Annotated in this window: 45 protein-coding genes (1 of these 45 only partly in view); 16 read left to right on the top strand and 29 right to left on the bottom strand. The window is 62.7% G+C overall.

Translation table 11 applies throughout. The annotated features are described in order from the left end of the window. The 3 genes from dapA to PHS32_RS00510 all read right to left on the bottom strand — a co-directional run. A protein-coding gene (gene dapA, locus PHS32_RS00520; RefSeq protein WP_301076791.1) for a 4-hydroxy-tetrahydrodipicolinate synthase crosses the window boundary here: on the bottom strand, nucleotides 1–492 show its 5' portion. It extends 402 nt beyond the left edge of the window; the window shows 492 of its 894 coding nt (coding positions 1–492); it begins with the start codon at nucleotides 490–492; the stop codon falls past the left edge of the window. A gap of 36 nt (nucleotides 493–528) precedes the next feature. Continuing rightward, on the bottom strand, nucleotides 529–1,116 hold the full coding sequence (locus PHS32_RS00515) for a class I SAM-dependent methyltransferase (RefSeq protein ID WP_301076790.1): 588 nt from the start codon (nucleotides 1,114–1,116) through the stop codon (nucleotides 529–531). Between the two features lie 134 nt (nucleotides 1,117–1,250). Beyond that, nucleotides 1,251–2,444 carry an MFS transporter gene (locus PHS32_RS00510; RefSeq protein ID WP_301076789.1) on the bottom strand — a complete coding sequence of 398 codons (1,194 nt, stop codon included), beginning with the start codon at nucleotides 2,442–2,444 and terminating at the stop codon, nucleotides 1,251–1,253. Between the two features lie 183 nt (nucleotides 2,445–2,627). On the opposite strand from PHS32_RS00510, the gene PHS32_RS00505 reads away from it, so the two are divergent. Then, nucleotides 2,628–3,104 carry a peptidylprolyl isomerase gene (locus tag PHS32_RS00505; protein WP_301076788.1) on the top strand — a complete coding sequence of 159 codons (477 nt, stop codon included), beginning with the start codon at nucleotides 2,628–2,630 and terminating at the stop codon, nucleotides 3,102–3,104. Next, the gene (locus PHS32_RS00500; protein ID WP_301076787.1) at nucleotides 3,088–4,020 is read left to right on the top strand and encodes an endonuclease/exonuclease/phosphatase family protein; all 933 of its coding nucleotides are present in this window, start codon (nucleotides 3,088–3,090) and stop codon (nucleotides 4,018–4,020) included. The genes PHS32_RS00505 and PHS32_RS00500 overlap by 17 nt, the downstream gene beginning before the upstream one ends. A 20-nt stretch (nucleotides 4,021–4,040) precedes the next feature. Here the strand turns inward: PHS32_RS00500 and PHS32_RS00495 are convergent, their stop codons facing one another. The 18 genes from PHS32_RS00495 to PHS32_RS00410 form a co-directional block, all read right to left on the bottom strand. Beyond that, on the bottom strand, nucleotides 4,041–4,745 hold the full coding sequence (locus tag PHS32_RS00495) for a LytTR family DNA-binding domain-containing protein (protein WP_301076786.1): 705 nt from the start codon (nucleotides 4,743–4,745) through the stop codon (nucleotides 4,041–4,043). Then, on the bottom strand, nucleotides 4,742–5,788 hold the full coding sequence (locus tag PHS32_RS00490; protein WP_301076785.1) for a histidine kinase: 1,047 nt from the start codon (nucleotides 5,786–5,788) through the stop codon (nucleotides 4,742–4,744). The genes PHS32_RS00495 and PHS32_RS00490 overlap by 4 nt, the downstream gene beginning before the upstream one ends. Nucleotides 5,789–5,793: 5 nt before the next feature. Beyond that, nucleotides 5,794–6,366, bottom strand: coding sequence for a hypothetical protein (locus PHS32_RS00485; protein ID WP_301076784.1), 573 nt, complete (start codon nucleotides 6,364–6,366; stop codon nucleotides 5,794–5,796). A 173-nt stretch (nucleotides 6,367–6,539) separates the two neighbouring features. Next, nucleotides 6,540–7,892, bottom strand: coding sequence for a cellulase family glycosylhydrolase (locus PHS32_RS00480; protein WP_301076783.1), 1,353 nt, complete (start codon nucleotides 7,890–7,892; stop codon nucleotides 6,540–6,542). Between the two features lie 8 nt (nucleotides 7,893–7,900). Further along, complete coding sequence (locus PHS32_RS00475; protein ID WP_301076782.1) at nucleotides 7,901–10,153, bottom strand: glycoside hydrolase family 3 N-terminal domain-containing protein; 2,253 nt, start codon at nucleotides 10,151–10,153, stop codon at nucleotides 7,901–7,903. A 6-nt stretch (nucleotides 10,154–10,159) separates the two neighbouring features. After that, the gene (locus PHS32_RS00470) at nucleotides 10,160–11,230 is read right to left on the bottom strand and encodes an ABC transporter ATP-binding protein (protein ID WP_301076781.1); all 1,071 of its coding nucleotides are present in this window, start codon (nucleotides 11,228–11,230) and stop codon (nucleotides 10,160–10,162) included. A 5-nt stretch (nucleotides 11,231–11,235) separates the two neighbouring features. After that, on the bottom strand, nucleotides 11,236–12,090 hold the full coding sequence (locus PHS32_RS00465; RefSeq protein WP_301076780.1) for a carbohydrate ABC transporter permease: 855 nt from the start codon (nucleotides 12,088–12,090) through the stop codon (nucleotides 11,236–11,238). Beyond that, a complete protein-coding gene (locus PHS32_RS00460) occupies nucleotides 12,080–12,958 on the bottom strand; it encodes a sugar ABC transporter permease (protein WP_301076779.1) in 879 nt (292 codons plus the stop codon). Before PHS32_RS00460 ends, PHS32_RS00465 begins: the two co-directional genes overlap by 11 nt. 369 nt (nucleotides 12,959–13,327) lie before the next feature. Then, nucleotides 13,328–14,578: an ABC transporter substrate-binding protein gene (locus PHS32_RS00455; protein WP_301076778.1), complete on the bottom strand. Its 1,251-nt coding sequence runs from the start codon at nucleotides 14,576–14,578 to the stop codon at nucleotides 13,328–13,330. Nucleotides 14,579–14,791: 213 nt separating this feature from the next. Beyond that, nucleotides 14,792–16,306, bottom strand: coding sequence for a glycoside hydrolase family 30 beta sandwich domain-containing protein (locus PHS32_RS00450; RefSeq protein ID WP_301076777.1), 1,515 nt, complete (start codon nucleotides 16,304–16,306; stop codon nucleotides 14,792–14,794). 17 nt (nucleotides 16,307–16,323) lie between these two features. Next, entirely contained in the window at nucleotides 16,324–17,397 is a 1,074-nt protein-coding gene (locus PHS32_RS00445) for an ABC transporter ATP-binding protein (protein ID WP_301076776.1), read from the bottom strand. Nucleotides 17,398–17,401: 4 nt separating this feature from the next. Then, nucleotides 17,402–18,286 (bottom strand): carbohydrate ABC transporter permease, encoded by an 885-nt coding sequence (locus tag PHS32_RS00440; RefSeq protein WP_301076775.1) that lies wholly within the window; start codon nucleotides 18,284–18,286, stop codon nucleotides 17,402–17,404. After that, entirely contained in the window at nucleotides 18,283–19,179 is an 897-nt protein-coding gene (locus PHS32_RS00435; RefSeq protein ID WP_301076774.1) for a sugar ABC transporter permease, read from the bottom strand. The genes PHS32_RS00440 and PHS32_RS00435 overlap by 4 nt, the downstream gene beginning before the upstream one ends. A 21-nt stretch (nucleotides 19,180–19,200) precedes the next feature. Continuing rightward, nucleotides 19,201–20,433 (bottom strand): ABC transporter substrate-binding protein, encoded by a 1,233-nt coding sequence (locus PHS32_RS00430; RefSeq protein WP_301076887.1) that lies wholly within the window; start codon nucleotides 20,431–20,433, stop codon nucleotides 19,201–19,203. Beyond that, nucleotides 20,433–21,806: a GH1 family beta-glucosidase gene (locus PHS32_RS00425; RefSeq protein ID WP_301076773.1), complete on the bottom strand. Its 1,374-nt coding sequence runs from the start codon at nucleotides 21,804–21,806 to the stop codon at nucleotides 20,433–20,435. Before PHS32_RS00425 ends, PHS32_RS00430 begins: the two co-directional genes overlap by 1 nt. Then, nucleotides 21,790–22,851: a LacI family DNA-binding transcriptional regulator gene (locus PHS32_RS00420; RefSeq protein WP_301076772.1), complete on the bottom strand. Its 1,062-nt coding sequence runs from the start codon at nucleotides 22,849–22,851 to the stop codon at nucleotides 21,790–21,792. The genes PHS32_RS00425 and PHS32_RS00420 overlap by 17 nt, the downstream gene beginning before the upstream one ends. Nucleotides 22,852–22,860: 9 nt before the next feature. Beyond that, nucleotides 22,861–24,369 (bottom strand): tryptophan halogenase family protein, encoded by a 1,509-nt coding sequence (locus PHS32_RS00415; protein ID WP_301076771.1) that lies wholly within the window; start codon nucleotides 24,367–24,369, stop codon nucleotides 22,861–22,863. Between the two features lie 146 nt (nucleotides 24,370–24,515). Then, complete coding sequence (locus PHS32_RS00410) at nucleotides 24,516–27,344, bottom strand: TonB-dependent receptor (RefSeq protein ID WP_301076770.1); 2,829 nt, start codon at nucleotides 27,342–27,344, stop codon at nucleotides 24,516–24,518. A 298-nt stretch (nucleotides 27,345–27,642) separates the two neighbouring features. Here PHS32_RS00410 and PHS32_RS00405 point away from each other — a divergent pair, with 298 nt between their 5' ends. The 10 genes from PHS32_RS00405 to PHS32_RS00360 all read left to right on the top strand — a co-directional run bounded on the left by PHS32_RS00405 (nucleotide 27,643) and on the right by PHS32_RS00360 (nucleotide 40,362). Beyond that, the gene (locus tag PHS32_RS00405) at nucleotides 27,643–29,598 is read left to right on the top strand and encodes a prolyl oligopeptidase family serine peptidase (RefSeq protein ID WP_301076769.1); all 1,956 of its coding nucleotides are present in this window, start codon (nucleotides 27,643–27,645) and stop codon (nucleotides 29,596–29,598) included. After that, the gene (locus tag PHS32_RS00400; protein ID WP_301076768.1) at nucleotides 29,595–31,568 is read left to right on the top strand and encodes a sialate O-acetylesterase; all 1,974 of its coding nucleotides are present in this window, start codon (nucleotides 29,595–29,597) and stop codon (nucleotides 31,566–31,568) included. Before PHS32_RS00405 ends, PHS32_RS00400 begins: the two co-directional genes overlap by 4 nt. Nucleotides 31,569–31,627: 59 nt before the next feature. Beyond that, nucleotides 31,628–32,659, top strand: a complete 1,032-nt coding sequence (locus PHS32_RS00395) for a glycerophosphodiester phosphodiesterase (RefSeq protein WP_301076767.1) — start codon at nucleotides 31,628–31,630, stop codon at nucleotides 32,657–32,659. 175 nt (nucleotides 32,660–32,834) lie between these two features. Next, nucleotides 32,835–34,100: an extracellular solute-binding protein gene (locus PHS32_RS00390; RefSeq protein ID WP_301076766.1), complete on the top strand. Its 1,266-nt coding sequence runs from the start codon at nucleotides 32,835–32,837 to the stop codon at nucleotides 34,098–34,100. A 30-nt stretch (nucleotides 34,101–34,130) separates the two neighbouring features. Further along, nucleotides 34,131–35,063: a sugar ABC transporter permease gene (locus PHS32_RS00385; protein WP_301076765.1), complete on the top strand. Its 933-nt coding sequence runs from the start codon at nucleotides 34,131–34,133 to the stop codon at nucleotides 35,061–35,063. A 442-nt stretch (nucleotides 35,064–35,505) separates the two neighbouring features. After that, nucleotides 35,506–36,336 carry a carbohydrate ABC transporter permease gene (locus PHS32_RS00380; protein WP_301076764.1) on the top strand — a complete coding sequence of 277 codons (831 nt, stop codon included), beginning with the start codon at nucleotides 35,506–35,508 and terminating at the stop codon, nucleotides 36,334–36,336. 25 nt (nucleotides 36,337–36,361) lie between these two features. Continuing rightward, nucleotides 36,362–37,696 (top strand): GH1 family beta-glucosidase, encoded by a 1,335-nt coding sequence (locus PHS32_RS00375; RefSeq protein WP_301076763.1) that lies wholly within the window; start codon nucleotides 36,362–36,364, stop codon nucleotides 37,694–37,696. Between the two features lies 1 nt (nucleotide 37,697). Then, the gene (locus tag PHS32_RS00370; protein WP_301076762.1) at nucleotides 37,698–38,756 is read left to right on the top strand and encodes an ABC transporter ATP-binding protein; all 1,059 of its coding nucleotides are present in this window, start codon (nucleotides 37,698–37,700) and stop codon (nucleotides 38,754–38,756) included. 146 nt (nucleotides 38,757–38,902) lie between these two features. Continuing rightward, a complete protein-coding gene (locus tag PHS32_RS00365; RefSeq protein WP_301076761.1) occupies nucleotides 38,903–39,151 on the top strand; it encodes a helix-turn-helix domain-containing protein in 249 nt (82 codons plus the stop codon). Further along, on the top strand, nucleotides 39,148–40,362 hold the full coding sequence (locus PHS32_RS00360) for a type II toxin-antitoxin system HipA family toxin (protein ID WP_301076760.1): 1,215 nt from the start codon (nucleotides 39,148–39,150) through the stop codon (nucleotides 40,360–40,362). Before PHS32_RS00365 ends, PHS32_RS00360 begins: the two co-directional genes overlap by 4 nt. Nucleotides 40,363–40,492: 130 nt before the next feature. Here the strand turns inward: PHS32_RS00360 and prmC are convergent, their stop codons facing one another. The 3 genes from prmC to hemA all read right to left on the bottom strand — a co-directional run bounded on the left by prmC (nucleotide 40,493) and on the right by hemA (nucleotide 43,809). Then, nucleotides 40,493–41,329: a peptide chain release factor N(5)-glutamine methyltransferase gene (prmC, locus tag PHS32_RS00355; protein ID WP_301076759.1), complete on the bottom strand. Its 837-nt coding sequence runs from the start codon at nucleotides 41,327–41,329 to the stop codon at nucleotides 40,493–40,495. A 2-nt stretch (nucleotides 41,330–41,331) separates the two neighbouring features. Next, a complete protein-coding gene (prfA, locus tag PHS32_RS00350; protein WP_301076758.1) occupies nucleotides 41,332–42,432 on the bottom strand; it encodes a peptide chain release factor 1 in 1,101 nt (366 codons plus the stop codon). Nucleotides 42,433–42,549: 117 nt separating this feature from the next. Then, entirely contained in the window at nucleotides 42,550–43,809 is a 1,260-nt protein-coding gene (gene hemA / locus PHS32_RS00345) for a glutamyl-tRNA reductase (RefSeq protein WP_301076757.1), read from the bottom strand. Between the two features lie 60 nt (nucleotides 43,810–43,869). On the opposite strand from hemA, the gene PHS32_RS00340 reads away from it, so the two are divergent. Further along, complete coding sequence (locus PHS32_RS00340; RefSeq protein ID WP_301076756.1) at nucleotides 43,870–44,148, top strand: hypothetical protein; 279 nt, start codon at nucleotides 43,870–43,872, stop codon at nucleotides 44,146–44,148. 15 nt (nucleotides 44,149–44,163) lie between these two features. Here the strand turns inward: PHS32_RS00340 and ugpQ are convergent, their stop codons facing one another. The 5 genes from ugpQ to ugpB all read right to left on the bottom strand — a co-directional run bounded on the left by ugpQ (nucleotide 44,164) and on the right by ugpB (nucleotide 49,443). After that, entirely contained in the window at nucleotides 44,164–44,931 is a 768-nt protein-coding gene (gene ugpQ / locus PHS32_RS00335; RefSeq protein ID WP_301076755.1) for a glycerophosphodiester phosphodiesterase, read from the bottom strand. Continuing rightward, on the bottom strand, nucleotides 44,928–46,007 hold the full coding sequence (locus tag PHS32_RS00330; protein ID WP_301076754.1) for a sn-glycerol-3-phosphate import ATP-binding protein UgpC: 1,080 nt from the start codon (nucleotides 46,005–46,007) through the stop codon (nucleotides 44,928–44,930). The genes ugpQ and PHS32_RS00330 overlap by 4 nt, the downstream gene beginning before the upstream one ends. 57 nt (nucleotides 46,008–46,064) lie before the next feature. Continuing rightward, entirely contained in the window at nucleotides 46,065–46,916 is an 852-nt protein-coding gene (gene ugpE, locus PHS32_RS00325; protein WP_301076753.1) for a sn-glycerol-3-phosphate ABC transporter permease UgpE, read from the bottom strand. A gap of 105 nt (nucleotides 46,917–47,021) precedes the next feature. After that, complete coding sequence (ugpA, locus tag PHS32_RS00320) at nucleotides 47,022–47,903, bottom strand: sn-glycerol-3-phosphate ABC transporter permease UgpA (RefSeq protein WP_301076752.1); 882 nt, start codon at nucleotides 47,901–47,903, stop codon at nucleotides 47,022–47,024. 244 nt (nucleotides 47,904–48,147) lie between these two features. Further along, nucleotides 48,148–49,443 (bottom strand): sn-glycerol-3-phosphate ABC transporter substrate-binding protein UgpB, encoded by a 1,296-nt coding sequence (ugpB, locus tag PHS32_RS00315; RefSeq protein WP_301076886.1) that lies wholly within the window; start codon nucleotides 49,441–49,443, stop codon nucleotides 48,148–48,150. A gap of 248 nt (nucleotides 49,444–49,691) precedes the next feature. Here ugpB and PHS32_RS00310 point away from each other — a divergent pair, with 248 nt between their 5' ends. The 3 genes from PHS32_RS00310 to PHS32_RS00300 form a co-directional block, all read left to right on the top strand. Then, nucleotides 49,692–53,567, top strand: a complete 3,876-nt coding sequence (locus PHS32_RS00310; RefSeq protein WP_301076751.1) for an FAD/FMN-binding oxidoreductase — start codon at nucleotides 49,692–49,694, stop codon at nucleotides 53,565–53,567. A 162-nt stretch (nucleotides 53,568–53,729) separates the two neighbouring features. Further along, nucleotides 53,730–54,155: an HIT family protein gene (locus PHS32_RS00305; RefSeq protein ID WP_301076750.1), complete on the top strand. Its 426-nt coding sequence runs from the start codon at nucleotides 53,730–53,732 to the stop codon at nucleotides 54,153–54,155. 151 nt (nucleotides 54,156–54,306) lie between these two features. Further along, nucleotides 54,307–57,671 (top strand): filamentous hemagglutinin N-terminal domain-containing protein (locus PHS32_RS00300; RefSeq protein WP_301076749.1); only part of this gene is annotated, 3,365 nt, incomplete at its 3' end.

Here is a 57,671-nt window from a genome sequence, read left to right as displayed (position 1 = left end):
CACGATGCCGCTGACTTGCGCCAGGCGCAGCACGGTGTCGTGCGCCATATCTGCCACCGAGCGGCCGGGTACGTTGTACAGCACGATCGGCAGCTCAACCGCTTGCGCAATCGCTTTGAAGTGCAGGTACAGTCCTTCCTGGGTCGGCTTGTTGTAATAGGGCACAACTTGCAGTTGGCAATTTGCCCCCACCGCTTTGGCAAACTTGGCCAGCTCAATCGCCTCCGCCGTGGAGTTGGCGCCGCAGCCCGCCATGATGGGCACCCGTCCCGCGGATTGTTCCACCGCGACACGGATGATTTCGCAATGCTCTTGCACATTGACGGTGGGCGACTCCCCGGTGGTGCCAACGACGCACACGCAGTCGGTGCCTTCGGCGATGTGCCAGTCGATCAGTTTGCGCAGCGTCGGGTAGTCGACACTGCCATCTTCGTGCATCGGTGTGACAAGTGCCACGATGCTGCCCGTGATTTGGATGCTTGAGGAGGTCATGTCCGGGTGCTTTTTAACGGTAATGGGGCATTCTACCTAGAGCGTGTAACGCTTGGGTGGCCGATCGAGGGCATCTGCCAAATCAGCCCGCACAGCGGCGATCCGTTGCAGGAAGCGGGGAGGATTTTCAGCAAACCCTTCTTCAAAAGCAAGGGTCCGCAGGCCGGCAAAAGCGGTCAACAACTCGCCCGGGCGCAACAGAAAGTCCGGCCGCGATGGTTTGCCCACGGTCTCGTTCCCGCTGGAAAAGGTTTCGTAAATCAGCAGGCCCGCCGGCGCAACAGATTGCGCGATCAGCGGCAACAGCGGTCGCCACAAGTAGTTGGTGACAATCACCGCGTCGAACTGGCGAACCTGGCTGCCGTTCATCAGGGGCCAGGGCGCCATTTCAATATCGGCCAGAACCACCGCGCCGAAGTTTGCCGCTAGCGCCAGAGCCGCTGGCGAGCGATCGATGCCGGTGACGACATGCCCCCTCTGCGCAAACCACTGCATGTGACGCCCCTGGCCGCAAGCGATGTCCAGCACCGAACCGTGGGGCGCAACCAGGTGCGACCAGCGTTGGACCCAGCTTGAGACCGGTCCCGCGCCATCGATCAGGGTTGCAGAGGATAGCTCCGGCATGGGGTCAGAAACAGATCCAGATCTGGTTCGCCAGGGTGAACAGGAAATCGGGCCGCATATAGAGCGAAAAAACCACCAGAAGCAGGCAAAGCGCAGCGCCGTAGAACAGGAGTTTGCGCCCGCGGTTCACAGTTTCACGCGCCTTGCAAGGCGTCCTTGCGGTTGATGGAGGCTTCCTTGATGGGCAGGTTCACCAGCGCCGCCAGCACGCCCAAAACGATGGCGATGTACCAGACCAGGTTGTAGCTGCCGGTGCGGTCGTACAGGTAGCCACCCAGCCAGACGCCCATGAAAGAGCCGATCTGGTGGCTGAAGAAAACAAAGCCACTGAGCATCGAGAGATGCGCCACGCCAAATATCTGCGCCACCGTGGCGTTGGTGGGCGGCACCGTGGAGAGCCACAGCAGGCCCATGACGCTGGAAAAAACGTAGACGCTGGCGGGCGACAGCGGAACCAGCAGGAACAGGCTGATGGCGATGGCGCGCGCCAGGTAGATGAAGGCCAGGATGTTCTTCTTCTGCAGCCGCTGCCCCAGCGCGCCGGCCGCGTAAGTGCCAAACACATTGAACAAGCCGATCAGTGCCAGCGCGTAACTGGCGACCTGCGGCGACAGGCCTTTGTCCCGCAGGTAGCTGGGCATGTGCACGCCAATGAAAACGACCTGGAAACCGCAAACGAAATAGCCGGCCATCAACAGCTGGAAGCTGGGGTAGCGGAAGGCCTCGCTCAGGGCTTGAAAAATCGATTGCTGGCGCTGACCGGCGGCGTGACCGGCAAAGCCGGGTTCGCGCAGGCCGGTGGCCAGCGGCACCATCAGCAAGGAGGCCAGACCCAGCATCATCAAGGCCTCTTTCCAGCCGAAACTGCTGATCAAAAAACCCTCGGTCGGTACCATTAGAAACTGGCCGAAGGAGCCGGCCGCGGCCGCGATGCCCATGGCCCAGGAGCGCTTGTCGGCGGCAACGTTGCGGCCGATCACGCCGTAAATGACGGCATAGGTGGTGCCGGCTTGCGCCATGCCAATCAGCACCCCCGCCGTGACCGAAAACAGAAACGGCGTGCTGGCATGGGCCATGCCCAGCAGTCCCAGCGCGTACAAAACGGCACCACCCAGAATCACCCTGAAGGCACCGAAGCGATCCGCCAGCATGCCGGCAAAGATGCCGGAAAAACCCCAGACCAGATTCTGGATGGCGATGGCGAAGGCAAAGGTTTCGCGGCTCCAGCCCTGGCTTTGGGTCACCGGCTGCAACCACAGGCCAAAGCCGTGCCGTATGCCCATGGAGAGCGTCACGATGGCGGCGCCGCACAGCAGAACCTGGGTCATCGAAAGTGTCTTGGTGGTTGGATTGCCGGGCATGCCAAATCAGGTCCAGGTTGCTATGGAATGAGGAGCGACAGGTGCCGCTCGGACGCGAGATTGGGGTTGATTTTACGTACCCGCAGCGGCTGGCCCGGGAGTGCGCGAAAATGGCACACAGAGAATCAGGTTTCCGACCCCCACACACCTATGAAAATCGAAAAGAACACCGCCGTCACCTTGCGCTACAAGCTGACCGATGCGGCCGGCAAACTGCTGGACCCGGGGCGCGAGCCCATGGTTTACCTGCACGGGGGTTATGACGCCATATTCCCCAAGGTGGAGGCGGCGCTGGACGGGCAACTGCCCGGTTACCAGACCACCTTGCTGCTGGCGCCGCAAGACGCTTTTGGCGAACGCGACGAGAGCCTGCTGCAAACCATCCCGAAAACCCAGTTCCCGCCCGGCGTCAAGGTCGGCGGACAACTCCAGAGCCTGGCTGCGGATGGGCAGCCGCGGATGTTCAATGTGCTGAAAATCAAGGGCGACACGGTCATGCTGGATGGCAACCACCCGATGGCCGGCAAGAGCTTGCGTTTTGCCCTGACCGTCTCCGCGGTGCGCGCCGCCACCGAAGAAGAGATTGCGCACGGTCATGTGCACGGTGCCCATGGGCACCATCATTGATGTCTTGTCGCGGTCACGCCGGCTCCCCTTGCGCCGACAAGCATTGACCCGTCTTTGCGGCCTCACCCTGGCACTGGCTGGCTTGTTGCTACTCGGTCCGGGCGCCTTCGCGCAGACCGCGCAAGCAGCGGCGCGGACGCCGCTTCGCGTCATGAGCTACAACATTCGCTGCGGCTCCTGCGAACGTAAGGACGACGTCAACCACTGGCAGCGGCGCAAGTTTCTGGTGGCCCAGGTGATCCGGAAGTCGCAAGCCGATTTGATCGGCTTGCAGGAGGCCGAGCTGTTTCAGGTCAAGGACCTGGTGGCCCTGCTGGGCCAGTTCGACTGGGTCGGCGTCGGTCGCGACGATGGCAAGGAACAGGGCGAAATGAACGCCGTGCTGGTGCGGCGCTCGGCCTATTCGATTGAGTCGCAAAAAACCTTGTGGCTGTCCGCCACCCCGGAACAAGTCTCCAGGGGTTGGGACGCCATGCTCAATCGCACGCTGACGCTGCTCAAGCTCAAAGCGCGTGACAGCGCCCGGGAACTGTATTTTTTGAACACCCATTTTGACCATGTCGGCGAGCAGGCGCGGGATCAAAGCGCCCGGTTGATAACGCAAACGGTGCGCTCGCTGGGCGACCAACTACCGCTGATCCTGACCGGCGATTTGAATGCCAGGCCGGACTTTGCCGGCTACCGGACGCTGACCGCCGTCTTGCAGGACGCCGCCGTCGCGTCGCAAACGCCGGCCCAGGGCGGTGGCATCACCTTCAACGGCTTTGGCAAGGATCTGCAGCCCGGCAACAAGATCGACTACGTCTTTGTCAGCTCCGGGCAGACGGTGCAGTCGCACCGGGTCATCACCGACTTGTACGATGGGCTTTACCCCTCGGATCATTTCCCTCTTGCCGTGGAAGTGCGCTTGCGCTGATCAACAGCTTGCCGGCGAGCTCACATGCCGCGAAATCGCCCCCGATGCGTGCGGCTGACGGGCAGGGCGGCAGATTGACCGTGCACATGCACCATCAGTTCCCCATCTTCGCGACGCTCGATGCGTTCAATGGCGCGGGCGTTGATGACACAGCCACGGTGCACTTGCCAAAACAGATCTGAATCAAGTTGCCTGAGCAACTCGCTCAGCGGTGTGCGCAGAAGAAGGCTGTCGCCGTCGAAACTCAGCGCGCGGGTATAGCGCAGTTCGGAGCGCAGGGCAGCGATGTGCTCAACCTCGACGACACGCATGCTGTGGCCTATCCACGCTTGGACGAACCGCAGTGGCTTGTTGGTGCCGGACAGCGCGCACAGACGTTGCTGCAGTCGCTGCACTGTGACAGCCAGACGTGCGGGTGTGACGGGTTTTCGCAGGTAGTCCACCGCCGCGTGTTCAAAGGCATCCAAGGCGTATTCGGCATGGGCCGTGACAAACACCAGTTGCGTGCCCGGTGGTACCAAGCGTGCCAATTCCAGTCCGGTCATGCCAGGCATGCGGATGTCCAGGAACACGATGTCCGGTTTGAGCTCGTCGATCAAGCGCCGGGCCTGCGCGCCGTTTTCGGCACAGGCCACGATCTCCAGTGCGGGCCAAGCCTCTTGCAGCAGCGCGCGCAATTCGTCCAGCAACAAGGGCTCGTCATCGGCCAGCAGGGCAGTGTTCATGCGGGTTTTGATTCCAAAGGCAGTGGGAGCAGCAGCACGGCTTCTGTGCAGTGAACACCGGCGTGCAGTGAAAAACTGGCCTGATCCCCGTACAGTAAGCGCAGGCGATCCCGCAGGTTCTGCAGCGCCACGCCGTGCCCTTTTTCCGCCGGAGCCGAATGGAGGGGTTCACCCGTGTTGCAAACGATGAGCGAAAGCCGTTCCCCCTGGCTGCGGGCTTGCAGCGTGATGTTGCCACCGGCTTCGCACGGTTCTATGCCGTGCACGATGGCGTTTTCCACCAGAGGTTGCAGCAGCAACGGTGGAAGGGGTAAGTCGTGCAGCGCTTCATCGACCTCAATGCGGTAACTCAGGCGCGAACCCAGGCGCATGGAAAGTATGCCCAGGTACTGCTCCACGATGTGCAGCTCACGCCCCAGGGTGGATTGCGTTTGCCGCACCTGCGGCAACACGGCCTCCATAAATCCGCTGATGCGGTCCAGCAACGGCAGTGCGTCGACAGATTGTTGACGCACCAGGCTGCGCAGTGTGGCCAAAGTATTGAACAGAAAGTGTGGTTCTATTTGTGCCTGCAACATCTGCAACTCCGCCTGCACGCGCGCCCGCTCGGCCTCCACTTTTTGCATGGCGCGTTGACGCATTGCCGCTTGTGCCACGGGCGTGACCAGCAGCACCGCGCAAAAGGTCAGATGCAGTCCGGCATGGGCGTGCTGCGCGCTGACCGTCAAAATGTCAGAGCGTAGCGACAGTTCCAGCCACCAACCCGTGGCCGCACCAACTGCCACGCACAGGGTCAACAGGCTTAGTGCGAGAAGCCAGCGCTGCGGCTTGAATAGCTGGACGAACCCAGTCGTCAGTGCATAGGCCAGGCAGTAACCCAACCACAGGCCCAGAGCCAGACCCCATGCGGGGTGGGTGTGGGCCGCGGGTTGGGTTGCCGCAAAAGCCAGCACACCCGCCAGCATGACGAGCCAGTGCCCACGCCACATGAACTCGTCACGCAGGGCGTCGACAGCGTGGGTCCGCATCCTGGGGATATTCATGTTGATTACTGCGGTGACAGATTTATCGGCCGGGTCGGGCGAACAGACTTTGGCCCAGCGGTTACGGGCACAGTGTCGGGGACTACCTCAAGTCGAAATTGTGTTGTCCGCAGCGTGCCTTCGCCGTACAGGAGAAAACCGAAGTTCAAGGCATCCACATCCGACGGAATATCCAGCACTACTTCGGCTTCGCGCCAGCCAAAGCTACCCTTGAGTGGCCGTGTTTGCATGTTGTCGAAGACCCGGTTCCCGTCTTTTCCTGCATCACCGCGCAGCCAGAGGCCGCCCCACTCCTGCATGCTGTCTCCTTGCACCTTGGCCGACAGGCGGACACGCTTGCCCGCATAGTCTTGCGCAGAAATGACTTGCATGATGGTGGCGAAGCCCTCGGTGAGCTTGGGGCACTCGATAACAAATGCCTTGGGCGTTGGGCCGTCCTTGACGGCTTCGGTACTTGTGCGGCAGCCGCTAGCCGAACCCGTACGCAGCCAACCTTCAGGCAAGGTGCCGGGCGCGGCCGCCAAGGCGGTGACGAGCAGGGCGACGGCGGGCGCCGCAATCAATCCTTTGAGTTTCATGGTATCTCCTTGGTACGACCGATGTTAGTCGGACGCAAGAATAGATTCGCCCTGTGGTGACTGCAGGCGAATGGGGCAAACCGCTGTTGGAAAGACATGAACACCGCCAAAGTGCGCGCCAGCCGCAGTCCTGGACGCCCCTAGGCCAGACGGTTCGCCAGGCCTGCATGCGTTTACGGTTGCCTGAACGGCTCCGGCGCGCTCGCGCTGTTCATCCACTTCAGCACCGGGGCGTTAACCTCATAGGGGACGCTGCCGAACAACTTGAAAAAGTTCTCGATTTCCGCCAGCGAAGCTTTTTCGAAGTCGAGCTCTGGCACGCCGGCCCCTGCGGCATTGGTCACCAGACCCCAGTTGACCGGGGCCTTGCCGCCAGTGCGGCTGAGCTTCTTGAAGGACCAGGCGCTGCTGGCCCAACCCCGCTTGGCGTAGGCATCAAAACTGGCACGGGTGATTTGTCCGCTCAACTCCGGTTCCAGCTCGGCCCAGGGCTGGAACTCGCCGATGTACAGGGGCGTGTTCAGCGCCGCCATGCGGGCTTGCCATTGGCACAGGCCGCCGCCGTCGGGACGGCACTCAAGCCAGTCGCGGTGCACCTCCAGGCCCGGTTTGCCCCAGCCAAAAAAACCGGGATAGGGGTGGGTTTCAAAGACCACATCATGCATGCCCTGCTCGCCGGGCTTGCCGTAGGCCGCGAGGCCCTTGGGGTGGTCGGGCAGGATGATGATGTGCTTCGGGTCCACCGCGCGCACTGCGCTGTAAAGCGCTTTCACCACGGCGGCCAATTGCTCGGGCGTACTGCCCCAGGGTTCGTTCAGCAGGCCGTAGCCGGCGACCACCGGGTTGTCCCGGTAGCGGGCGGCGATTTGTTGCCACAGCCAGCTGGTGCGCCGCTGGTACTCCGGCGTACTCCAGTACCGGTTCTGGCCGGCGCAGCCGCTGTGGTGCTCGGTGCCCTGGGCGCCGACGGCGCCGTGCAGGTCCAGCACCACGTACAGGCCGCGGGCCTGCGCCTGGGCGACGGCGTCATCCAGGTAATGCCAGGCATCGGGGCGCAGATGGCGCGGATTTTTCTCGTCTTCGATGACGCTCCAGATGAAGGGCAGGCGCACCAGATTCAGCTTGAATTGGGGGATCAGGTCCCAATCGCGCTGGGTCATCCAGTGGTCGCGAAACAGCTTGAGCAGCCGCTCGCGCTGGGCCAAGCCAAAGCGCCGGTCCAGCACCGCTTCCAGCGTGCACTGGTCGTTGACCGGGGCGTTGTCGCCATAGCCCATCATCCAGAACTCGGGCATCAGCCAGTTGCCAAGATTGACGCCTTTGAGTTCGATCGCGCTGCCGTCGGCCTTGACCCAGCGTGTACCCTCAGTGCGCAGCATGGAATAGGGGGGCGGGTTTGCTGGCGCGGCAAGTGTCTTGGCAGCGGGAGCGTCCACGGTCGAGCCGCTGCTGGGCGGCATGGCGCATCCGGCGGCCAACAGGAGCAGCGCCAAGCCGGCGCAGCCGAGAAGATTCTTTTTCAGCACAAGCGGTCCTATGGCGTCAGTTCGAAGTTGGTGCGCAACCGAATGTCCGCCGCCGAGGCGCCCACCATCAACTCAAAGTCGCCCGGCTCGGCGGCCCACTGCAACTGCGCGTTGTAGAACGACAGTTTTTCCCGGTCGATCTGAAACTGCACGGTCCGCGTCTGGCCCGGCTCCAGGCGAATTTTGGCAAAGTCCTTGAGCTCTCGCAGCGGCCGTACCACGGAGGCGGTCTTGTCGCGCAAATACAGTTGCACCACTTCCTCGCCGGCGTAGTTTCCGCTGTTCCGGAGCTGGAACGAGACGTTCAACCTGTCGTTGCCGCGCAGTTGCGACTTGTCGATTTTCAAGTCGCTGTAAGCGAACTCGGTATAGCTCAGGCCGAAGCCGAACGGATACTGCGGCGTGCCGGCAAGGTCGATGTAGCCGCTGACGTAGCCGCTCGACACCCCCGAGGGCCCCGGGCGCCCGGTGTTGAAGCTGTTGTAGTAGATCGGGATCTGGCCCTCGCTGCGCGGAAAGCTGATGGTCAGCTTGGCCGAGGGGTTGACGTCGCCCGTCAGCACGTCGGCAATCGCGTTGCCGGCCTCGCTGCCCAGCCACCAGGTGTAGAGAATGGTTGGCACGTTCTCGGCGATCCAGTTGAACACCAGGGGCCGGCCGGCATTGAGCAAGACCACCAGAGGCTTGCCGCTGGCTTGCAGCGCCTTCACCAACTCTTCCTGCACGCCCGGCAGGCGCAGGCTGGCGCGGCTGCGGGCTTCGCCGCTCATGTTCCAGCGCTCGCCGACGCTGACGATGACCAGATCGGCCTGCCGCGCAACCTCCAGCGCCTGGGCAAAGCCACTCCTGTCGTCGCCCTCGATCTCGCTGCCTTTGGCGTACAGCAGCCGCGTGCCGCTGCCGAGCCGGTTCTTCAGGCCGTCCCACTGCGAGACCACAAAAGTCGAATAGTCGACCCCCGGCAGAGTGACGGCCCAGCCGCCCAGATTGTCCTTGTGGGCTTGCACCAGCGGCCCGATGAAGGCGATGGTCTTCAGGTCTTTCGACAAGGGCAGCAGCTTGGCGCTGTTTTTCAGCAGCACAATGCTTTTCGTCGCCATGTCGCGGGCCGCCTGACGGTGCACGGGATTGTTCAATGCGGTCTGTTCACGTTGTGGATCGCTGAAACGGTAGGGGTCGTCGAACAGTCCCAGCTCGAACTTCTTGCGCAGCACGCGGCGCACGGCGTCGTCCAGCAGCGCCAGCGGCACCTTGTTGTCGGCCACCAGTTGCGCCAGGTTGCCTCGGTAGGCGTTGCTTTCCATGTCCATGTCGCTGCCGGCCGTGATCGCCGCCAGCGCCGCGCCCCGGTTGTCCCGGGCGTAGCCGTGCGCCACCATTTCGCCGATGGAACCCCAGTCGGAGACGACGATGCCGGTGAAGCCCCACTGGCCTTTCAGGATGTCGCGTTGCAGGTACTTGCTGCCCGAGGCCGGGATGCCGTTCAGGTCGTTGAAGGAATTCATGAAGGTGGCGGCACCGGCGTCCAGCGCCGCCTTGAACGGCGGCAGGTAGGTCTCCCACAGCATGCGCTCGCTCATGTCCACCGAGTTGTAGTCGCGCCCGCCGACAGCCGCGCCATAGGCCGCGAAATGCTTGGCGGTGGCCATCACGGCGTCGGTGTCGCCCAGCTGTCGGCCCTGAAAGCCCTTGACCCGCGCGAAGGCGATCTTGGAGCCCAGGTAAGTGTCTTCGCCGGCGCCCTCCATGACCCGGCCCCAGCGCGGGTCGCGGGCAATGTCGACCATGGGCGCAAAGGTCCAGTGCAGGCCGCTGGCCGCCGCCTCGGTGGCGGCGATGCGCGCCGAGCGTTCGATGGCCGCCAGATCCCAGCTGGCCGCTTCCGCCAGCGGGATCGGAAAAGTGGTCTTGTAGCCGTGGATCACGTCCTGCGCGAACAGCATCGGTATCTTCAGGCGCGACTGCATGGCCACTTCCTGGTACTGCCGGGTGGAGCTGGCGCCGTGCACATTCAGCATGGAGCCGACGCGGCCATCCCGGATGTCTTGCTTGAGATTGCCTTTGAACATGACCGGGCCGGTCGCGTTCCAGTTGCCCGAGTACTGGGTGAGCTGGCCGACCATCTCGTCCAGTGTCATTTGCCGGAGCAGGGTTTCGATTCGTTCCGGGACCGAGGGAGCCGTTGCGGCACTGGCCAGAGGGCTGGCCAGTGCCAGCAGCAGAATTGCGCTGCGGGCGTTTGAAATAGGAAATGGTTTCATAAAAAATCAGCCAATGCGCAGACCACTGTGCGCGTCAAACCAGTTGGCGTGGGCCGCGTCAAGCTCGATTCCGGTGTGCTCTCCGACTTTGATCGGGCAATGCGGCGCGGTGCGGGAGGTGATCAAGCCGGCGGCCGTCTTGACCACGATGAAGGTGTCGGCGCCGGTCGGCTCCACCAGTACCACCTGGCCGCGCCAGGGCGCGTCGGCGCTGAGGTGCACATGCTCGGGGCGCAGGCCCAGCGTGACGGCCCCGGCCGGCGGACAAGGCAGGGACACAGAGCCGCCTTGAAAAGAAAATTCTCCCTGGGCACCCGGCGTCTCAATCCGGCCGGCGATCAGGTTCATGGTGGGTGAGCCAATGAAGCCCGCCACGTAGGTGTTGGCCGGGCGGCTGTAGATGTCGTCGGGCGTGCCGATCTGTTGCAGGATGCCGTCCTTCATGACGGCAATCCTGCTCCCCAGCGTCATGGCCTCGATCTGGTCGTGCGTCACGTAGACGCTGGTGATGCCCGAGAGCTGGTGCAGGCGCTTGATTTCGGAGCGCATTTCGACGCGCAGCTTGGCGTCCAGATTGGAGAGCGGCTCATCGAACAGGAACAACTGCGGGTCGCGCGCCAGGGCCCGACCCATCGCCACGCGTTGCCGCTGGCCGCCCGAGAGTTGCGCCGGACGGCGCTCCAGCAAGTGCTCGATTTGCAGCATGGCCGCCACTTCGGCGATGCGCTTGACGCGCGCCGCCTTGGGCACCTTGCGCATCTCCAGGGCAAAGCCGATGTTGTCGGCCACGCTCATGGTGGGGTACAAGGCGTAGCTCTGGAACACCATGGCGATGTCGCGCTGCGCCGGTGCCACGCCGACCACGTTCTTCCCGCCGATGCGCAGCTCTCCCTCGCTGGGCTGTTCCAGGCCGGCGATGATGTTGAGCAGGGTCGACTTGCCGCAGCCGGAAGGCCCCACCAGGATCAGAAATTCGCCCGGCGCGACCTCGATCTCGATGCGCTTGAGCACCTCCACCGCCTTGTCGCCGGTGCCGTAGATTTTGCGGATGCCCGCGATATGAAGTGATGCTGCCATGATGCTTATCCCTTCACAGCGCCGGCTGTGAGTCCCTTGACGAAATACTGGCCGGCCAGCACGTACACCAGCATGGTGGGCAGGCCGGCGATCACGGCGGCGGCCATGTCCACGTTGTAGCTCTTGACGCTGCTGGAGGTGTTGGCCATGTTGTTCAGACCGACCGTGATCGGTTTGCTGTCGGCGCCGCTGAAGGAGACGCCGAACAAAAAGTCGTTCCAGATGTTGGTGAACTGCCAGATCAGCGTCACCATCAGGATCGGCGTCGACATCGGCAGCACGATGCGCCAGAAAATGCGCCAGAAACCGGCGCCATCGATGCGCGCCGCGTTCACCAGTTCCTTCGGAATAGCGCTGTAGTAATTGCGGAAGAACAGCGTGGTGCCGGCCATGCCGGCCAGGCAGTGCACCAGCACCAGGCCGGCCACCGAACTCGACAGCCCGAGGTAACCCAGCACCTGGCTCATCGGCAGCAGCACCACCTGAAACGGCATGAAGACGCCGAACAGCAGCAAGCCAAACAGCAACTCGCTGCCCTTGAATTTCCACAGGCTCAGTACATAGCCGTTGACGGCGCCCCAGGCGGTCGAGAGCAGCACCGCCGGCAGCGTCATGCTGACCGAATTCCAGAAATAAGGACGCAAGCCGCGGCAATCGACGCCGGTGCAAGCGCTGGCCCAGGCCAGTTGCCAGGCTTCGAAATTGAGGCCGGCGGGCAGGCTCAGCAGATTGCCGGCGCGGATCTGCTCGCCATCCTTCAGCGAAGTGACCAGCATGACATACAGCGGCGCCAGAAAGAACAGCGCGGCCAGCAGCAGCACGCCGTAGAGCAGGGTGCGGGGCAGGTATTTAGCGATCATGGGGTTTGCTTCTCAGCTCGCTGTACAGGTAAGGCACCACGATGGCCGCCACCGTGGCCAGCATCATGCTGGCGCTGGCGGCACCCAAACCGATCTGGCCGCGGGTGAAACTCATGACGAACATGAAGGTGGCCGGCACGTCGCTGGCGAAACCGGGGCCGCCGGCGGTCAGCGCCATCACCAGGTCGAAACTCTTGATCGACAGGTGCGACAACACCAGCACGGTGGAAAAAACCACCGGCCGCAGTATCGGCAAAATAATGCGCCAGTAGATGCGCGGCAAGGAGGCACCGTCGATCTGCGCGGCCTTGATGATGCTGTCGTCGATGCCGCGCAAGCCGGCCAGGAACAAGGCCATGGCGAAGCCGGCCGACTGCCAGATGCCGGCAATCACCACGCAATAGATCGCGCTCTCGCTTTGCACCAGCCAGTCGAAGTGAAAACTCTGCCAGCCCAGATCGTGCATCAATTTTTCCAGCCCCAGACTGGGGTTCAGAATCCATTTCCAGGCGGTGCCGGTGACGATGAAAGACAGCGCCATGGGGTACAGGTAAACAGTGCGCAAGGCGCCCTCGAAGCGGATTTTCTGGTCCAGGAAGATCGCCAGCAGCAAGCCCAGGGCCAGCGCGCCGGCCACATACAGAACGCTGAAAATGCCCAGGTTGCGCAGCGCCACCCACCAGCGATCCATCTCGAACAGGCGCTGGTATTGCGCCAGCCCGACGAACTCGTCGTAGTTGGGCAGCATGCGCGAGCCGGTGACGGACAGCACGCCATTCCAGATCATGAGGCCGTAGATGAAGGCGAATCCGAGCAAGAAGCCGGGCGCAATCACCAGCTTGGGTAATAGGTTTTCAAATGACTTCATAGACCCTTCGCCTCTGCTTTAAAACCTGGGAACCCTTGTTCCTTGTTGGTATGCGTGCACTGCTTTAGAACCTGACGGGGTGGGTATTCCGCTGCGTTCGTGTCCCCCGACCGAAAGCCTGCGGCTTCCGGTCTCCTCCTTGACCTCACTTCGCGAAACACCCGCCCCATCAGGTTCCGCGAGGTTTTGGGCTTCTGGCAAGCAAGCCAACATCTCAAGCATCAGGGTTGGGGTGCGTGCCATAGCGAAGTCAAGGAGGAGCCCGCAGGGCGGGGGACATGAGCGGCGGCACGTACCCCAACCCTGATGCGGGCGCCTGCAAAAGATGCCTGCAAAAGCGCCTGCAACTGGCTCTTGTGAACCTCCGACTTACTTGGTTGCTGCAGCCTTGGCGATGTTCTTCATGCCATCGGCCACCGAGATCTTGTCGTCGTTCCAGAACTGGCTGACCGCATCCTTGATGGCGCCTTCGGCGGCCGGTTTGATCGCCATGCCATGTGCCACGGAGGGCACCAGGCCACCGGTTTTGGCGGTCGCCACGAAGTCCTTGCTGGAGAGCTTGGCGCAGTCGTCGAACTTGTCCATCGCCATGTTCAGGCGCACCGGGATGGAGCCCTTGTTCAGGTTGAACACCTGCTGAAACTCAACGCCCATGATGGCCGCCGCCAGATCGTTCTGCGCTTTCTGGGCGCTCGCGTCTTTCAGTTTGAACATGGCGAACGAATCGACGTTGAAGGTATAGGCGTTGGCGCTGCCGGGCGCCGGCGCGCACAGGAAGTCCTTGCCCGGGGTCTTGCCGGCAGCGACGAATTCGCCCTTGGCCCAGTCGCCCATGAATTGAAACGCGGCCTTGTCCTGAATCACCATGGCAGTCGACAGATTCCAGTCGCGACCCGGGGCGGCCGGATCAATGTAGGACTTGATGCGGCGGAAGGTCTCCAGTGACTTCCTCATGCTGTCGCCGGTCAAGGCCTTGGGGTCCAGCTTGACCAGCGCATCCTCGTAGAACTTGGCGCCACCGACACCCAGCACCACCGACTCGAAGGTGGTGAAGTCCCAGATGTTCTGGCCGCTGTGGGCGACCGGGATGAGCCCGGCCTTCTTGACCTTGTCGGCCGCCGCGAAAAACTCGTCCCAGCTCTTGGGCATGCCGGCGACGCCGGCTTTCTTCAACACCGCGGCACTGCCCCAAAGCCAGTTCACGCGGTGCACGTTGACCGGCACCGCCACGTAAGCGCCTTTGTATTTCATGACATCGGCCACCACCTTGGGCAGCAGGCTGTCCCACTTCTCGGCCTTGCCGACGCTGTCCAGATTGGCCAGCACGCCTTCGGCCGCCCACTCATGGATGGCCGGGCCCTTGATCTGGGCTGCCGCCGGCGGGTTGCCGGAGACGACGCGGCTCTTCAGCACGGTGGCGGCATTGTCGCCACCGCCGCCGGCCACGGCAAAGTCTTTCCAGACGTGGCCCTTGGCTTCCAGGATTTTTTTCAGTTCGGCGACCGATTTGGCCTCGCCGCCGGAGGTCCAGTAATGCAGCACCTCGACCTGGCCGGCGCTTGCCGCCGCGCTTGCCGCCACACATGCCACCGCAGTGACCAATTTGGAGAGTTTCAACATGTTTTATCCTGGGTTGGACTCCGGGGCTAGCGGAGCGAGGTTGAATCGAGCGACACCGTGCTGCCGCTCGATTGAGGTTGATCTTCAAGCACGGGCAGGCCCAAATCAATCGGTGCTTGGCCTGGGGCGGCACCGGCTTGAGCCGAAGAATGAGGACAAAGAGTCGGCGACATTGGGTAGCTGTGGTGTGAGTACGATGCGCTGCGCCGGCGTTCAGCGCGGAGGGTTCCAGACGAAGGTGGCGACGCTGGCACCGGGCATCGTGTGCTCGAAAGTCCGGTTGCCGAAACTGACCGAGAAGCGGCGCGAATCGGCGGCACCATTGAGGACGATCAAGGCAATCGAGTTGTCATCGGCGTTCTGGAACGCCACGCTCTCCAGACCGTCCAGGCCGTTGCTCGATTCGATGCGATGGGCGCCTGGCCGCACAAAGCGGCTGGCATGGGCCAGTGCGTAATAGTCGAAGTTGCGCGTGATTTCACCGCTCTTCGAATCGATGGTGACGACGCCGCGGCAATCGGTGCAGCCGCCCAGATGGGGTCCGTGGTTTTCATCCAGGGCGATGTTCCACAGCAGCACGCCCTTGGCCCAGCCGCGCGTGGTTCCGATGATCAGGTTGTGCATGTACCAGGGCAGGGTCTCGCGCCAATTGGGTTTCCAGTCGCCGCCGGAACACTCGGTGAAATAGGTTTCCTTGTCCGGGTAGGCGTCGTGCACCTGGGATTGCGCCGCCACATCGCCCGCGTAACAGTGCCAGGCGACACCGGCGATATAGGGGCGGGCTTTGGCATCGGCCAGCACCTGCAGCGGCGCTGCCGGGTCGTCCCAGTTGTGGTCCCACTCCAGGAGGCGCACCGGCTGGGTCCGCTGGGCGAACAGGGGTCCCAGGTGCTCGCCGATGAACCTGGCGCGGCCCATCGAGTCGACCCGCATGCCGGGATAGTCCTTCGGTTCGAAGTGCGGCTCGTTCTGCACCGTCAGCGCGTACAGGGGAACGCCCTCCATCGCCATGGCATCGGCAAACTTGGACAGATAGCGGGCAAACGCGTCATAGGCCTCGGGTCGCAGCGCGCCCTGCACCAGACTGTCATTGGTTTTCATCCAGGCCGGCGCGCTCCAGGGCGAGGCCATCACGCGCAGCTTGGGATTGAGGGCCAGCGCGCTCTTGACCACCGGCAGCACATCGGCGCGCAGCGGGTCTATGGAGAATTTGGCCAAGGGGTAATCGGTCTGACCGGCCGGCACATCGTCCAGCGAGTAATGGCGGCGCGAAAAGTCGGAGGCGCCTATCGTCAGGCGGGTGAAACTGAAACCGGCGCCGCTCGTCTGGCCGAACAAATCCTGCAACAGTGCATCACGTTGCGAAGCGCTCAGCTTGTTCTGGATCAGCCAGGCCGAGGCATCGGTAATATTGGCGCCAAAGCCCACCATTTCCTGGTAGCGCTGGCCCGGATCGACCTCGATGTTGAGCGGCAAGGGCGAGTTGGCCCCAAACCGGAGGCCCTCCAGCGGGGCCAGCAGCTTGGACTGATCGGTGTGGGTGACCCAGGCTTTGACCGCCGCGCCGTCCGGATTCGGGTTGATGGCGGTCGACTGGGTCTGTCCGGCCCCGCCGCAACCCAGCAAAAAGACCAGCACCAGCACCGGCGCCGACACCTTGTTCAACGGCATTTTCCGCAGGGTTGAAAACCTCTTGCGCAACGTATTCTTCAGGCTCATTTCAGTCATAGATTGTTTTTCGGAATTCACAGTCGTTGCTCCGAGGTCTTGTCGAACAGGGAGACCTTGGCCGTGGCGATGCTGAAGCGAACGCTTTCATCGACCGCAAAGGGGAGGGCGCCGGTGACCACCGAGGACAACAGGTGGCCGCCAAAATCGAGCCACACCACATGATGGTTGCCCATCGGCTCGATCAGCGAGACGGTGCCTTGGAACTCGCCGCTGCCAGACAGCGCCAGGTCCTCGGGACGGATGCCCAGCAGCACATCCTGCGCGTCCAGCGGCTGCTCGCGGAACGGATAGGGCGCCAGGTCCAGCGCCAGGCTGCCGCTCTCCAGCCGGACGCCGTCCGCCGTCACCGCCAGTTTGCCGGGCAGCAGGTTCATCCCGGGTGCCCCCAGGAAGCCGGCGACAAACAGATTCTCCGGCTTCTCATAGACATCGGCCGGGGCGCCGATCTGCTGGATCTTGCCGCTGCGCATGACCACGATGCGGCTGGCCAGCGTCATGGCCTCGATCTGATCGTGCGTCACGTAGATCATGGTCGAATGCAGATTCTTGTGCAGCAGCTTGAGCTCGCGCCGCAGTTCGGCGCGCAGCTTGGCGTCCAGATTGGAGAGCGGCTCGTCGAACAGGAACACGCCCGCTTCGCGCACCAGCGCCCGCCCGATCGCCACGCGCTGGCGCTGGCCACCGGACAACTGCGCGGGCTTGCGCTCCAGCAGCGGCTCCAGGTGCAGCATTTCGGCGGCGCGCTTGACGCGGCGCGCGATCTCGGCCTTGGGCGTGCCCTTGACGCGCAGACCGAACGACATGTTGCGCTCCACGCTCATGGTCGGGTACAGCGCGTAGGACTGGAACACCATGCCGATGTTGCGATCGGTTGGATCGGCCCAGGTCATGTCCTGGCCGCCGATGAAGACGCTGCCGTCGGCCACATCGATCAGGCCGGCAATGCTGTGCAGCAAGGTCGATTTGCCGCAGCCCGACGGCCCCAGCAAGACCAGGAACTCGCCCTCCAGCACATCCAGGTCGAGGCCCTTGATGACTTCGTTGTCGCCGAAGCGGATGCAAAGATTACTGACGCTGACACTGGCCATGGCCTTACCCCTTAACCGCGCCGGCGGCGATACCCCGCACGAACCAGCGTCCGGAAACAAAATAAATGGTGAGCGGCACCAGCGAGGTGAGAATCGTGGCCGCCATGTTGACGTTGTAGAGCCGGGTACCGGTGGTGGTGTTGATGACGTTGTTGAGCTGCACCGTCATCGGCAGGTTGTCGCGGCCGGCGAATACCAGACCCAGGATGTAATCGTTCCAGACCCCGGTCACCTGCATGATGGCGGCGACGATGATGATGGGCGTCGACATCGGCAGCATCAACTGCACAAAGATGCGGATGAAGCCGCCGCCGTCGATGCGCGCGGCCTTGAACAGCTCCTGCGGAATGGACTGGTAGTAATTGCGAAACAGCAGCGTCATCACCGGCATGCTGAAGATGATGTGGATCAGCACGATGCCCGGCAGCGAACTGAACAGGCCCAGCGTCGCCAGCACGCGCACCAGCGGGAACATCATCACCTGCACCGGAATGAAGGCACCCAGCATCAGAATGCCGAACAGCACATTGGCGCCGCGCGGCTTCCAGAACGACAGCGCGTAGCCGTTCAGCGCGCCCAGCAGGATCGGCAGGAGGGTGCTCGGAATCACGATGAAGATGGAGTTCCAGAAGCCGCCGCGAATGCCCTCGCAGGAAACGCCGGTGCAGGCCGTGGTCCAGGCCGCCACCCAGGGTTCCACCGTGATGGCCACCGGGAAGGCAAAAATATTACCGAGGCGGATCTCGTCCATGCTCTTGAACGAGGTCACCAGCATGATGTACAAAGGCATCAGGAAAAAGGTCGCCGCGGTCAGCAGGAAGGCATAGACCCCGATGCGCGCCGGGCCGAAGGCGAAGGGGCGGCGTGCGCGTTGGATGGTTGCCGTCATTTCGCGCCTCCGGCACGCTTGGCGCGGCTGCGCGCATACAGCAACGGCGCCAGCAGAATCAGCACTGTCAGCAGCATCACGATGGAACCGGCGGACGCCAAGGCGATATTGGCGCGACCGAACAGGTAGTCCATGATGAACTTGGCCGGTACCTCGCTGGCGGTGCCGGGGCCGCCCTGCGTCATGGCCGCCACGGCGTCGAACAACTTGATCACGGCGGTGGAGAGCAACACGAACACGGTGGCCACGGAAGGCCCCAGCATCGGCAGGATGATGGAAACGTAAACACGCCAAGTCGGGATGCCGTCGATGCGCGCGGCTTTCCAGATCTCGTCGTCGATGCCGCGCAGCCCCGCCAGCAGCATCGCCATCACCAGGCCCGAGGCCTGCCAGACGGTGGCGATGACGATGGTGTACATGACCTTGTCCTGGTCGATGATCCAGTCGAAGGTGAAGTCTTCATAGCCCATTTGCCGCACCGCCTGCTGGATGCCCATGCCGGGATTGAGCAGCCACTGCCAGACCAGACCAGTGGCGACAAACGACATGGCGTAGGGGTACAGAAAAATCGTGCGCAGGGCGCCCTCGGCCATCACCTTCTGGTCGATGAAGACCGCCAGCAAAAAGCCGATCAGCATGCACGCCAGGATGAACAGCGCGCCGTACAGCGCCAGGTTTTGCAGCGACAACAGCCAGCGCTCGTTGTCGAACAGGCGCTGGTATTGCGCCAGGCCGACGAACTCGTCCGAGGGAAAGGTGCGCGAGTTGCTCATCGACACCTTGAGCGACCACAGCACCGTGCCCAGATAAGCCACCAGCACTGTCGTCGCCAGCGGCAACAAGGCGGTCCAGGTGGTCAACTGACGCAGCAATTGTTTGGGCTTGATTTTCATGGGCGGTGCCTGGACGCGTCCTTACTTCTTCAACGCGGCGGCGATGTCCTTCTGGACTTTCTCCACCGCAATGCTCTTGTTCCAGTAAGCGGTCAGGATGTCCGCCAGCGAGCCGTTCTGATCGGGGTTCAGATAGACCTCGCCGTTGCCCAGATGGCGCGACTTGTCCTTCATGATGGCCAAGCCCTGCTGGGCGCAGATGTCCATCTTGGAGGAGTCGACGTCGGTGCGCACCGGGATGGAGCCCTTCTTGTTGCTGAACGCCACCTGCGTGGCGGGCGAGAGCATCAGACCGGCCAGCACTTTTTGCGCCTTGATCTGCTCGGCATTGCTGGTTTTCGGAAAGACGAATACATCGCCCTGGATGATGTAGGGCGACTTGGGTCCGAAGCCGGCAATGCAGCCGTAGTCCTTGCCCGGCACCTGGTGCGCCAGCGTGAACTCGCCCTTGGCCCAGTCGCCCATGATCTGCACGCCGGCCTTGCCGGTGATCAGCAGCGCCGTGGCGTCATTCCAGTTGCGCCCCGGAGAGCCCTTGTCGACATAGGATTGCAGGCGCTTGTAGGCCAGCAGCACCTTCTTGAAGTCTTCGCCCAGAATCACTTTGGGATCGCGGTCGCGCATCACCTTCAGGTACAAATCGGTGCCGCCCAGATTCGCCAGCACGGCGGTGAAAACGGTGTTCTCCTGCCACGGCTGGCCGCCGTGCGCCAGCGCGATCAGGCCGGCCGCCTTGAGCTTGTCCAGCGCCGCGAACAGCTCGTCCATGCTCTTGGGCTCGGCCGCGATGCCGGCTTTTTTGAAGGCCGCCTTGGAGTACCAGAACCAGGTCGGCATGTGGATGTCCACCGGCGCGGCGTAGTAGTGGCCCTTGACCTTGACCACGTTCAGCACGGTCTCGGGCAGGAACTTGTCCCAGCCGTCGCGGATCGCCACTTCATCGACGTTGTTGAGCATGCCTTGCTCGACCACGTCCAGAAACTGCTTGGAAGTATTGAACTGCGCCATGGTGGGCGGGTTGCCGCCGACGATGCGGTTGATGGCCACCGAGCGCGCCTGCTCGCCCAGCGCCACGGCGGTATCCACCCAGACCCCGCCGGTGGCAGTGTAGGCGTCGGAAAATACCTTCACCGCCGCCGATTCGCCGCCGGAAGTCCACCAGTGGATCACTTCCGCCTTAGTGCCGGCAGCCTGCGCCGTGGCCGCCGCCAGCGCTGCCAGCAGCGGCGCCGCCAGCAGTTGTTTCAGGGTCATCATGCTGTTTCTCCTCGCAGGAAATCGCGGTACCACTGGCCGCTGGCCTTCAGGCGGCGCTGCTGCGTCGCGAAGTCGACATGGGTCAGGCCAAAGCGGCGGATATAGCCTTCGGCCCACTCGAAGTTGTCCAGCAGACTCCAGGCAAAGTAACCCTTGACCGGAATTCCCAGCGCCACAATTTCCTTCAGCGCGGCCAGGTGCCGCATCAGATAGCGGCGCCGCTGGTGGTCCTCGATCTGCCCGTCGGCGCCGACCACGTCGTCATAAGTCGAGCCGTTCTCGGTCAGGTAGATTTCCGCCGGCTGGTAGTCCCGCGCCACGCGGCTCAGCAGCGTCACCATGCCCTCGGGCGAGACCTCCCAGCCAAAGGCCGTGCGCTCCACGTTTTCGGCTTCCACCACGCGCGTCGCCAGCACGCCCTGGCCCGGCGCATCGGCCACGATCTCGGGAAAGTAGTAGTTGACGCCCAGGAAATCGGTGGCCGTGGCGATCACCTCCAGGTCGCCCGGCTGCACCTGCGGCGCGTTGTCGCCGACCCGTTGCCAGATGTCGGCCGGATAGCCGCGGCCGTGCAGGGGATCGAGAAACCAGCGGTTGCGCAAGCCGTCGTGGCGCAGCGTGGCGGCCGCGTCCTGTGCGCTGTCGGAGGCGGGTTTGAGCGGATGCAGGCTGAGCGCCGCGCCAACACGCGCAGCCGGCACGTTGCGCCGGATCACCGGAATCGCCAGGCCGTGCGAGACCAGCACGTTGTGGCACACCTGCAGCGCGGTCTTGAAATCTTTCAGACCCGGCGCGTGCACGCCTTCGTAGTGGCCGTGGAAGGCGGTGCACCAGGGCTCGTTGTGCGTGATCCAGTGCTTGATGCGGTCGCCCAGGTGCCGACTCACCACATCCGTGTAGTCGACGAAGGCATCCACCGTGTCGCGGTTGGCCCAGCCGCCCTGGTCTTGCAGGGCTTGCGGCAGATCCCAGTGGTACAGCGTGACCCAGGGCTCCAGACCACGCTCCAGCATGCCGTCGACCAGACGCGAGTAGAAGTCCAGTCCCTTCTGGTTGGCGGCGCGGCCGCGACCGTTGGCGAAGATGCGGGGCCAGGCGATGGAGAAGCGGTAGGCGTTGGTTCCCAGGTTGCGCGCCAGATCCAGGTCCTGCGGCCAGCGCCGGTAGTGATCGCAGGCCATGGCGCCGCTGGAGCCATCCCGGATGTGCCCCGGCGTGGCACAGAAGCGGTCCCAGATCGACTCGCCGCGCTCATCCTGATCGACCGCGCCCTCGATCTGATAAGAGGAAGTGGAGCAGCCCCAGCGAAAGTCGCTGGCGAAATCGCGCCGTTGCAGAGAAGAAAGGTCAATATTATTTGTGTTTTGCATGTTTTTTTGTATCACCCAACGCGCGATCCTTGGCGCCGCCGATGGCGATCGCCACCGAGGCGCGCCAGGTCACGCTGACAGGAAACTCGCGTACCACGGAATAGCTTGCGTCATAGCACCGGTTGAGCAGCCAGTGCAGGCCATTCAAGGTGATATCACGCCACGGGATATGGACGGAGGTAAGACGCGGTGCTGAAAATTCGGCGCTGGGCGTATCGTCATAACCCAGTACCGAGATGCGGTCCGGCACCGAAAGGCCGGCCTGCTGAAAATACGACAAGGCGCCCACGGCCATTTCGTCGTTGGCGCAGAACAGCGCCGTGAACTGGTGCCCGCTGGCGATCAGGGCGCGGGCCGAGGCCCAGCCGCCCTCGGGCGAGAAATCGCTCTGCAGCATCTTGACCTGGCTGTCATCGATCTGGTGCCGTGCCAACTCGGCCATGAAGCCCGAAATCCGCTGCACGTTGTCGGGCGAGCTGCTCGGTCCGGCGATGACGGCAAACTTTCGATGCCGCAATTGCAACAAGGCCTGTGCCGCCAAGACGCCGCCGCGCACATGGTCGGCCGTGAAGCACTGCTGCGCCATGCTGTCGAAGTGATGGTTCAGCACCACCAGCTGGCTCTGTTTGGGACCCAGGGACTCGATGTCTTCGGCCAGCAAGGCGTTGCTGATCACCACCAGGCCATCGCAACCGCGTTCGATCAGGAACTCCAGCCCTTCGATCGCCTGCTGGCGCGCGTCGCCGTCGCCGCAACCGAAGGCGACCACCATGTGGTGGCCGCTGGAGCGCAATTCGGTGTCTATGGCCTGCAGAATCGGCGTGTAAAACGTGCCTTTCAAGACCGGGATATAGACCCCTATCATCTGCGTGTTGCCCGACAGCAGCGAGCGTGCCGCGTGGGACGGTCTGAACCCCAGTTCCTCGATCGCCTTCCTGACGCGCTGGGCGGTGGCCAGGGCCACCGAGCCGTTGCCGCTGACGACACGCGAGGCGGTGCCGACCCCAACCCCGGCCAGGCGCGCTACGTCTTTGATGGTTGCCATGAATGATGTTTACCCTGTCGCTGCACAATTTTTGGCGATGAATTCGGCATGCGTGGGCATGACGTCGACGCACTTCCCGATGACGGACTCGATGTTGCCAAGGTAGGCTCTGATTTCTTCCCTGGGACGCAAATCCACCAAAGGGTTATAGCCCTTGGGCCGGATACCCTGGCCATGCATCACCTGCACCCAACTCACCTCGCCAAACAACTCGCTGCCTTCGCGGTAGACCCGGCCATTGCTGCTGAACAAGTCCATCCGGTGCTGTAGCGTAGCCGGTATTTCCATGGCCCGGCAGTGCTTCCAGAACGGCGAATCGTCGCGCTGCGTGGCCTTGTAGTGCAGGATGATGAAGTCGCGTATGCGCTCGTACTCGAACTGTGTTTGCGCGTTGTATTCGTCGATATCGGCTTGTTCAAAGCCGATGGCCGGAAACAGCCTGATGACGCGGGCGATGGCGGACTGGATCAAATGAATATTGGTCGATTCGATGGGTTCGAAAAAGCCGCTGGACAGACCCACGGCGACACAGTTCTTGTGCCAGGTCTGCTTGCGCCGCCCCGGCACGAACGGGATGTAACGCGGCTCCGCCAGTTGCTTGCCGTCCAGCTTGCTCAGCAGGATGGCCGTGGCTTCGTCCTGGCTCATGAAGCGGCTGGAATAGACGTGGCCATTGCCGATGCGGTGCTGCAACGGAATGCGCCACTGCCAACCCGCGCTGTGGGCCGTGGAGCGCGTGTAGGGAAGCAGCGGTGCCACCGATTCACAGGGCACGGCAATCGCCCGATCGCAGGGCAGCCAATGCGACCAGTCCTCGTATTCGCGCTTGAGTGCATCTCCGATCAAGAGGGCGCGCGTGCCGGAACAGTCGATGAAAAAGTCGCCGGAAATTTTCTCGCCGTTGGCCAGCACGACGCAGTCGATGAAGCCATCCGCTTCCCGTAGCACGGTTTGCACGATCCGGCCCTCGGTCCGCAGCACGCCGCGCGCCTCCGCGTAGCGGCGCAAGAACTTGGCATAGAGACTGGCGTCGATGTGAAAGGCATTGGCGATGTCGCCCAGGGGCGAGCCGGCCATTTCGGGCTCGCTGCGAAGGTATTTCGACTTTCTGGGCGCCAGTGTATTGATCGAATAGTTTCCCAGATCCGAGGCTTCACCGGCCTGGTGCATCTTGAGCCAGTATTGGTAACAGGGAATCAGGCCCAGGTCGTGACCGATCTTGCCGAAACCGTGGATATAGGAATCACCGATCTGGCCCCAGTTGACAAACTCGATGCCCAGTTTGTAAGTGCCTTGCGTCTGGCGCAGGAATTCGTTCTCGTCGATTTCCAGCGCCACGTTGAAGTCTTTGATCAGTGGAATGGTCGCCTCGCCGACGCCGATGGTGGCGATCTCGTCCGACTCGACCAGGCGTATGCGATAGCGATCGCCCAGAACATTGGACAGTGCGGCGGCCGTCATCCAACCGGCGGTGCCGCCACCGACGATGACGATGTTCCTGAGCATATTCCCGGCCATGATGTCGTCCTTCAAATAGAAAAAGTGGTGCGATACAGGTTCACGGTGACAAGGTTACCAAGGATTGCGCGCGTCAAACTGTTGCGCTGCGCTAAAAAAAGGCCCTGCCGAATTGCATCGGCAGGGCCTTCTACCCATGGCCCGGGTCAGAACTTATACGAAGCGCCCAGCAGCACCGAGCGGCCGAAATTATCGTATTTCCAGGGCAGCAGGCCGGTCTTGGACCCGGCATCGCCGACGACTTCGGCGCTGCGCTGTTGCAGCGCCGGCTCGTTGGTCAGGTTGTTGACCTGGAACAGGATCGACAAGCCCTTGTAGCGGCCCGACTCGAACGCGTAACCGACCTGGAAATCCAACTGCTTTTCCGCATCGATATTGGTACTCGACTCGGTGCCCAGCAGCACGCTGCGTGTCGTTGCCGTAAAGGCAGAGCGATAGCGCTGGCTCAGGCGCGTGGAAAAACCATTCTTCTCGTAGTAGAAGGCCAGGCTGTTGACAATGCCCGAGAATCCGTCGAGGTTGATCGGATTGCCGTTCTTGTCCAGCGGCAGGCTGTTGCGTGTGATGGACTCGCTGGCGATGATGCCAAAACCGTCCAGGGCAGGCACGAACAGGCCGGCGTCCAGCGAAGTGCTCAACTCCACACCGTACACCTTGCCGCCTTGACCATTGGTCTGCGTGGTGATGGTGCCCAGGTTGGGATTGCAATTCGGTGTCGCTGCCGAACAGCCCGGGGTCAGGGTCGTCGAGTAGTTCGTGAACATGGAAAAGTCGCGCACCGTATCCTGCTGGTAGATGAAGCTGTCCAGCGCCTTGTAGAAGGCCGCACCCGCTACATAGCTGCGCTTGCCCAGGTATTTTTCCAGAGACAGATCCAGGGACTTGGCGCGCCAGGGATCCAGATCCGGTTTGCCGCCGTTGCCGGCGCTCCAAGTTCCGATGTTGGAGCCAGGGCTGATGGCCGTCAGCTTCGGCTGATCCGCTCCGGCACGCATATCGTCCATGCGTGGGCGGGCCATGGTTTTCGCCACGCCAAGGCGGGCAATCAGATCCGACTGCAAGTTGAAGACCAGGTTCAAACTGGGCAGGAAATCGTTGTAGCTGGTGCCGCCGTGGACCGGTATCACGTTGGGCCCAGTGGCTCCCGGCGTGCCGCCGCCGTCGTTCCATGCGTAACCGTCGGAATCCTGTTGCGTGTGAACCGCCTGAACCCCCACATTGCCTCGAACCGGAACGCTGCCCAGAGCGGAATCGATGTCCAGCTTGGCGTACGCCGTGGTCACTTTTTCGTGCACCGCGTACTTGTTGTCTTTGGCCGACCACGGGTCTTTCGGGGTGGCTGTGTACAAGCCCATCACGCTGGGCACATTCCAGGCCAGCACATTGGTATTGATGCCGCCCACGTTGATGGCCACCGGCGCGCCCAGGGCGTTCGCCGGCACCGCCACATTGGCACTGGCCAGCGACAGCTTGAAGGCATCGGACTGGACGTTCTTGTCGCGCTGGTTATAGGCCAAGCCGGCTTCGAAAGAGGAGAAGGCACCCCATTCCAGGTCGCGCTTGCCGGACAGGCGCAAGGACTTGATCTCGTCGTTGTAGGTCGGCGTGCGCAATTCAGCCCAGTCGGGATCGTTGGTCAATTTGACATTGCCGGCATCGGTCAAATTCTGCGCGGTCGACCAGGCCTGGTTACCAGAGCTGTCAAGACCGGAAAAAGTGAACGGGCCACCCGCCAAACCCTTGGCAACCGATTGAATGTAGCGCTCGTCGCGATTGGCGCGCGAGTAGCCCACATCGGTCACGGCGGTCCACTTGTTGGCCAGCTTCAACTCGTTCTTCCAGCCGATCGACGTGATTTCGTCGCTGCGGTGGAAGTTCTTGTCGTAGACCAGGCTGCGTCCGCCGTCCACCGTGCCGCTGGAAATGATGGTGTCGCCGTTGACGACCGAGGTGCCGACGTTGGAGAACTTGGCACCGCCACTCCAAAGGCCGATATCCCCCACCCAGTGGTGGCCGACCCGGTCCTGGTCGAACTTGGAGTAATACAAGTCAACCACGCTGTGCACGTCCTTGCTGGGCTTGAACTCCAGCACGGCCATCAAGCCGTCGCGCTTTTGTGTGCTGGACGTCACGCTGGCTTCAAAACCCTGAATGAAGGCGGCACGGTCGTTGCCGGTGCCCACCTTGGGTACGCCCGTTGCGCCAGCGCCCCATTGCCCGGCGTAGTCGCCATATTTCCAGGCTTCGTATTTCTTCTCTTGCCCGGGGGTGTCAAGATGGGCGAAGCCGATCGCCAGACCGACCGTGTTGTCGGCAAATTGATTGATGTACGAGGCGCTGATACGGTTGCCCATGGCACCTTTGCCATCGGGCGACAACTGGCCGTTGGAATTCTGCTCGCCGCGCACGTTGACAACCACCTGGCGGCCACGCAAATCCAGCGGCATCACCGGGCGAATATCAATCGTGCCGGACAGACCCTGGCCGATCAATGCGGCGTCGGGCGTCTTGTAAACGATCACCGAATTGACCAACTCCGAGGGAAACTGATCGTACTCGGCAGCACGCCCGTCGCCGGAACTGACGACCTGGCGGCCATTGAGCACAGCGCCGGCGTAATCCGGACCCAAGCCGCGAATCGAGATCGCCGACGGACGTCCATCGATGCGCTGCGCGGCCAAACCCGGCAGCCGCGCGATCGAATCGGCAATGCTGGTGTCGGGCAGCTTGCCGATGTCTTCGGCCGATACCGCTTCCACGATCGAGTCGGAATTGCGCTTGGTGGCAATCGAATTCTCAATACTGGCCCGGATACCGGTCACCGTCACGGTGTTCAGGTTGGCCGGGTTCTGCTGCGCGTAGGCCGCACCCATCGCGAACAACAGGGTTGAGCAGGCGGCCGCGATCGGGCTGATGCGTAGCGCAGCAGGTCGACGGGTGCCGTGCTGACTGCGCTGGGTAGCGGAACTTTTCATTCAGATGTCTCCTAGAGTCTCGGTTTGATATTGCTGCCTCAACCATGTCGGTGGCATGAGCAAGCAAGGTTTAAATTAAGTGGGCGGCCAATTGGAAACGTTTCCAATTGCCCGCAATATAGCACCCGGAAAAGCGCGTTCTTATCAGGGGATTCCCTAGGTTTTGAAGAAATTTCGGTCGCTTGAGCAAAAAAGCCGGGCTCATGAAAGTGCGATAAAGTCGGCCCGCGCCAGCTGCCGCACGAGGCACGCATGGTCACCAAAAATCATCTTTAAACAAAATGGGGAGCTTGTCACAATGACCTGGACTTTGTCTTTTTTTCGCCGCGTTGTGCCGGCGTTGTTGCTGCTGGCGCTGGCCGGTGCCAGCTTCGCCCAGACCCGTCTGCAGGATCTGTTCAGGAATCCCAAGTATGGCTCCGCCAGCCTGTCGCCCAACGGCAAATACCTGGCCACCACGGCCAATATCGGCGGCCGTTTGCAGTTGGCCGTGGTGGACCTTGAAACCGGCACGGCCAGCAACGCGGCCGGTTACGAGACCTTCGATATTCAAGGCATACGCTGGATCAACAACGAGCGCATCGTGTTCCATATCGTGGACCGCGAAGGCGAGCAGATTTCGTCCGGTGCCGGCCTCTTTGCGATCAACCGGGATGGCAGCCAATCGGCCGTCCTGATGCAATCACCGGAACATATCCTGGGACGCCTGGACCATGCGGCATGGGTCTCCGAGCCGCGTGGCATGCAGATGGTGGGCGTCTCCGAGGAGCAGCCCAACAACATCCTGGCTTTGGGCTACTTCCCGAACGGCAATGTGGTGCCGTACCGGGTCGACAGCCTGACCGGCAAGCGCAAGGAAATCGACTTCGATGTCAAGGGGTTGGCCGTGGGTTTTGCTTTTGACCGCAAGGAGCAGCTGCGCGTGGTGGTCACCGCCAATGCGACGCACAGCGATTTGGTGGTCTGGTACCGCGAGCAGAACGCGCCAGACTGGCGCAAGCTGTCGGAACACCCGTCCTTCGCCCCCAGATTCACGGTGCTGGGCTTCGACGCCGACGACACCACCCTGTTGGTCTCCGCGCCCACCAGCGAGGGCCGCTTAGGGGTCTACAAATACGACTTCGCCAACAACCGACCGGGCGAATTGCTGGCCTCCGACAAATCGGTGGACGTCGGCGGCGACCTGGTGTTTGCCCCTGATTCGCGCAAGCTGCTGGGTGTGCGCATGCAAACCGAGCCACCTCGAACCGTCTGGTTCGACAAGAGCCTGGCCACATTGCAGGCCGGCATCGACAAGGCTTACCCCGGCCTGGTCAACGTCATTCATCCGCGCAATGCCCAAGCGCCGATGCTGATCCATTCCTACTCCTCGACGCAGCCGGGCCAGTACGCGCTCTATTTCCCGGACAAGAAGAAGCTGCAAAACCTGTTTGCGCTGCGGCCCTGGATAGCACCCCAAAAAATGTCGGCCCAACTGGTGTATGACTATGTGGCGCGTGACGGCTTGCCCATCATGTCCTACCTGACGCTGCCGCAAGGTCGTGAAGCCAGGGCGCTGCCGCTGGTGGTGAATGTGCATGGCGGCCCCTGGACCCGGGACCACTGGGGTTTCAATCCGGAGGTGCAGTTTCTGGCGGGCCTGGGCTACGCCGTGCTGCAACCGCAGTTCCGCGGTTCCACCGGCTTTGGCGCCGCCCATTTCAGGAAGTCGTTCGGTCAGTGGGGCCTGGCCATGCAGGACGACGTCACCGACGGCGTCAACAGCCTGGTCAAGCAAGGCGTGGTGGACCCGAAACGGATCTGCATCATGGGCACCAGCTACGGCGGCTATGCCACCATGATGGGTCTGGTGAAAGACCCCGATCTGTACCGTTGCGGCGTCAACCTGCTGGGACTGACCAACCTGGCGTATTACCTTTCGGATTGGAACAAGTACCGGGTCTCCGAATACTCCCTGAAGGAAATGCTGGGCGATGGCGACCTGCTGCGCGACCAGTTCATTGCCACCTCCCCATCGAAGCAGGCCGACAAGATCAAGGCGCCGGTGTTCATGGCCTATGGCGAGAAAGACTACCGGGTGCCGCCGGTGCACGGCGAGGAAATGCGCGACGGCCTCAAAAAACTGGGCAAGACGGTGGAGTACATGGAACTGGAGAAAGAGGAACACGGTTTTGCCAAGGAGGAAACCCGTTACCGCCTTTATGGCGCGATCGAGACCTTCCTGAAAAGATACAACCCGCCCCAGCAACCATGACCATGTTTGCCAGGGAGAAATGGCTGCGCAGCTCATTGCTGGCAGCGCTGCTGTTGACAGCGGGGGCGGCGGCGCAGGCCGAGGTTCGCTTGGCCCGCATCTTTTCCGATCACGCGGTGTTGCAGCGCGGCCAGGCCATTGCGGTGTGGGGCTGGGCGCGTCCCGGTGAGCCGGTGCAGGTCGACTTCAACCAGCAGTCCGGCCGCGGCAGCGCCGACGCGCATGGCCGCTGGCGTGTGCTGCTCAAACCGGAAGCAGCCGGCGGCCCCTATACCCTGACGGTCCGGGGCGACAACACCGTCAGCGTGAAGGATGTGCTGGTGGGCGAGGTCTGGCTGGCCAGCGGCCAGTCCAACATGGAATTGAACGTGGGGCAGTCGAATGACGCGGCGCGGGAAGTGGCGCAGTCCAATTGGCCGCTGATTCGCCATTTCAAGGTGGCCAAAACCATGGCCTGGCAAGCGGCGGACGACATCGGTCCGGGGCAGTGGCAGGTCAGCAGCCCGGCCAGCAGCGCCGAGTTCTCCGCGGTGGGCTATTTCTTTGCCCGCAAGCTGCAACAGGAGCTGGGTGTGCCGATCGGCATCATCAACGCTTCCTGGGGCGGTAGCAACCTCGAAACATGGCTCAGCGCCGATGCGCTGGCGGCGCACCCGACATTGGCGCTGGCGCCCCTGCCGGTCAACCTCGACGCGTTCAGGGAGCGCTACCGGAATCGAATGCAGGACCTGGTGGCCGCCTGGCAACCCGGCGTCGCGCCGGCGGACGATAGCACCGTACCCTGGCAGCAACCCGAGCTGGACGACAGTGCCTGGACCACCCTGCACGCGCCCCAGTATTGGGAAGAGCAGGGGCTGGAGGACTTGGACGGCGTGCTGTGGTACCGCCGCGCCATCGAGTTGACGGCGCCGCAGGCGGCAGCCGCGGCGACCCTGCACCTGGGCATGATTGACGACTGCGACGAGAGCTACGTCAACGGCCGGCGCGTCGGTGCCAGCTGCGGCTGGGACACGCCCCGGCATTACGCCCTGGCGCCCGGTCTGCTCAAGCCCGGCAACAACGTGCTGGCGGTGCGCGTGACCGACACCGGTGGCGGCGGCGGATTCCATGGCGCGGCCGCTGCCATGCGCCTGCAAACAGGGAGCGACAGCATTGCGCTGGCCGGCGATTGGAAGGCCAGGGTGGAGAGCCCTTCGCAGAAGGAGCAACTGACGCCCAACGATCTGCCGACCCTGCTGTTCAATGCGATGATCAGTCCGCTGACCGACTTCCCGGTCCGAGGCGTGCTGTGGTACCAGGGCGAAAGCAATGTGACGCGGGCCCACCAATACGCCCAGACGTTTCCCCTGTTGATCAAGGACTGGCGGCGCCAGTGGCAGCAGCCCCAACTGCCTTTTTACTTCGTGCAACTGGCGTCCTTTCTGCCATTGGAAAAAAACAGCCTGGCCGGAAGCAACTGGGCCGAGTTGCGCGAGGCGCAGCGCCAGACCTTGCAACTGCCGGGCACCGGCATGGTGGTGGCGACCGATATCGGCGATGCCAACGACATCCACCCGCGCAACAAGCAGGCCGTCGGCATGCGGCTGGCGCTGCACGCCTTGAAGAACGAATACGGCCACCGCCAGCTGGTGGCCAGCGGGCCGCTGTACCGGTCGCTGCGGCGGCGCGGTGCGCAGCTGGAACTCAGCTTCACCGACGTTGGGCGGGGTCTGGTGACGGCCGACGGCGGCGTGTTGCGCGGCTTCACGCTGGCCGATGAGCGGCGGCAATTCCTGCCGGCCCAGGCGTGCATCGAAGGCAGCAAGGTGATCGTGTGGCATCCGGCCATGGCTCACCCGCAGGCGGTGCGCTACGGCTGGGTCGACAATGCCGAGGAAAGCAATCTGGCCAATCGCGACGGCTTGCCCGCATCACCGTTTCGCAGCGACGACTGGCCGGGCCTGACGGACCAGGCCAGGTACCGCTATTGAACCGGACAGCGCCTCTTTCATCCGCCTGCTTTACCATGGCACATTTCCGGCAGCATCGCATGACAACTCACAACACTTTTTCTGGTGGCGTCGACCTGTTTCGTGGCCGCCAATTTTCCTGGGTCGCGTGGGCCTGGCTGCTGGGCCTGACTTGGCTGGCGCTGCCGGTCCACGCGTTCGACCTGCAGTCGCATCGCGGTGGGCGCGGACTGCGGCCGGAGAACACACTGGCCTCGTTTGAAAACGCCATCCGGATGGGCAGCACGACGCTGGAGCTGGACATCGCCATCACGGCCGACGGCGTTCCGGTGATTTCACATGACTCGGCGCTGAACCCGGCCATCACGCGCGATGCCAGCGGCCAGTGGTTGACCGAGCGCGGCCCGCTGATCCATGCCTTGACGCTGGCCCAGGTGCAGAGCTACGACGTCGGCCGCATCAACCCGGCCAGTCGCTACGCTAGCGAGTTCCCGCAGCAGCAGGCGCGCGATGGCCAGCGCATTCCGACGCTGGCGGCGCTGTTCAAACTGGTCAATCAGCTGGGCGCCAAGGATGTCCATTTCGACATGGAGACCAAGATCAATCCGCACTACCCGCAAAGCACGCTGGCACCGGAGGCTTTCGTCAACGCCATGCTGGTGGTGATCCGCGAAGCCGACATGACAAAGCGCGTGATGGTGCAGAGCTTCGACTGGCGCACGCTGGAGCTGCTGCACCAGTTGGAGCCGGCGCTGCGCACCATGTACCTGACGATAGAGGCGCCCGACTTCAATACCTTGAAAGACGGCTCCTGGAGCGCCGGCCATCTGCTCAAGGACCACGCCGGCTCGGTGCCGCGCATGGTGCGCGCCTCGGCCGGCCAGGCCGCCGGCGTGATCTGGGCACCGAACCAGAACAACCTGACCGCGGCGCTGCTGAAAGAGGCCCAGGGCCTGGGTCTGCAAGTCATCCCCTGGACCGTCAACCAGCCGGCCCAGATGGAGCGCCTGATCGATTGGGGGGTGGACGGCATCATCACCGACTACCCGGATCGCCTGCGCGAGACGATGCGGCAAAAGGGAATGGCGCTGCCCCAAGGCGTGGGGAATTGAACTCAAAGTAGGTGCTGGCCAGCCCCGGTTTGCGGGTAGCCGGTCCAACTGGCTCAATTTGAGGTAAAGTGGAAACCTTTCCAATTCCCTTGCGGGTGCTTGGATTGAACGCAATTGACAATGATCGAAAGACGATCAGTGCGGTGAATAAAAGCAATTCGAGGTGACAAATAATATGCCTGCTAATGTGCCCCGTACCGTGGGCAAAATTCTGGCGCTGGCGCTGTGGCTGATCGCCGCCACCGGTTGGGCGCAGGCCCAGAGCCAGACCTTGTCGGTGACAGCCTACCCGGCGGTGGACGAGATTATTCGCGCGGCCCTGCCGACCTGGAACAAGCTGCACCCTGGTGTCGAAATCAAACTGGTGAGTCGCAACTTCGACGATCACCACACGGTGATGAACACCGCGCTGTCGACCTCGTCCAACCTGCCAGACGTGATGGTGCTGGAGTTCTCCCGCGTTGGGCGCTACATCGATGGCGGCGGGCTGGAGGATCTCTCGAAGCCGCCGTACAACATCCAGAAGGTGCGGTCCAAATTCATCCCTTTTGCCTACCAGCAGGCGATTGCCAAGAACGGCGCGGTCATGGCCGCGCCGGCGGACGTCGGCCCGGGCACCTTGCTGTACCGCACTGACGTGCTGAAAAAGGCGGGCGTGACCGAGGCCGAGTTGACACAGTCCTGGGATTCGTTTGTGGCCGCGGGCGAGAAGATCAAGGCCGGCACCGGCGCCTATCTGATCTCGCACGCACGCGACCTCAAGGACATCGTGATCCACGCCAACATCAAACCCGGCGATGGCTTGTACTTTGACGCTGCCGGTCAGGTGGTGGTGGACTCGCCGCGTTTTGTGCATGCGTTTGAACTGGCCCGGCGCGTGCGCCAGCACAAGTTGGACGCCAAGGTATCGGCCTGGTCCAACGAGTGGACCCAGGGTTTCAAGAACGGCACGATTGCCACCCAAATGTCCGGGGCCTGGCTGGCTGGCCACCTGGCCACCTGGATCGCACCCAACACCTCCGGCCTGTGGCGTGCCGCACAACTCCCCGAAAATGCCTGGGCGGACTGGGGCGGCAGCTTTTACGTGATCCCCCGAGGCGGCAAGAACAAAACGCTGGCCTGGGATTTCATTCAGCTGATGACCCAGAACCGCGACATCCAGATCATGGCCTTCAAGACCAAGGACGCGTTCCCGGCGCTGCTGGCGGCCCAGGATGACCCTTTCTATGATCAGCCGATCGCCTTTCTGGGCGGGCAAAAAGCGCGTCTGCTGTGGCGTGAAGCGGCTCTCAAGTCCAGCGCCATTTCGGTGAACAAGCTCGATGCCATCGCCGAAGAGGTCGTCAACACCGAGCTGGACAAGGTGCTCAACCACGGCAAAGACATTCCCCAGGCCCTGGCGGACGCCAAGCGCCTGCTGGACCGGCGGGTGCGCCGTTAAACCAGTCCCAAGCCAACGAGGAACCACAGCATGCGCCCCAGCATTCCCCGCCTCTCGCCCGAGTGGGCACCGTACGTGTTCTTGACCCCGTTCTTGCTGCTGTTCGCGGTGTTCGGCATCTTTCCCTTGCTGTTCTCGTTCTACCTGGCGTTCCAGTCGTGGGAGCCCACCGCGGGCTTGTCTGCGATGAAGTTTGTCGGTCTGGACAACTTCACCTTCACGCTGGGCGACGAGTGGTTCTGGAAGTCGCTGGGCAACACCCTCTGGCTGGCCCTGGCCGCCGGCGTGCCGCAGCACCTGGTGGCGATTCCGCTGGCCACCTTTATTCACAGCGTGTTCAAGCGCGGGCGCAACGCCGTTGTGGGCGTGTACTTCCTGCCCTACATCACCTCCACCGTGGCCATCGCCATGATGTTCAGCACCTTGTTCTCCACCGAGCACGGCATGATCAATCAGGGCATTCACTACCTGAGCCAATGGACGCTGTTCAACTGGTTTTTGCCCGATCAACCGATCGACTGGCTGGGCCAGGCCGAGACCCTCAAACCGGCCATCGCCACCGTCGTGTTCTGGCGCTATGTCGGCTTCAATCTGGTGTTGTACCTGGCCGCGCTACAGACCATTCCCAAAGACCTGTACGAAGCCGCGACCATGGACGGCTCCGGGCGCTGGCAGCAATTCTGGTTCATTACCCTGCCCAGCCTGCGCCCCATGATCTACTTTGGCGTGACGCTGAGCGTGATCGGCGGCATGCAACTGTTTGAAGAACCCTTCATCCTGACATCCGGCAAAGGTGGCACCGATCAGGCGGGTATGACCACCGCCGTCTACATGTACCGCACGGCCTTTGACTTCAACGACTTTGGCACCGCCAGCGCCTTGTCGTGGCTGCTGTTTATCTTTGTGCTGGCATTGACCTGGCTCACCAACCGGGCGTTCCGCGAAAGGCAGGTGAAGGCATGAAAGATTGTTTCCTCCATCCGCTCGCTGCGCGGGCTGTGGCCCTGCGGGCCGGCTCCTCTTTCCCCACTCGTACCTCTCCGAGGGGTTTTCTTTACCCCCCCTATCCCCCCCGCCCCTTTCCACCCCCACCGGGGCGGAAAGGGGAGCCCCATTTGGCCGCGTATGCGAACGAAGCGAGTGCATGGCGAAAGGTTTGTACCGTTGCATCTTGTGCGCGTCAGGGCACCTCGACAATTCACCTTTTGTTGGCCGGCCCACGCAGCGCGCGTCGGCGCGTGTACGTGTCTTGTTTCGCACGCGGCCAAATGAGGCTCCCCTCTTCCGCCCGGCGGGGCGGGAGAGGGGCGGGGGGGTGTGAGTGGGGAAAAAGGCCCCTGCCCGAAGGGCAAACCGCGGCGCCGGCGCGCAGCCTTTCCGCGCAAAGCGTTCAGTGGGGAAACAAATGATTCGTCAAGACCGTCTTGCCCCGTGGGCGGCCTACCTGCTGGTCGGCGCGGGCGCGCTCATCATGCTGGCGCCGTTCTATTTCATGTTCGTGTTTGCCACGCATTCGCGCAGCGACATCTTCAGCCTGCCGCCGCCGCTATTTTTTGGCACCGACTTCCTGCCGAACTTTGCCATCCTGACCGGGCGCATCGCCTTGTGGCGCAGCCTGGGCTGGAGTCTGTATGTGGCGCTGGCCTCCACCGCGCTGACGCTGCTGTTTTGCTCCATGGGCGGCTACGCGTTTGCCATGTTCGAGTTTCGCTTCAAGAAGCCCTTGTTTGCGCTGGTCATGGGCACCATGATGCTGCCGTCCTTTCTGGGGATGATCCCCAGCTTCATGATCATGGACGCGCTGGGCTGGATCGACCAGCCGCGTGCCCTCTACATCCCGGGTGCGGCCAGCGCCTTTGGCATCTTCATGATGCGCCAGTTCATCACATCGAGTATCCCGCGCGACCTGATCGAGGCCGCACGCATGGATGGCTGCGGCGAGCTGCGCATCTACTGGAGCGTGGTACTGCCGCTGCTGCAACCCGCCCTGGGCACGTTGGGACTGATCACCTTCATCGCCTCCTGGAACAACTTCATCGGTCCGTTGGTGGTCATGCGCTCACCCGAGATGTACACCTTTCCGCTCGCGCTGCGCGGCATGTATAGCCCGGGCGATACCGAATGGGGGGCGCTGCTTGCCGGCGCGGCCATCGCCACCGTGCCGTTGCTGGTGCTGTTTGCCATTTCCTCGCGCCGCCTCATCGACGGCTTGACGGCCGGCGCAGTGCGCGGCTGATTTCGATTTTTTTATGACCATTGTTATGACCACCATATCCAGTTCCGCATTTCCCAAGGACTTCGTCTGGGGCGTTGCCACCAGCGCCTTCCAGATCGAGGGCGCCGCCGACGCCGACGGCAAAGGCCCTTCCATCTGGGACGATTTCTGCCGCATTCCCGGTGCCATCCAGGACGCCAGCGATGGCCGTGTCGCCTGTGACCATTACCAGCGCTGGGAAGCCGATCTGGACCTGATCGCCGGCCTGGGCGTAGCCGCTTACCGCTTCTCGGTGTCGTGGCCGCGCGTGCAGCCGCTGGGCTCGGGTGCCTTCAATGAAGCCGGTTTTGCGTTTTACGAACGGTTGGTCGATGGCATGCTCGCGCGCGGCCTCAAACCCTATCTGACGCTCAATCACTGGGACTTGCCCTCAAACCTGCAAGCCCAGGGTGGCTGGCAGAACCGCGACACGGTGCAGCACTTTGTCGCTTATGCCAGCGAAGTGGCGCGCCGGCTGGGCGACCGCGTGGCCTCGATCTGCACCCACAACGAACCCTGGGTGGTGGCGGTGTTGGGTCACGAAGTAGGCAACTTTGCGCCCGGTATCAAGAGCCGTGCCGCAGCCATTCAGGTGGCACACCATTTGTTCTTGAGTCACGGCATGGCGCTGACGGCCATGCGGGCGCAAGGCTGCAAGGCCGACATGGGCATTGTGCTCAACCTGTCGCCGATAGATGCCGCGAGCGACTCGGAGGCCGACCGGGCGGCGGCGCGGCGCGCCGACGGCGGCGGCTTGCGCTGGTATGTGGAGGCGCTGCTGAAGGGTGAATATCCGGCCGACGTGCTGGCCGACCTGGGTGCCGATGCGCCCAAGGTGATGCCCGGCGACATGGAGAAAATCAAGGTGCCGATGGACTTTCTTGGCATCAACTACTACATGCGCAGCGTCGTCAGTGCCGGCCAGCCGTGGGACGTCAAGACCAGTGGCCATGAAATCACCGACATGGGCTGGGAGGTCTATCCGCAAGGCCTGGCCGACCTGCTGTTGCGCCTGCACCGGGACTACAGCTTGCCGCCGATCTACATCACCGAAAACGGCGCCGCCTTCCCGGACCAGGTGGTGGACGGCCAGGTGCATGATGCGCGGCGCCAGGCCTATATCGAAAACCACATTGCGGCACTGGCCGATGCCATGCGCCAGGGCGTGCGGGTGGACGGCTATTTTGTCTGGAGCCTGCTGGACAACTTCGAATGGTCCTCCGGCTACGCCAAGCGCTTCGGCATCGTGCGGGTGGACTACGACACGCAGCAGCGCACGCTCAAGGACAGCGCTTTGTGGTACCGCGATTTTCTTGCCGCGCAGAAGAAACGAGGAGTCTGACATGGGACATCTGGCGCTCAAAGGCATTCGCAAGAGCTACGGCGACGCGGCCGTGATTCACGGCGTCGATCTGGAGGTGCGCGACGGCGAGTTTCTGGTCTTCGTCGGGCCCTCGGGTTGCGGCAAATCGACCATGCTGCGCATGATCGCCGGGCTGGAGAGCATCAGCGGAGGCGACTTGCTGATCGACGGCCAGCGTGCCAACGATCTGCGCCCGGCCGATCGCGGCGCCGCCATGGTGTTCCAGAGCTACGCCTTGTACCCGCACATGACGGTGGCCGAGAACATGGGCTTCTCGCTGCGCATGGCCGGCATCAGGAAGAGCGAGCGCGAGCAGGTGGTTGCGCGCACCGCCGAGGTGCTGCGCATCTCGCACCTGCTGCCGCGCCTGCCCAAAGCCTTGTCCGGCGGCGAGCGCCAGCGCGTGGCGATCGGCCGCGCCATCGTGCGCAAGCCCAAGGTGTTCCTGTTCGACGAGCCGCTGTCGAATCTGGACGCCGCGCTGCGCGTCACCATGCGCATCGAGCTGTCGCGCCTGCACAAGGAACTCGGCACCACCATGATCTACGTGACGCACGACCAGGTGGAGGCCATGACCATGGGCGACCGCATTGCCGTCTTCAACCAGGGCCGGGTCGAGCAGCTGGGTGCGCCCATGGACTTGTACGCGCGCCCGGCCAACGAGTTTGTCGCCACCTTCCTGGGTGCGCCGCGCATCAACCTGATCGGCCGGCCGGCAGCGGGTGCGTCCGCCGCGCACGCCGCCTTGTGGCGTGCCGCTGCGGCGCAGGCACCGCAAGACAGCAGCAAGGTCGGCATCCGCCCCGAGCACCTGCACCTGGGCAGCGCGGAGCAGGGCGTGCCGGCCCAAGTCATGCTGGCCGAGCATCTGGGAGATGCCTCCATCATTCACTTGCGCGTCGACGGCGTCGATGATTTGCTCAGCGCCAAAGTGGCGGCGCTGGAGGGGCGCGTGACGCCCGGACAAACAGTGGGTCTGAGCTTCGATCTGGACGCGGCGCTGGCGTTTTCCGGGGACGGGGTGTTGCTGGGCGCATAGCTGATCGCAACAGACGCGAGACCTGCGCTATGCGTCAGGTCTCAATTGGATTTGCGTGATGACCGCAGCCCTGCCCGCAGCGATCTGATCACTCAAAAATGTATCGTTTACAAGACAAAACGAATTAAAAGTATTATTATCGATACATGGATCAATCCTTTCATTTGCAAAAGCTGGGTTTAGCCTTCAAAGCCATGCGCACCAACCGCGGCCTGACGCAAGAGGCGCTTGCGCGTCTGGCGGGGGTGACGCGCTTAAAGGTGATTGCCATTGAAGCGGGGCGCAGTTCGGTGTCGATCGAGAGCCACGCCAGACTGGCAGGCGCATTGGGTGCTGAAATGACACTGCTGCCACGCACCCGGCCGACACTGGATGAGCTGAAAGATTTTCAATGAACGATGCCACTCATCTGCGCGTCAGCACGCCTCAGGGCGAAGCGGGAGAGTTGACGCAGGAACAGGGACAGTTCTTGTTTGCCTACGGCCCGGCCTCGGCCGACGCAGCAGTTAGCCTGACCATGCCGGTCCGCAAGGCGCAATATGCCCGAGCTGCTTTGCACCCCATCTTTCAGATGAATCTGCCTGAAGGTTTTTTGCTGGAAGAGTTGCAAAACCGCTTGGCCAAAATCATCCCTCTGGAACCCATGCTGCTGCTAGCCCTGTCAGGCGGGCAGTCGCCTATTGGCCGCGTGGCCGTGCAGTCAAATTTCGTAAACCCTTTGGCGGGTGAGCAGGGCAAAGGCGAGCGGCTGAGTGAAATACTGGCCTGGGACGGCACCGAGAGTCTATTTGCCGAACTGGTGGACAAGTACATCTATCGCACCGGCATTTCTGGCGTGCAGCCCAAGGTGTTGGTGCCGCAGGCCATGGCGCCCCAGGTGATGGAGCCGGCCCATTCCAAGGCAACGGTGCGAACGCCGGATTTGATCGTCAAAAGTGGTCGCCAGGAATATCCCGGCCTGGCAGCAAACGAGTTTCTCTGCATGAGCATTGCCAAGGAATCGGGTTTGGTGGTACCCGAGTTCTATTTGTCGAACAACAAAGAGTTGTTTGTCATGCAGCGGTTCGACAGAACGCCTGATGGCATCCCCATAGGGTTTGAGGACATGGCGGCTTTGGCCGGATTCTCAGCACGCGACAAATACAAAACCAGTTACACCCATGTGGCCAAGCTGGTTGAGGCGTTTGCCTCAGGCCCCCACGTCATCCCATCCTTGCAGGCACTTTTCGATATGGTGGCGCTGACTTGTGTGGTGGGAAATGGCGATGCGCATTTGAAAAACTTTGGCCTTCTCTACACCGACCCGACCCGCAGCGACTGTCGCTTGGCACCGACCTTTGATGTGGTCAACACCACGGCCTACATTGCCGAGGATGTACTGGCATTGGATTTGTGCGGGCAGAAGTCATTCTTTGCGGTTCGCCAAGGATTGTTGGATTTTGCCAAGGTATGCCAGGTGCCCGATCCCCGTGACAGGGTGCAGCGGCTGATACTGACCGCAGAGCTGGTAATCCGGCGTGAAGCCGAAGTGGCAGAGTCCATTCCGCATGTGGTGGCAGCCATTCAACAGTGCATGGACATGCTCAAAGAAGTTTTCTTTGATTAAGAACTTGTCCCAATAGGCTGGACGCAAGCCAAGTGATGATTCCGCAGGCTGCATAGCCGACCTTTGGCAACCCGCCCGCAGTCCACTTATAAATCGGGGAATGTTGTTCAAACAGCCGGGGTCACTTCTCTCAATACCGGTACTGCCCGCCGCTGCAACGTTCGATGCCGCTCAGGTCGCGTCTGGACTGGACGTTGACAAAGCCGACCTGCCGCAGTAGCTCCCGCACGGCCTCCGCCTGGTCATGGCCATGTTCCAGCAGCAGCCAGCCGGCCGCGTGCAAATGCGTCGGCGCCTGATTGATGATGTGGCGAAGATCGTCCAGCCCGTCGACCCCTGAAGTCAGCGCCTGCTGGGGCTCGTGCCGGAGGGCTTCCAGGTGCCGGTCCTGCGCCGCCACATAGGGCGGGTTGGAGACAATGGCGTGATAGCGGCCTGTTACGCCGTCCAGCCATGAGCCCTGCGCAAACTGCACTTCGAGATTGAGGCGCTGGGCGTTGGCCCGCGCCACCGCCAATGCATCGGCGCTGGCGTCGGTTGCGCTGACCGCCAGCGCGGGCCGCGTCGCCTTGAGCGCCAGGGCAATGGCGCCGCTGCCGGTGCCCAGGTCCAGCACGGCGACGGGATCGCTCCCGGCCGTTGTCTGCGCCAGTACCTCCAGTGCCCATTCGACCAGTGTTTCGGTATCGGGCCGGGGCACCAGCACGCGCCCATCCACCCGCAGGTCCAGACCAAAAAATTCCTTGTGGCCGGTGAGGTAGGCCAGCGGCTCGTTGTCGGCGCGGCGCTGCACGAAGGCGTCGAAACAGGCCTGCGCGTTGGCCGGCAGTTCGTCGGTGTCATGGGCCAGCAACCAGGCGCGCCGGGTGGCCCGTTTGCCCAGCGCGTGCAGCAACAGCAGTTGCGCATCGAGCCGGTCCAGGCCCAGCGACTGAGCCTGTAGCAGGGCTTGCGCGAGCGTTGCCACGGTCAAGCGCCGGGGCCCACTTCCAGTGCCGCCAACTGCTGTGCCGCTTCAAAGGCTTGCAGGGCTTGCACCACGTCGTCGAGATCGCCTTCCATGATGCCCAGCAGCTTGTACAGCGTGAGGTTGATGCGGTGGTCGGTCAGCCGCCCCTGCGGGAAGTTGTAGGTGCGGATGCGGTCGCTGCGGTCGCCGCTGCCGACCAGGCTCTTGCGCTCGGCGGCGTCCTTGGCGGCGCGCTCGCTGCGGTCTTTTTCATGGATGCGGGCGGTCAGCACTTTCAGCGCCTGCGCCTTGTTGCTGTGCTGGCTGCGGCCATCCTGGCATTCGGCCACGATGCCGGTCGGCAAGTGCGTGATGCGCACCGCCGAGTCGGTCTTGTTGATGTGCTGGCCGCCGGCACCGCTGGCGCGGTAAGTGTCTATGCGCAGATCGGCCGGGTTGATCTGGATCGCTTGCGCCTCGTCCTGTTCGGCCAGCACCGCCACCGTGCAGGCGCTGGTGTGGATGCGGCCCTGCGTTTCGGTGGCCGGCACGCGTTGCACGCGGTGGCCGCCGGACTCGAATTTGAGCGCGCCGTAGACAGCGTCGCCTTCGATCCGGATCACCACTTCCTTGTAGCCGCCCAGCTCGCTGGGCGATTCGCTGACGATTTCGGTCTTCCAGCCGCGGCGGTCGGCATAGCGGCTGTACATGCGCAGCAGGTCAGCGGCGAACAGGGCCGACTCGTCGCCGCCGGTACCGGCGCGGATTTCGACAAAGGCGGGGCGCGCGTCGTCCGGGTCCTTGGGCAGCAGCATGCGCTGCAATTCGTTTTCCAGTTGCTCGATCTCTGCATTGGCGCTGTCGATTTCTTCCTGCGCCATCGCGGACATGTCGGCGTCATCGGCAGAGGCCGCCAGCAGTTCCTGCGCCGCCGCCAGATCGGCCTCGCGCTGGCGGTAGCGGGCCCAGCGGCTGGCCACGGCAGAGACCTCGGTGTGCTCGCGCGAGAGCAGCAAAAACTGCTTCATGTCCTTCATGATGTCTTCGCGCGAGAGCAGAAATTCAAGCTCGCCCAGGCGGTCGGCGTAGCGTGCGAGTTGTTGGCGGAGAAAGGGTTTCATGAGCAGGGGGAATGGGTGGGCAAAGGGAGGTTTATTGGCTGTCATCCCGGACTCGATCCGGGATCCATGGATTGCGGGTGCTGAAACCCCGGACCTGATCCGGGGCCGCCATGACAGCTAACGTTCCTTGCGCAGGAAGAAGTGCTGAATGGCCGAACTGGCGCGTTCGCGCGCCTCGGTGTCGCCGGCCCGCAACTCGGCCATGGCGCCGTGCAGCATCTTTTGCGTCAGCCCCTTGGAGAGCGCTTCCAGCACGGCTTCCACGTCCTCGCCCTTGGCCAGCAGCTTGCGGGCACGGCCGATTTCGGCGGCGCGCCATTCGTCGGCCTGGGCGTTGAGTTGCTGGATCAAGGGTACCGAGCCGCGCTGGTCGACCCAGTGCATGAAGCTCTGCACACCGGCGTCGACAATCGCCTCGGCCTGCGCCACCGCCGCTTGCCGGCTGGCCTGCGCCGTTTGCACGACGCCGGCCAAGTCGTCCACGGTGTACAGGTAGATGTCTTCCAGCGCCTTGACCTCGATCTCGATGTCGCGCGGCACCGCCAGGTCGACCATGAACATGGGGCGGTGCTTGCGCCGCTTCAAGGCGCGCTCGACGGCGCCCAGGCCGATGATGGGCAGCGTGCTGGCGGTGCAGCTGACGACCGCGTCGAACTCGTGCAGCCGGTCCGGCAGGTCGCCCAGACGCATCACTTCGCCGCCAAAGCGGCTGGCCAGCTTTTCGCCGCGTTCCAGCGTGCGGTTGGCGATCGCCAGGCTCTTCGGGTTTTTGGCGGCAAAGTGGGTGGCGCACAGTTCTATCATCTCGCCGGCACCGACGAACAGGATTTTGACCTGGCCCATGTCCTCGAACAACTGGCCCGCCAGGCGCACCGCGGCGGCGGCCATGCTGATCGAATGGGCGCCGATTTCGGTCGAGGTGCGCACTTCCTTGGCGACCGCGAACGAGCGCTGGAACAGCTGGCTGAGGGTGGTACCCAGAGCGCCGGCAGCCTCGGCGGCGCGCACCGCGTCCTTGATCTGGCCCAGGATTTGCGGCTCGCCCAGCACCATCGAGTCGAGCCCGCTGGCAACCCGGAAAGCGTGGCGCGCCGCCAGGCTGTCTTCCATGGTGTAGGCGTGCGCCCGCAGCAGGCTGCTGGAGACGCCGCCGCTCTGGGCCAGCCAGTCCAGCGTGTGTTCCAGTTGCGGTTTTTCGCCGGCGCAGTAGATCTCGGTGCGGTTGCAGGTGGAGATCAGGGCCGCCTCGGGTTGGCGCGAAAGCGAATCGCGCAAGGCCCGCAGGGTGGGTTCCACCTGATCGATGGCGAACGCAAAGCGACCGCGCAGATCGAGCGGCGCGGTCGTGTGATTAATACCTAAAGCCCAGACTGCCATGCTGCGATTATAAAATCAGCTTGTGTCGATTAAGAACCAGAAACTTTTCTATTGCCATTGATGGGCTTGCTTGCTTTCCTGAACCATGGGCTGAACTTCCTGGCGCCGGCCTTCTGGCTGGCGCTGCTGCTGCCCTTGGGCGCCCGCTTGGTGATGAAAAAAAAGGCTGCCGCTCCCACCTTCTGGACCCAGACCGCGGTCAATTTCGGAGCCAATGCACTGGTGCTGCTATTGGGCCTGTGGTTTTTTGGCCATGACGGCAAGATGGTCACTTACGCCGGCATGGTGCTGGTTGGCGCCACCAGTCAGTGGTTGCTGCGGCGCGGCTGGCGCGCCTAGCGGCCCGACTGGCTGCTAGCGCTGCGGCGAAAACAGGTCCACCCGGTCGGTGATGATGCCGTCGGTGCCTAGGGCCAGCAGGCGCTGAACGCCCGCCTCCTCATTCACCGTGTAACTCAGACAGCGCAAATGGGCGTCCTTCGCCTGGGCCACACTGGTCGGATCCCACAACTTCTGATCGCAGACGATGGCCAAGCATTCCAGCGCCACTGCCGTCTCCAGCCAGCCGGGCCACAGGGAGTCCAGCAGCAGGCCGCGCGGGAGCTCCGGCTGTGCATTGCGAGCCGCTTCCAGCGCCGGCGGTTTGAAGGAGGTCAGCAGGGGCGGCACCGCGGAGTCTTGCCAGAGCCAGGCCGCATGTTGCGCCACCACTTCGCCGGTCTGGCTGGCCAGTCCCGGTGTCGGTTTGATTTCGATGTTCAGGAAGTAACCGTTGTGCAGGCAGTAGCGGGCGATGTTTTCGAAACTGGGCAGCGGCTCCCCGGCAAAGGCCGGGGAATGCCAGCTGCCGGCATCGAGCTGCGACAGCAGGCTCCAGGCTTGCTCGCCGGCCACCGCGCTGGCCCCGGCAGCGAGCTTTTCGACTCCGTTGGTGGTGCGTTGCAGACTGGCATCGTGCAGCAAAAAGGGAACGCCGTCGGCGCTCAGTTTGACATCGCATTCGAACATGCGGTAGCCATGACTGGCGCCCAGCCGGAATGCCGCCAGGGTATTTTCGGGCGCCAGTTTGCCGGCGCCCCGGTGCGCGATCCAGCGCGGGTAGGGCCAAGAGGGCAGTGTCATTGCGGGTCCGCCCCGCAATCCATGGATCCCGGATCGGGTCCGGGATGACAGTCATTGGTCGTCAGGCGCTTGCCGCTGGCGGCGTCGAAGTAGTGAACCTTGTCGGCGCGCGGGGTGACGTGGATGGTGCTGCCGACGGCCGGCACGGCGTGCCCTTCCTCGGTGCGCAGGATCACCACCTCGTCGCCGCTGCCGTGGCTCCAGCGGCCATAGACCAGGCGCTCGGCGCCCAGCATTTCGACCGCGTCGACTTGCAGCGCCCAGCCGCTGGGGCCGATGTCCAGGTGTTCGGGACGGATGCCGGTGATGGTGCCGGGTCGGCCGTCCGGGGCATTCTTGAGCAGATTCATGGGCGGCGAGCCGATGAAGCTGGCGACAAAAGTGGTGGCCGGGCGGGTGTACACCTCCTCGGGCGTGCCGAACTGCTCCATCACGCCGCCGTTCATGACCAGCATGCGCTGCGCCAGCGTCATGGCCTCGACCTGATCGTGCGTCACAAAAAGGGATGTGATACCCAGTTCGCGGTGCAGTTTCTGAATCTCCAGGCGGGTCTGGGCGCGCAGCTTGGCATCCAGATTGGACAGCGGTTCGTCAAACAGAAAGACCTTGGGCTGGCGCACGATGGCGCGGCCCATCGCCACCCGTTGCCGTTGGCCGCCCGAGAGTTCGCGCGGTTTGCGGGCCAGGAACGAGCCGATTTCAAGGATTTTGGCGGCCTTGTCGACGCGCGCCTTGATTTCGTCTGCCGGCACTTTGGCGATCTTGAGGCCGTAGGCCATGTTGTCGAACACGCTCATGTGCGGGTACAGGGCGTAGTTCTGGAACACCATGGCAATGTCGCGCTCGGACGGTTCCAGGTCATTGACGACGCGCTCGCCAATCGAAATCTGGCCGCTGCTGATCTCTTCCAGCCCGGCCACCATGCGCAGCAGGGTCGATTTGCCGCAGCCCGAGGGGCCGACGATGACCACGAACTCGCCGTCCAGAATATCGGCGCTGACGCCGTGGATGACCTGGTTGGCGGTCTTGCCGCTGCCGTAGCGTTTGATGACGTTTTTTAAAGTGATTGAGGCCATGTTTTTAGTCAGTTGAGGACAGAGCTCCGCTTCGCTTCGGTCTGTCCCGCAAAGATATTATTTCTCCGTGTCCACCAGCCCTTTGACAAACCATTTTTGCATCAGTATGACCACCGTGGCGGGCGGCAGCATGGCCAGCAGGGCGGTGGCCATGACCACGTTCCACTCGTTTTGCGAATCGCCGCCGGCGACCATCATCTTGATGCCCACCACCACCGGGTACATCGCTTCCGAAGTGGTGGCCAGCAGGGGCCACAGGTACTGGTTCCAGCCGTAGATGAACTGGATCACAAACAGCGCGGCAATGGAGGTCTTGGACAGCGGCACCAGAATGTCAATGAAAAAACGCATCGGACCGGCGCCATCCATGCGCGCTGCCTCGGTCAGTTCGTCCGGCACCGACATGAAAAACTGGCGGAACAAAAAAGTTGCCGTGGCCGAGGCGATCAGCGGAATGGTCAAGCCGGCGTAGGTGTTGAGCATGCCCAGGTCGGCGACCACTTTGTAGGTGGGGCCTATGCGCACTTCCACCGGCAGCATCAAGGTGACGAAAATCGCCCAGAAGAAAAAACCCTTGAACGGAAAGCGGAAATAGACGATGGCAAAAGCCGACAGCAGGGAGATCGCGATTTTGCCGAAGGTGATGATCAGCGCGGTCATCAGGCTGACCCACATCATGTGCGCCACCGGTGCCGTGGAACCGGCGCCGGCGCCGCCACCCAGCAAGGCCTTGCGGTAGGTTTCCCAGAAATGGCTGCCGGGCAGCAGGGGCATCGGGGCCTGCACAATTTCCTGCGCCGTGTGGGTCGAGGCGACAAACGCCAGGTACAGGGGGAAAGCGACAATCAGGACGCCCAGCAGCATCACCGCGTGGGAGAGAAAAGTTAAGAAAGGACTGCGTTCAACCATGATGTAAGTTGTCAAAGTGCCGCCGCAGCGCCGGGCCGCCCCAAGCAAGGCACGGCCCCCTCGGGGGGCAGCGCAGCACACATTGTGGCAAGCGTGGGGGCATCATCAGTAATTGACCTTTTTCTCGACAAAGCGGAACTGCACCACGGTCAGCGCAATCACGATGGTCATCAAGACCACCGACTGGGCCGCCGAGCCGCCCAGGTCCATCGCCTTGAAACCGTCGTAATAGACCTTGTAAACCAGAATCGAGGTGGCCTGCCCCGGGCCGCCGTGGGTGGTGGCGTCGACAATGGCAAAGGTGTCGAAAAATGCGTACACCATGTTGATCACCAGCAGGAAGAAGGTGGTCGGCGACAACAAGGGGAACTGGATGGTCCAGAAGCGGCGCCAGGCTTTGGCGCCGTCGATGGCGGCGGCTTCGATCAGGGATTTCGGGATCGATTGCAGGCCGGCCAGAAAAAACAGGAAGTTGTAGGAGATCTGCTTCCAGACTGCGGCCATCACGATCAGCGTCATGCCGTGCGCCTCGTTGAGCAAGTGGTTCCAGTTGATGCCAAGGTATCCCAAGGCGTAGGACACCACTCCCAGGGACGGTGAAAACATGAAAATCCAGAGCACGCCGGCCACTGCCGGTGCCACCGCATAGGGCACGATCAATAGCGTTTTGTAGAACATCGCGGCCTTGACCACGCGGTCTGCAAAAATCGCCAGTATCAGCGACAGTCCGATGCCTAAAACGGCCACCAGAACGGAGAACAGCGCCGTCGTCTTGAAGGAGGCGAGGTAGCTGGCATCGGCCCACAGGCGATTGAAATTTTCCAGGCCAACCCACTTTGTCGAAATGCCAAAAGCATCCTGCACCTGGAACGATTGCAGCAGCGCCTGGGCCGCCGGCCAGAAGAAAAACACGCCGATCACCAGCACCTGCGGTGCCAGCAGCAGCCAGGGTAACCAGGGGGAGCGAAATTGAACGCGTTTTTCCATTTTCTTGTTGTTAGAACTGACTCAGCCAGGCCCACGGTGGGCGCTTGCCAAAGTGGTCATGGCTGACTTCAAGTATTGCCATCGTTGTCATTGCGGACCCCGGATCGGAGTCCGGGGCGGGCCCGATCCGCAATCCATGGATCCCGGGTCAAGCCCGGGATGACAATTACCGGGCCGGGAGGACAACCCCCGGACCGGGAGGACAACCCCCGGGCCGGGAGGACAGCTCAAGGACAGCAGCTCTTTACTTGTTGGCCTTCTCGAAGCGTTCCAGGTACTCATTGCCGCGCTTGACGATCGCCTGCAAGGCTTCCTTGGCTGATTTCTTGCCGCTCCAGACCTGTTCCAGTTCTTCGTCCTCGACCTGGCGAATCTGCACATAGTTGCCCAGGCGGATGCCGCGGCTCTTGTCGGTGACCTTGCGGATCATCTGCGTCACCGCGATGTCGGTGCCCGGTTTTTCCTTGTAGAAGCCGGACTTCTCGGTCAACTGGTAAGCCGCCGTGGTGATCGGCAGGTAACCGGTGCGCTTGTGGCTGGCCGACTGCACTTCCGGGCTGGAGATGTAGTTGAAGAAAGCGGCCACGCCTTTGTATTCAGCCGGTTTCTTGCCGGCCATCACCCACAGGCTGGCGCCACCAATGACGGTGTTTTGCGGGGCGCCGGGCACATCCGGGTAGTAGGGCAGGGTTGCCAGGGCGTAGTTGAACTTGGCGTTCTTGGCGACGTTGCCGTAGAAGCCGGCCGAGGTGGTGATCATGGCGCACTCGCCCGAGACAAAGCTGGCCTCCGGCACATTGGCCCGGCCCTTGTAGATGAACAGGCCTTGCTTGGCCATGTTGGCCAGGTTCTCGATGTGCCGCTCATGCAGCGGCGAGTCGACTTTCAGGCGCGCGTCCATGCCCGCCAGACCGTTCGATTTGGTGGCGAATTCGACGTTGTGCCAGGCCGAGAAGCTCTCCAGTTGGGTCCAACCCTGCCAGGCGATGGTGAGCGGACACTTGTGACCGCTGGCCTTGAGCTTGGCGGCGGCCAGGGCCACTTCAGGCCAGGTGGTGGGCGGCTTGGCGGTGTCTATGCCAGCGGCTTTGAAGGCATCCTTGTTGATGTAGAAAATGGTGGTCGAGCTGTTGAACGGAAAGCTCAGCATCTGGCCGTTGGGCGCGGTGTAGTAGCCCGCGACAGCCGAAACATAGGCCGTCGGGTCGAACTTGTAGCCGGCGTCCTTCATCACTTGCCCGACCGGCACGATGGCGCCTTTGCTGGCCATCATGGTGGCGGTACCGACCTCGAACACCTGCAGGATGTTGGGTGCATTGCCGGCCCGGAAGGCGGCGATGGCGGCGGTCATGGACTCGTCGTAAGTGCCCTTGAAGGTGGGAACAATCTTGTACTCCTTCTGGCTGGCGTTGAAGTTCTTTGCCAGATCGTTGACCCATTCGCCATTCACGGCGGTCATGGAATGCCACCACTGGATTTCGGTCTGGGCCTGTGCGGAAGCAGCAAAAACCGCTGCCAGGGCAAGGGCTGTAACTTTCAATTTCATGCAATCTCCTTGGGATTAAGAGGGCTTAGCATAGCCGTGGTTTGTGACGGCCAGGCGACAAAAATATGTCAAAAAGCAGAAAGGTTGATTAAACACATGTTTTTACAGGCGGTGTATCCGGGTTTCCATCAGGGTGTCCACCGGGCCAGTAGGTGAATGCTGCGCTGCGATAATATGCACGACCAGCCGGGCCCGACCCGATTCCACCCGGTGTCATGTTCCGGCTGCAACGACAGAACCCGATGACCCCCCCCATTCAGCTCAATCATTCAGAGTCCGTGGCGGCGTATGTGCCGCACGCGCACCCGCGCATTCGCGAAATTCCCTACAACTACACCTCGTTTTCCGACCGTGAAATCGTGATTCGCTTGCTGGGTGTGCGGGCCTGGGAGATGCTGGACCGGCTGCGTGAGGAACGCCGCACGGGGCGCTCGGCGCGCATGCTGTACGAGGTGCTGGGCGACGTCTGGGTGGTGCAGCGCAATCCTTATCTACAGGACGATTTGCTGGACAACCCGAACCGCCGGCAACTGCTGGTGGAAGCGCTGCGGCACCGTTTGGGCGAAGTGCAAAAGCGGCGCACGCCGGCGCTGGACCCGGAGCGCGATGCCATGGTCGGCGAACTGCTGGCGGCGGCCGATGCGGCGGTGCAGGGCTTTGATGCCGCTTTTGTCGAAACCGCCGCCTTGCGGCGCAAGGCGCAGCGTGCGCTGAGCCGGCTGACGGCCAAGGACAACATCAAGTTCGACGGCCTGTCACGGGTCAGCCACGTCACCGACGCCACCGACTGGCGCGTCGAGTATCCGTTTGTCGTGCTGACGCCCGATAGCGAAGCCGAGATGGCGGGCCTGGTCAAGGCCTGCATCGAATTGGGACTGACCATCATTCCGCGCGGCGGCGGCACCGGCTATACCGGCGGCGCGATTCCCCTGAGCTGGAAGAGCGTGGTCATCAACACCGAAAAGCTTGAAGCCATGACGGAAGTCGAGATGGTGACCCTGCCGGGTTTGCACCAACCGGTCGCCACGGTCTGGACCGAAGCCGGGGTCGTGACGCAGCGCGTGGCCGATGCGGCTGAGCGCGGCGGTTATGTTTTTGCGGTCGACCCGACCTCGGCCGAGGCCTCCTGCATCGGTGGCAATATCGCCATGAACGCGGGCGGCAAGAAAGCCGTGCTGTGGGGCACGGCACTGGACAACCTGGCCAGTTGGCGCATGGTGACGCCGCAGGCCGAGTGGCTGGAAGTCACGCGCCTGGCGCACAACCTGGGCAAGATTCACGACGTCGAACTGGCCAGCTTCGAGTTGAAATACTTCAAGGCCGACGGCAAGACGCCGCTGCGCACGCAGCGCCTGGACATTCCCGGCAAGACCTTCCGCAAGGAGGGCCTGGGCAAGGATGTGACCGACAAGTTCCTGAGCGGTCTGCCGGGCATTCAGAAGGAAGGCTGCGACGGCTTGATCACCAGCGCGCGCTGGATCGTGCACCGCAAGCCGGCCCACACCCGCACCGTTTGTCTGGAGTTCTTCGGCAACGCCAAGGATGCGGTGCCCAGCATTGTCGAGATCAAGGACTTCATGTTCAGCGAACAGAAGCGCTCGGGTGTGTTGCTGGCCGGGCTGGAACATCTGGACGACCGCTATCTGCGAGCGGTCGGTTATGCCACCAAGTCCAAACGCGGCGGCCTGCCGAAAATGGTGTTGTTCGGCGATATCGCCGGTGACGACGCCGACGCCGTGGCGCGTGCCACTTCCGAAGTGGTGCGGATTGCCAACTCGCGCAGCGGCGAGGGCTTCATCGCCATCAGTGCCGAGGCGCGCAAGAAATTCTGGCTCGATCGCAAGCGCACGGCGGCCATCAGCAAGCACACCAACGCCTTCAAGATCAACGAGGACGTCGTCATCCCGCTGCCGCGCATGGCCGAATACACCGACGGCATCGAGCGCATCAACATCGAGCTCAGCTTGCGCAACAAGATTGCCTTGTGTGACGAGCTGGAAGACTTTTTCGGCGCCGGTAATTTGCCCCTGGGCAAACACGACGACGCCAGCCAGATCCCGTCGGCGGAGTTGCTGCAAGACCGCGTCGCCCAGGCCCTGGCGCTGATTGCCGAGGTGCGTTTGCTGTGGCAAGGCTGGCTGCGCGATCTGGATGCCTTGTTTCCCCAGTTGCAGGATCACAGCCTGCGCGCCAGCTGGAAAACGCAGCTGCGCGCGCCGCTGCAAAACATTCTGACCGGCGCCGCCTTCGAGGCCATCCTGCGCGAGTGCAACGCAGTGCACCAGCGGGTGCTCAAGGGTCGCGTCTGGGCGGCCCTGCACATGCATGCCGGGGACGGCAATGTGCACACCAACATTCCCGTCAACAGCGACGATTACGACATGTTGCAAGCGGCGCACGGCGCCGTCAAACGCATCATGGCGCTGGCGCGCTCGCTGGACGGTGTGATCTCGGGCGAGCACGGCATCGGCATCACCAAGCTGGAGTTTTTGACCGACGAGGAACTGCGCCCCTTCACCGAGTACAAGGCCAAGGTGGACCCGGAGGGGCGCTTCAACAAAGGCAAATTGCTGCGCCGGCAAACCGCGCCGGTGCTGCCGGCCGACTTGACAAATGCCTATACGCCCAGCTTCGGTCTGATGGGGCACGAGTCGCTGATCATGCAGCGGAGCGACATCGGCGCCATCGCCGACAGCGTGAAGGACTGCCTGCGCTGCGGCAAGTGCAAACCGGTCTGCTCCACCCACGTGCCGCGCGCCAATTTGCTGTACAGCCCGCGCAACAAGATTCTGGCGACCTCGCTGCTGGTGGAGGCTTTTCTGTACGAGGAGCAGACGCGCCGCGGCATCTCGATCCGCCACTGGCAAGAGTTCGAGGATGTGGCGGACCACTGCACGGTGTGTCACAAATGCCTGTCGCCATGCCCGGTGGACATCGACTTCGGCGACGTCACCATGAACATGCGCAACCTGCTGCGCAAGATGGGCAAGAAGACGTTCCGGCCGGCCGGTGCGGCCGCCATGTTCATGCTCAGCGCCACCAACCCGGAAACCATCCGCCTGGCGCGCTCGGTGATGGTCAATGTGGCCATCAAGGCGCAGCGCCTGGCCTCGGACTTTCTGAAAGTGATAGCACGCAGGCAGACCAAGGCGCCGCCGGCCACGGTCGGTACGGCGCCGCTCAAGGAACAGATCATCCACTTCGTAAACAAGAAGCTGCCCGGTGGTTTGCCCAAGAAGACGGCGCGCGCCCTGCTCGACATCGAAGACAAGGATTACGTGCCCATCATCCGCGACCCGCGGGCGACGACGGCCGAGACCGAGGCGGTGTTCTACTTCCCCGGTTGCGGCTCGGAGCGCTTGTTCAGCCAGGTCGGGCTGGCAACGCAAGCCATGCTGTGGCACGCCGGCGTGCAGACGGTGCTGCCGCCGGGCTATCTGTGCTGCGGCTACCCGCAACGCGGCGCCGGCCAGTTCGACAAGGCCGAGAAAATCATCACCGACAACCGGGTGCTGTTCCACCGGGTGGCCAACACCTTGAACTACCTTGACATCAAGACCGTGGTGGTGAGCTGCGGCACCTGCTATGACCAGTTGCAGGGTTATGAGTTCGACCAGATTTTCCCTGGCAGCCGCATCATCGACATTCATGAATACCTGCTGGAGAAAGGCATCACCCTGAAGGACGCCGGCGCTTTCCTGTTCCACGACCCCTGTCACAGCCCGATGAAATTGCAGGAGCCGATCAAGACGGTCAAGGCACTGTTGGGTTCCAATGTGATCCAGTCGGAGCGCTGCTGCGGCGAGGCCGGCACGCTGGCGCTGAACCGCCCGGATGTTTCAACGCAAGTGCGTTTCCGCAAGGAAGAAGAGATTCGCCAAGGCGAAACCCAATTGCGCCAGCAAGGTCTGCTGGGGGCCAAGGAAAACGTCAAGATCTTGACCTCGTGCCCGGCCTGCCTGCAAGGCTTGAGCCGTTTTGGCGACGATTTGAACAACGGTCTGCTGGAAGCCGACTACATCGTGGTCGAGATGGCGAACCAGATTCTGGGTCAGCAGTGGTTGCCCGATTACGTCAAACGCGCCAACGCCGGCGGCATCGAGCGCGTGCTGGTTTGATATGGCCCCCACGCTCGGCACTGCGTGTCCTCGCTGTACAGGTCGATGCCAGAGGCAACGACTCTTCTGCCCGTCCCACCCTGCACAGGCAGGCTGGGAGCCGCGGGCATCAGCCCCGAGGGGGCTGATCCGGCTTGGGGCGGCCCGGCGCCGGATCGTCGCATGACGCTGTCGACTTGCCCCTTGTGCGCGGCCCCCGGTGGCGCTCTGGTGTTCGAGGGCGAGAAATTTCGGGTGATCCGGGCTGACGAGGCCGGTTTTCCGGCCTTCTACCGGGTCGTCTGGACAGCGCATGTGGCCGAGTTCTCCGACCTTGATGCCGAGGACAGAAACCTGTGCATGGCGGCGGTGGCGGTGGTGGAACAGGCCTTGCGCGCGCATCTGCAACCGACCAAGATCAACCTGGCGGCCCTGGGCAATCTGGTGCCGCATCTGCACTGGCACGTGATTGCCCGCTTTGACTGGGACACGCATTTTCCGGCGCCGGTATGGGCCGCCGCAAAACGGCCGCCGGACCAGGCCCGCCAGTCGGAGTTGTGCGCCAAGCTGAAAGCCGCGGAGCAGGCGATGCAACTGCAACTGGTTTAGGGCCTGTTCACCCTATTTTTATCTCGCAAAAATAGGGTGAACAGGCCCTGCTTGGGGAAAACATCCATAGATCAGATTTGACTGTTGTGCTCTAATTCTTGGGAAAAGGCCTAGGTTTTATAGGGGAATTACCTGCTTGGGGAGTTGCATTGTGTCGAGTCATGCATCGCTGAACCACATCTACCGCACCGTGTGGAACCAAGCCTTGGGAGTTATGGTGGCGGTCGCCGAGATTGTTTCCGGCCGAGGGCGCGGCTCCGCGACGGCCAGCCGCCGCCAGCCCAGCCTCGCGGCACCCCCCCAGTCGACTACCTTTCTCACGGCTTTGTCCCTTGGCATCGCCATCGCCTGGGGCTGCATCCCGTCCAGCGCTTTGGCCAATCCGGGTGGTGGCGTCGCCATCGTCGGCCAGGCCAGCCTGCTGAACCAGGGTAACAAGCTCACCGTCACCACCCAGAACGGTGCCGGCGGCAACTACTCGGCCATCAACTGGCAAAGCTTCTCCATTCCCTCCGGCAGCACGACTTATTTTCAGCAACCCAACGCCTCCAGCACCTCCATCAACCGGGTCGTCACCAATACCCCGTCGCTGCTTTTTGGCACGCTGGGCAGCAACGGCAAACTGGTGCTGGTGAACCAGTCGGGTATCGCGGTGGGTGCCGGTGCGGTGGTGGACACCGCCGGCTTTACGGCCTCCAGCCTGCGCATGAGCGACGCCGACGCGCTGGCCGGGCGCTTGCTGTTCGGTGATGGACTGGCGTCTGGCGCGGCGGTTTCGGTGCAGGGCAAGATTCTGGCGCGCAGTGGCGACGTGGTGTTGCTGGGCTCCGCAGTGGAGACCGGCAAGCAGGCCTTGATTGAGGCACCCAACGGCAACACGATTTTGGCCGCAGGGCAACAAATCGAGATCACCGGTCGTGGCCTGGAAGGCATCAGCATGAAAGTGCAGGCGCCTGGTGATCAGGCCGTCAATCTGGGCACCCTCAAGGGCGATGCGGTGGCCATCTTTGCCGGCACGCTCAAGCACAGCGGCCTGATTCAGGCGACCACCGCCAGCCTGGAGGGCGGCAAGGTGGTGCTCAAAGCCGCCGGCGACGCCTATGTCGAGGGCAGCGGCAAGATCGTTGCCAGCGGCTCGGTGGGTGGCAGCGTCGATGTGCTGGGCCAGCGTGTGGCGCTGACCGATCAGGCGCAGATCGACGTCTCGGGCGAAAAAGGCGGCGGCACGGTTCGTGTTGGAGGTGACTATCAGGGCAAGAACCCGGATGTGCAGAACGCCAGCATGAGCTACTTTGGCCAGCAGACGTCCATCAAGGCCGACGCCACCGGTAGCGGCGATGGTGGCAAGGTGATCGTCTGGGCGGATGACACGACCAGGGCCTATGGCAGCATCTCCGCGACGGGCGGAGCAACGGGCGGCAATGGCGGATTGGTCGAAACTTCGGGCAAGCGCGCGCTCGAAGTTGCTGGAATCCGTGTTGACGCATCAGCACGGCAGGGGAATCGTGGCTTGTGGCTGCTGGACCCGTCGGACATCACGGTTACCCACGGCGCTGCCGGGGCTTTTGTGGACGGCGCTGGCCTATTCAACCCAACGACCTCGCCGTCCAGCATAGGTGACTCAGAGATCAGTGCGCCTCTGAATTCCGGGACCGATGTCACCCTTCAGACCTCCGGCGGAATAACCGGTACCGGTACCGGCGCCATCGTCGTGAACGGCAGTGCCGATAGCGGCGGCGCGGCCGTGATCACCCACAATATCGGCCTTGGCGCACGGACACTCACTCTGAGTACCTTGGGCACCATCAATATCCACTCCGGCGCCAACATCAATGGCCTCGGCGGTATATATACCTTGAACGTCGCCCTGAACGGGTCCAGCGGCAACACCATTGCGGGAACGATCGACAACAAGGGCGGCACGACGACGCTGACCGGGGCGACCACCCTCAGCAGCAGCGGCACGATCAAAAACGGCACCCTGACCAGCGTGGCCACTTTGACCAGCAGCAACGGGACACTCGACGGCGTGACGCTGAGCGGGACGCTGGGCTTTGGCGGCAGCGGCAACACCTTCATCAACAACGGCATCACGCTGGCTGGCGGGGCGGTGGTGAACAAGGGGGCCAGCAATTGGTTTTTTGGCAGCGCCGGAACGCAGCACATTGCCAGCAGGGGCACGGGCACGATCAACAACGCGGGCGGCACGTTATACGCCGGCTACGGCGTTTTAAGTCAGACGCTACAGATCGACAGCGGCATCACGTACCAAGGCTACGGCAGCCTTACGGACAGCTCGGCGGCCAGCATCATCAATGCCGGAACGATCAGCTCGAATACAGCGGCGCAGACCCTGACCCTGAGCCCGACCAACTTTACCAACAGCGCTACCGGAGTGATCAATGCGGCGGCGGGGACGCTGGCCATCAACGCGAGCAGCGCCACGGCGCCAAGCTGGAGCAATGCCAATACAAGCGGCTTGCAGGTGGGGGCCAGCGGCACCTTGAACCTGGGCGGCAGTTTCGTCACGTCCAGCCTGGGCACGATAGCCCACGCAACCGGTGGCGTGGTCAACATCACCGGCACGCTGGACAACACCGGCAGCACGCTGAACCTGGACGGTACGGGGCAGTTTGGCACGGGTGGTCTAACCACGCTCACTGGCACCATCAAGAACGGCACGTTATCGAGCACAACGGCTACGCTGACCAGCAGTGGCGGGACACTGGACGGTGTGACGCTGAGCGGGACGCTGGGCTTTGGCGGCAGCGGCAACACCTTCATCAACAACGGCATCACGCTGGCCAGCGGGGCGGTGGTGAACAAGGGGGCCAGCAATTGGTTTTTTGGCAGCGCCGGAACGCAGCACATTGCCAGCAGGGGCACGGGCACGATCAACAACGCGGGCGGCACGTTATACGCCGGCTACGGCGTTTTAAGTCAGACGCTACAGATCGACAGCGGCATCACGTACCAAGGCTACGGCAGCCTTACGGACAGCTCGGCGGCCAGCATCATCAATGCCGGAACGATCAGCTCGAATACAGCGGCGCAGACCCTGACCCTGAGCCCGACCAACTTTACCAACAGCGCCACCGGAGTGATCAATGCGGCGGCGGGGACGCTGGCCATCAACGCGAGCGGCGCCACGGCGCCAAGCTGGAGCAATGCCAATACAAGCGGCTTGCAGGTGGGGGCCAGCGGCACCTTGAACCTGGGCGGCAGTTTCGTCACGGCCAGCCTGGGCACGATAGCCCACGCGATCGGCGGCGTGGTCAACATCACCGGAACGCTGGACAACACGGGCAGCACGCTGAACCTGGACGGTACGGGGCAGTTTGGCACGGGTGGTCTAACCACGCTCACTGGCACCATCAAGAACGGCACGCTATCGAGCACAACGGCTACGCTGACCAGCAGTGGCGGGACACTGGACGGTGTGACGCTGAGCGGGACGCTGGGCTTTGGCGGCAGCGGCAACACCTTCATCAACAACGGCATCACGCTGGCCAGCGG

Origin of the sequence: Rhodoferax sp. (assembly GCF_028714215.1) — a bacterium.
GTDB lineage: Bacteria > Pseudomonadota > Gammaproteobacteria > Burkholderiales > Burkholderiaceae_C > Rhodoferax.
The sequence above is the reverse complement of the archived record's forward strand: the minus strand, read 5'-3'. Positions and strand labels throughout refer to the sequence as shown.

Bases quoted from the DNA above. Each gene is read 5' to 3' on its own strand.
- PHS32_RS00385 (WP_301076765.1), top strand. From the start codon at position 34,131: ATGCGCCCCAGCATTCCCCGCCTCTCGCCCGAGTGGGCACCGTACGTG.
- PHS32_RS00410 (WP_301076770.1), bottom strand. From the start codon at position 27,344: ATGAAAAGTTCCGCTACCCAGCGCAGTCAGCACGGCACCCGTCGACCT.
- PHS32_RS00460 (WP_301076779.1), bottom strand. From the start codon at position 12,958: ATGAAGTCATTTGAAAACCTATTACCCAAGCTGGTGATTGCGCCCGGC.
- PHS32_RS00435 (WP_301076774.1), bottom strand. From the start codon at position 19,179: ATGAAAATCAAGCCCAAACAATTGCTGCGTCAGTTGACCACCTGGACC.
- PHS32_RS00395 (WP_301076767.1), top strand. From the start codon at position 31,628: ATGACAACTCACAACACTTTTTCTGGTGGCGTCGACCTGTTTCGTGGC.
- PHS32_RS00340 (WP_301076756.1), top strand. From the start codon at position 43,870: ATGGGCTTGCTTGCTTTCCTGAACCATGGGCTGAACTTCCTGGCGCCG.
- PHS32_RS00475 (WP_301076782.1), bottom strand. From the start codon at position 10,153: ATGAAACCATTTCCTATTTCAAACGCCCGCAGCGCAATTCTGCTGCTG.
- PHS32_RS00360 (WP_301076760.1), top strand. From the start codon at position 39,148: ATGAACGATGCCACTCATCTGCGCGTCAGCACGCCTCAGGGCGAAGCG.
- PHS32_RS00495 (WP_301076786.1), bottom strand. From the start codon at position 4,745: ATGAACACTGCCCTGCTGGCCGATGACGAGCCCTTGTTGCTGGACGAA.
- PHS32_RS00500 (WP_301076787.1), top strand. From the start codon at position 3,088: ATGGGCACCATCATTGATGTCTTGTCGCGGTCACGCCGGCTCCCCTTG.
- PHS32_RS00310 (WP_301076751.1), top strand. From the start codon at position 49,692: ATGACCCCCCCCATTCAGCTCAATCATTCAGAGTCCGTGGCGGCGTAT.
- PHS32_RS00515 (WP_301076790.1), bottom strand. From the start codon at position 1,116: ATGCCGGAGCTATCCTCTGCAACCCTGATCGATGGCGCGGGACCGGTC.
- PHS32_RS00420 (WP_301076772.1), bottom strand. From the start codon at position 22,851: ATGGCAACCATCAAAGACGTAGCGCGCCTGGCCGGGGTTGGGGTCGGC.
- PHS32_RS00425 (WP_301076773.1), bottom strand. From the start codon at position 21,806: ATGCAAAACACAAATAATATTGACCTTTCTTCTCTGCAACGGCGCGAT.
- PHS32_RS00370 (WP_301076762.1), top strand. From the start codon at position 37,698: ATGGGACATCTGGCGCTCAAAGGCATTCGCAAGAGCTACGGCGACGCG.
- PHS32_RS00455 (WP_301076778.1), bottom strand. From the start codon at position 14,578: ATGTTGAAACTCTCCAAATTGGTCACTGCGGTGGCATGTGTGGCGGCA.
- PHS32_RS00305 (WP_301076750.1), top strand. From the start codon at position 53,730: ATGACGCTGTCGACTTGCCCCTTGTGCGCGGCCCCCGGTGGCGCTCTG.
- PHS32_RS00400 (WP_301076768.1), top strand. From the start codon at position 29,595: ATGACCATGTTTGCCAGGGAGAAATGGCTGCGCAGCTCATTGCTGGCA.
- ugpA (WP_301076752.1), bottom strand. From the start codon at position 47,903: ATGGAAAAACGCGTTCAATTTCGCTCCCCCTGGTTACCCTGGCTGCTG.
- PHS32_RS00440 (WP_301076775.1), bottom strand. From the start codon at position 18,286: ATGACGGCAACCATCCAACGCGCACGCCGCCCCTTCGCCTTCGGCCCG.
- PHS32_RS00450 (WP_301076777.1), bottom strand. From the start codon at position 16,306: ATGACTGAAATGAGCCTGAAGAATACGTTGCGCAAGAGGTTTTCAACC.
- PHS32_RS00505 (WP_301076788.1), top strand. From the start codon at position 2,628: ATGAAAATCGAAAAGAACACCGCCGTCACCTTGCGCTACAAGCTGACC.
- PHS32_RS00445 (WP_301076776.1), bottom strand. From the start codon at position 17,397: ATGGCCAGTGTCAGCGTCAGTAATCTTTGCATCCGCTTCGGCGACAAC.
- PHS32_RS00465 (WP_301076780.1), bottom strand. From the start codon at position 12,090: ATGATCGCTAAATACCTGCCCCGCACCCTGCTCTACGGCGTGCTGCTG.
- prfA (WP_301076758.1), bottom strand. From the start codon at position 42,432: ATGAAACCCTTTCTCCGCCAACAACTCGCACGCTACGCCGACCGCCTG.
- PHS32_RS00405 (WP_301076769.1), top strand. From the start codon at position 27,643: ATGACCTGGACTTTGTCTTTTTTTCGCCGCGTTGTGCCGGCGTTGTTG.
- ugpQ (WP_301076755.1), bottom strand. From the start codon at position 44,931: ATGACACTGCCCTCTTGGCCCTACCCGCGCTGGATCGCGCACCGGGGC.
- PHS32_RS00470 (WP_301076781.1), bottom strand. From the start codon at position 11,230: ATGGCAGCATCACTTCATATCGCGGGCATCCGCAAAATCTACGGCACC.
- ugpE (WP_301076753.1), bottom strand. From the start codon at position 46,916: ATGGTTGAACGCAGTCCTTTCTTAACTTTTCTCTCCCACGCGGTGATG.
- PHS32_RS00365 (WP_301076761.1), top strand. From the start codon at position 38,903: ATGGATCAATCCTTTCATTTGCAAAAGCTGGGTTTAGCCTTCAAAGCC.
- PHS32_RS00375 (WP_301076763.1), top strand. From the start codon at position 36,362: ATGACCACCATATCCAGTTCCGCATTTCCCAAGGACTTCGTCTGGGGC.
- PHS32_RS00485 (WP_301076784.1), bottom strand. From the start codon at position 6,366: ATGAAACTCAAAGGATTGATTGCGGCGCCCGCCGTCGCCCTGCTCGTC.
- PHS32_RS00430 (WP_301076887.1), bottom strand. From the start codon at position 20,433: ATGACCCTGAAACAACTGCTGGCGGCGCCGCTGCTGGCAGCGCTGGCG.
- PHS32_RS00380 (WP_301076764.1), top strand. From the start codon at position 35,506: ATGATTCGTCAAGACCGTCTTGCCCCGTGGGCGGCCTACCTGCTGGTC.
- hemA (WP_301076757.1), bottom strand. From the start codon at position 43,809: ATGGCAGTCTGGGCTTTAGGTATTAATCACACGACCGCGCCGCTCGAT.
- PHS32_RS00510 (WP_301076789.1), bottom strand. From the start codon at position 2,444: ATGACCCAGGTTCTGCTGTGCGGCGCCGCCATCGTGACGCTCTCCATG.
- PHS32_RS00390 (WP_301076766.1), top strand. From the start codon at position 32,835: ATGCCTGCTAATGTGCCCCGTACCGTGGGCAAAATTCTGGCGCTGGCG.
- PHS32_RS00415 (WP_301076771.1), bottom strand. From the start codon at position 24,369: ATGGCCGGGAATATGCTCAGGAACATCGTCATCGTCGGTGGCGGCACC.
- PHS32_RS00490 (WP_301076785.1), bottom strand. From the start codon at position 5,788: ATGAATATCCCCAGGATGCGGACCCACGCTGTCGACGCCCTGCGTGAC.
- PHS32_RS00330 (WP_301076754.1), bottom strand. From the start codon at position 46,007: ATGGCCTCAATCACTTTAAAAAACGTCATCAAACGCTACGGCAGCGGC.